Source organism: Candidatus Neptunochlamydia vexilliferae (assembly GCF_015356785.1).
Classification (GTDB): Bacteria; Chlamydiota; Chlamydiia; order Chlamydiales; family Simkaniaceae; genus Neptunichlamydia; species Neptunichlamydia vexilliferae.
Genome location: NZ_JAAEJV010000011.1, coordinates 1 through 47,638 on the forward strand (window position 1 = coordinate 1; position 47,638 = coordinate 47,638).

Below are 47,638 nucleotides of genomic sequence, written 5' to 3' on the forward strand. Positions count from 1 at the left end.
GGAGCTGGGCAAAAATAACTTATACATTTCTGCAACCATAACATCTTCATCTGCTTTGTTGCAACTCCTTGAAAGCTAATAAGCTTCCTGCGGATTTGCGCCGCGCAGCTAAAGCGCTATGGCACCAGAAATGCATGAGTTATTTTCGCCCAGCTCCTTAGCCCTAAATTTCTCAACAGAACCTAATACTAAACAATTTTGTCAACCCAGGGATTAAATCTGCAGGCTTCCTATGGGATGCGTCATTCAAGAAAATCTGATTTTGCTTCGCTTGTCCCTCGTACTCCAAAAAATACTCTGTACTGAGGCCTTTAGGGTTGAACACTTTGGAAATATGTCATAAAATGGAAGCAACCAAAATCAAAAGTTAACAGATGAAAAAGCTTCCCATCGGCATCCAAAACATTCGTGAAATTCTTGAGGAAGATCAGGTTTATATAGATAAAACCCTCTTTGCACAAGAGCTGATAAAAGCGGGTAAATACTATTTTATATCTCGCCCTAGAAGGTTTGGTAAATCTTTATTTTTAAACACATTGCAAGAAATTCTTAGTGGGAATAAGAAGTTGTTCAAAAGGTGTAAAATCTATGACAGTGATTATGATTGGCAGAAATATCCGGTTCTATATTTAGACTTCTCAAAAATAGCGAATAAAACCCCCGATCAGCTTGAAACCGCTTTGCGGGTGAGGCTCGAACTTATTGCTAAGAAGCATGATATTTCCATTGTCACAGCCGACATTCAAGTCGCCTTAGATACATTGATTGTTGGCCTATCGAGCAAGTATAAAAGCAAAGTAGCCGTCTTAATCGATGAGTATGACAAACCTATTATCGATCGTTTGGAAGATCTTAGCACCGCTAGAGAAAATCGGGACCTCCTAAAAGGTTTTTTTGGAACTTTAAAAGGTTTGGATTCTGAGCTTCGATTTATGTTGATCACCGGCATCAGCAAATTTTCTCGGGTGTCCCTGTTCTCTTCTCTTAACAATCTAAAAGACATTACAATGGATCCCAGATATGCAGCAATGATGGGATACACAGAAGAAGAGTTGAAAAACGCTTTTTCCGACCACGTTCAATCGATCGTATCCGAGCGTCAAGATACATCGAGTGAGAAGGTTTTAGAAGAAGTCCGAGAGTGGTACAATGGATACAGGTTTTCGAAAAGTGAGACTTGTGTCTATAATCCCTTCTCTACGCTCAACTTTATGGACGAAAAAGAGCCCGCTACCTATTGGTATACCACAGGAACCCCCTCATTTTTGGTAAACCAACTCAAGAAACATCCCCAATCAATGGTTTCAATCGACGGAACAACAGCAAGGGGAGATGAGCTGATGGATATCAGCTCGTTAGAACACATCGATTTAAAAGCGTTGATGTACCAATCTGGATATTTTACCATCAAAGGCTACAACCCTACCTCAAAGCGGTATCGGTTGGGTCTTCCCAATGAAGAGGTCAGAACGGCCTTTATGTACTCTTTGACCAAGCACTTTACAGATAATATCGACGTCAGGTCTTCAGAAAAGTTTGTAAAAGCACTAGAAAAGCATCAAGTTGACATTCTCTTTGAGCATATAAAGGTTGGGTTTTCAAGCTTTGCCTATCAAGTCTTTGCAGGAGCCAAAGAGCGCACCTACCAAGCAATGCTTTTATCGATGCTTCATGGTATGGGGTTTGATCCGCTCTCAGAAAGGGCGACAAATACCGGACGCATCGATGTGATGCTGGAGATGCCGAAAACAACCTACATCCTCGAACTCAAACTTGACGGCTGCGCCGATGCAGCCCTAGATCAGATTCGTCAAAAGGAGTACTTTAAACCCTATACCCATAAAGGGAAAGAAATCGCGATCATAGGGGCCAACTTTTCCTCAGAAGCGCGCAATATTTCCGAATGGAAGGGAGAACTCCTGACTGAGTCTGGCGAGAAGCTTCGCGACCTCCTTCTAGAAAAAGAGGGATAAAAAACCTTTGTAGAAGAGGCTAAAAAAAACTAAATAATTTTTTATATTCTTTGGCATTGATTTCTCCATCTTTACACCTTATGCAAAAATCAACGACAGGATGTTTGGTTTCTAAGTTAGCATTTTTGAAAATTTCTAGAGCTTCTTCGAAGCAAATTTTAGCCTGGTCTTTTTCCTTTAAAGCATAGTGGGTGAGTCCCTTGTTAAGTAAAGTTTCTCCTATAGCGGGGTGTGAAGGCTTTAAAATTGTTTTTCGCAGCTGTAGGGCTTTCTCTAATGTGCTTAATGAGGTTTGATAATCCTTTAGGTCTCTTTGGACTTCCCCAATATTGTTTAAGCAAAAACCAATGTGGCGGTGGTTTTTTCCAAGTGTTTTCTCCCAAATTGCTAATGCTTTTTGGTGGAATTTTAGTCCTGATGGATAGTTTTCTTGGGCAACTAAAGCCGATCCTAAACCGCTATAAGCAGTTGCAATAAAAGGGTGATCTTCTACTAGGCTAGTTTGCCATATGCCTAATGCCTTATTATAACTATCTTTTGCTCGGACAAACTCTCCCTGAGTGATTTGGTTAGTTCCCATATTATAGTGCCCTCTTGCAATAGCTGTACTTGCATTAAGTTTTATCCATAGGTCTAAGGCTTCTTGGTGTTTGGATTTAGCCTCATGATATTTTCCTAAAAATTCTAAGGTTGAACCAATATTACTGTAGCTCCTCGCTATGGCTAGCCCATTGTTTTTCTGGTTTTGTTTAAGTATTAACGCTTTTTTATGGTACTCTAACCCCTGCTGATAATTCCCTAGTTCTCTTAAAGTGAATCCAATGGAATCATAACAGCTTGCAATTTCAGTTTGTTTATCCTTTGGTTCTAAAGTTGAGAGGTGTCTTTTATAGTACTTTAAGGCCTCTTGGTGTTGATCCGCAATCCCATATCCCCTAGCTACATTATAAAGCATGTTCTCTGGACCACTTTTGACAGAAAAATCTGTTCCAATTTCCCCCAAAATCAAATTGATAGTGGGAAGTAGCTGACGAACATTTCTAGTACTTAAGTAGGACAAAAGCAAGTGATTTAAAAGCAAGACAAACCTTTTTTTTGGAAAAGGGGAGCTACTTTTAAAGAGCTCTTTATATCGCCTAATAGTTTTTTTCATATGTGCTAAGAAGTAATCTTCATTAATGATTTCTTTATTTGATTTCTTAGAGACGATCAGGTAAAACGTTTCCAGTGCTTGGAGGATGAGTTTTTGGGAAATCTGTTTTGCAAGATTGAAATAAATAGATTCCTGTACCAGCATGTGCATTTTGCATTCACCTTCTGTTGTATCAATGAGGGAGTAATCTTCAAGATAGCCAATCCCGCGCTGAAATGCCAAGCCGCTATTGCTGACATGAGATTGAAACCATTTTTCAAGAAATAATAGTGGGATGGGAACGTGTTCAAGACAGGATAAGAAGTCAGCAACCTGGACCGACTCTTTAGACTGTTTAGAAACAGCCTTTAGGCTAATGCTCCAGGTTGTTAAAACTGTTTTTGTGTTAGCAGGAAGTCGTAGATTCTTTGGTGTATAAAGATTTAGCCCTTCTTTATTGAAGAGCTCTATGTAAGCCTTAGAGTTCGAGACCCACCTCTTGTTTTTAATGATATAAGTTGCTGCGTGATTTAAAGCTAACGGAAGGTGTCCTAACTTTTCGGCTAAAAGGGTAGCTTGTGCTTCATCTTTTTCACCGATTTTTAATTTGAGATATTGAATAGCTTCACTTTGTAGAAAGGGGGCAAGAGGAATAGACTCAAATCCATATTCAGCATCGAGGTTTGAAAGGCGAGAGGTGACTAAGATACACTGCTTTCGAACAGGGAGAAGAGAGTTAATAAGATCTATGCGCTTCATAGAATCGGTGCCATCAAAAATCAGAAGAAAGGGCTTTTCAGACTCTCTTAATCGAGATTCTAATAAGCGAATTCGAGAGTCAGGAGCGCCATGCTTTAGTCCGAAGTATTCAGCAAGATGAAGAAGGCCCTTCATAATCAAGTCAGGATCTGCTCCATCTATAAAATGAATGAATTGATAGGTGCCTTGATACAGATGTGCATATTTTAAGGCGATTGCGGTTTTTCCCAATCCACCAAGTCCCGAAAGCATAACTTTTGAATGAGATTGGCAAGTGAGATGGAGCTGCTTTAAAATGGCTTCCCTTCCTGTGAAATTTTTTAAAGGGCCTGGAAGGTGAACAACTTTAGATTTTGGAAAACTATATGCAGAACTATACTTTCCTTGCGGAAATTGGTTAATTGATAGTGGTCCGATATTTTGAAAAACAATCTGGGCACCATCTAGGTTGATAGGACCAAGTTTAGTGGTATTTCCTGGCAATACAAAGTCTCTAAATGTTGCAGTTCCTATGGATATATCGGTTGGGTTCAACAAAATCTTGTTTTCTTTAATGAACTCACCGATTTTTTTTTGCGTAGAGCTAGGAAGAGCGTTGTAGGCCCACCTTTTATTAGAGGATCCTTCTAAGGGTAGGCTATTAGAGGTTAAATTTTGGTGACGAAGTCCGGCAACAATTTTCCCGCCTTGGTTACGAAATTCAAGGGTATATCCATTGGGAAGGGGATTGCTGGCTAGTTGAGAGATACTAGAAGAGCTGCTAGAGGCTGTTGGTTGCATTATGTTATTCCTATGCGACTTATTTAAAGCCCCCCTGCTAAAAGATGCGGGGAGCTCAGAAATGCTGGCTAGCTAACCAATTTCAACAGGTCCTGTTGACCTTATTTCATCAATGTCTATGTTGGTTTTTTCTCCAACAATAACAACTTGTGATCTGTCCTCTTGATCCATCTTATCCAATAAATAACCAGCCGCCTTTGAATAGTTTTCAATTTCATCTTTTGTGAATGATTTCCGATCTTTAAACTTAATATTTGAGCCGGTTACTAATTTATGTCTTATATTTTTAATGTGACCAACAGTAAGCTCTAGAGTAAGAGTCTCATTATTCACAGCAGCTTCTTTTAGCTTATTTAAGGCTGCAGAAAGTAGCAATGGATTCCCCTGAAGCAATGGGAGACAGGGGTACTTAGATGTTCTTAAGAGGGTGGCATCTTTGAGGTTAGCTTTTCTTTCGTAAAGCTGCTTGATGAGGTCTTTTGCAGCGGGAATACATTCTTTACTAGAACTTTTAGTGTCAATGATGTTTTGCAGGGTTGTTAAAATAAATATCCGAACATCCTTTGCCTGTTTCTTTTGATTAAAGATTGCACCCAAGATTTTAATTGCTTTAAGGCGAACATCAAGGCTATGGTGATCCATCGCAACATCTGATAATTGACCGGCAAACCCAAAAGCAAACTCTTTACCCTCTTCTAGGTTGACGGTTTCTTGACCTACAATTTTTTGTGAGCTTTTGGTAATCCATTCATTAAAATGATTACGGATCTTTTTGTAGTCCTCTTTTACTAAATTATATACAATATCTAGTGTGTCTGCAGAGACTTTAGGATCAATGAGTTTTTCTTCGGTAACCTCTAACATATCAGCCCAAGGCCTAGGGATATCTTTGATCCCAAATGCTTTCTTCCCATGTTTATAGGCTGCTTTAAGATCATCAATCATCGCATCATCTGGAAGCTCTCCTTGCTGGTATAGCTTAACTCCCGCTTTTACTGGCCCACCTAAAAATTTTCTAATCGCATAAAGCCCGTGACCGACCTTTCTTGCAGTCGTCACTGCTTTATGCTCGCTGGAATCGATTCGAACGAGGTTTTGTAGGGGCCAAAGTGCTTCAAACTGCAATAAATAGTTACGATCCTTTGACAAAGAAGTGATTCTTTTATCGTACTCCTCTTTGTTATAGAACGTTTTAAGCCTTTTATAAAAGTCATCTTTTGTATCCTTACTAATGACTTTAAGGTCTGACCTTAACATTGCGCGAGATACAGAGACTAATGCAGATAGGATTGGTTCAAGAGCCGAGTTTACGTGCTTTCCTGTATCTAGAAATGTACCGAGTTGAAGGCTGAGTTTATCGAAGATTTTAAGTAAGCGGTAGGGGTTTTTAGCTAAGAATTCTTTGGGTAAGTGATCTAGATAGTATTTAAGCCCGTAGCCATAATGCTCGTTAATGAAATTGCTCGACTCAAACTGCGACATCATGACATCTAATCCTGCCTTTCTTATACGATCGTCTTTGCAAGTCGCAAATAGTGTGACTGTTTTGATCTCTTCAACCCTTGGAGCAGGCCTTTCTGTTAAAAACGTTGTAAGCATTAGATTAAACAGGGGAAACAAGAGCTCTTTGTCTTTATCGCTAGCTTTATTGTATAACTCGATAAATTCTTGATCTGTATTAAATTGGTGGTTTTTTAATAGCTTTAAAACATTGTTATCGACCTTGATCCCATAATTCTCGCGTGCTTTATCTGCATCGGTTTTGGATAAAAGCTTAAGGTTGTTACCTTCTCTTAAAAGGTATGGCATCTTTTTGATATCTTTTCCAAAAGTCTCCAAATTTCCATCATAAATCCGCTTCTTAGTTTCCACAGTTTTTTTTATAGCAGTTTTGGCAGCCTGAGTTGTTTTTTCATCTACCTTGGTTAGCTCATAGAGTCTAATTTTTCTACCCTGGCTATCTTTAGTTTGAATTTCGAGATGTTTGGAAAATCCTCCAGTGGTTAGGATCGAAGGGCGTGGGCTTGTTAAGTCACTTGTTGCAGACATTTATCTTCTCCTTTTCAAGGTTTTAAAGTAAATTAAGCCTATTCTTTATGAGAGAAAATTTATTGTAAAGAATTATTTAAGCGCATGATTTTCGGTAGTAAATTTTGCACAGGCCTAAAATTTCCTATCCCTGTGGCAAGCCACAGAGTATTTCGGAAATTTTCCCTTCGGGACGGCTGTGCCTTTGATACACCTTGTGCAAAGCACCCTCTCTTGGCAAGCTACGGGGAAAAGTGCAAGTTTTTTTTGACTTTGAAAGAAAAAACTTCTATCGTTGGAGGCGGTAACCCGAGAAACACCCTTTAATTTAGGAGAAAGAAGATGGCTTCTAGCAGCTCTTTAATAGGAAAAAAAACCTTTTCCAATGACTATGTCCTTGAGTTTCATAAGAAGGATGGGAACGTTTTTGCTCGAATCTGCCAAGGGAGCTTAACCTCTGAAAACCTCCTCCTAAAAGGGCTTCCCCATCAAAGGTGGTCTTATGAGACCCTAACAGGCCCGAATAAAGAAAAAGTTAACGATTTTCTTAAAAAGCACTCCGTATTTTCCAAGCAAACAGCCACACAAAAGACCATCATCAATCCAACCAAATTCACTATCGGAACTGCAAGCGTAGGGGGAGATATGAAGTTTGCAGGTCAGGCTAACCATGTGTATTCTTCAATAGAAAAGGTTGAAAAATCGACCATCGACCTAAGGGGAGCGCATGTTAGCATTCTTGGATCACCCTCAATTAAGTCCAATCAAAAAGGAGCTCCCAAAACACTTCACGGTCTTTCTAAACACCTCAAAACCTTTTATACAGACCAAATGACTGAAGTTTACAAGGTCCGGGCCAAAGGGGCTTGGCAAATCTCTCTGCCCATTGAGGATGTATACACAAATCTTGCGATTATCGGAGAAGAAGAGAAAAAAGAAAAAGAGGATCCCCAAAAGACCTTTCAGGATAGGAGAATCCCTACTCATGAAAGTCTCTTTAAGCCAAAAAAGCCCATTGCTGCTGAAGAGATTTTTAACCACGAAAAGCTTAAAAATGCCTTTCAAAAAAGGGTGGTTGTGTTTGGAGCAGCAGGTGTAGGAAAAACGACCTTTTGCCAAAGGGTTGCAACAAAAGGGGCTGACTTCTGGCCTGAGTTCGATGTGGTTTTCCTCGTGAAGCTTCGGAACCTGGATACCACAAATTATATGCCCAGAGGATACACTTCCTATGATATCCTGGCCAAGGAGTGTGACATAACCCTAAAAGACTACAAACACCTCTTAGAGGACCCAAACTTTAGAGATAAGGCCCTTTTGATTCTCGATGGATATGATGAACTTACCAAGGAAGTACAAAATGGACACCTTAAAGAGGCCTTTGAAGGACTTCATCAAAAACCATGGAAACAAGACCCTCTTTTTCCCCATATCATGGTCACCTCTCGGCCAGGACCAGTACATATCGATTACACAAATGAACTGGAGATCGTTGGCTTTGACGAAAAAAATGTTCAAACCTACATCGAAAAATTTTATGGACTTTTAGCTGAAAATAAAGAGATTAGCAATGCTGAAGCTAAGAAGAAAATGAAAGGACTTAAGCAAGAGCTTCAAAAACGCCCCTTAATCTACAGCATTTCCCAAATTCCCATTAACCTTGCATTGATGTGCTCCCTATTCAAAGAAGATGAGTCCATCTTCAAGTCAGATAAAACCCTTTCTGTCACCACCTTCTATAACGAAGCCATTAAATGGTTTTATAAGCGTTATCAGCTCCGCTCTGGAGGTTCAGCTTCAAATATTCAGCAGCAAGAGAGCCCTCGACTCACAAATAAAAAAGTCAATGCGATTGCAAAAGCTCTTGAAGAGATTGCCTGGCAAGCAATGGAAAAAAACACACTCTACCCCTCTAAAAGGGTGATCGAAAAAGTTCTAAAATCTTTCAAGCTCAACCACAATGATTTAACAAGTTTAGGCTTGTTTGCTGTTGAAGGAGGGAAAGGGCAGTTTATCCACCTTACCTTTCAAGAGTTTTTTGCAGCCACTTACCTAGCTAACCTTTATATAAATAACCCATCACAAGCAACCAATTATTTCAAAGCAATCAAGTTTGACCCCCGGTACACCCTCACCCTATGGATGGCTGCAGGATATCTCTCCCGACAGGAAGAAGAAAAAGCTCTGAGAGCTTTTTTCAATGACCTATTCGGGGCCCCCGAAGATCTAGCAAGAGGATACGGGCTGATCCTTAAAGCGCGCTGCTTTGAGGAATGCAAGTGTCCCAAAGAAATCCCTCAGCACAAAGCATTTATCGATGAAGCTGTTGAATCTATCAAAGCAGCTCCTATTCAAGAAATGAACTTTCAGCTTTTAAACCGAAATGTGCGGCTTTTGCGCCATCCCTCTATTATAAAAGCACTTCTGGAAAACATGACAAAAAAAGAAACACAACTAGAAGCTATATCTTTAATAGGCCGTCTTGGACAAGAGAGATTGCTCCTCCCAAATGAGGTGCTGCTGACATTAAGTGAACTTGTTCTTAGTAGTGATGTTCGAAGTCATGCTATTGGATCTCTTTCACAGATAGTAAAAGGGGGAGGAGCCCTTCCAAAAAAGGGGATAAAGGGACTCCTTAAAGTTCTTAAAGACTCTCCAGTAGATGGGTCCGTTCAAAGAGGTGTTGCTGAAGTGCTTGTAGAGTATCTAAAGTTAGGAGGAGATGGGGTAAAAGAGGTTGTGGAAGGGCTCCTTAAAGTTCTTAAAGACCCTTCGGTAGATAGGTTCGTTCGAAGCACTGTTGCTTACGTTATTGCACAGTATCTAAAAGGTGGAGGAGAAAAAGTAAAAGAGGTTGTGGAAGAGCTTCTTAAAATTCTTAAAGAATCTTCAGTAGATAGGTACGCTCAAAGTTATGCTGTTTCCGTGCTTGGATGGTATCTAAAGGTAGGAGGAGAAAAAGTAAAAGAGATTGTGGATGCACTCCTTAAATTTCTTAAAGACTCTTCAGTAGATAGGTACGCTCGAGATTATGCTGTTGAAGCGCTTGTAGAGTATCTAAAAGGAGGAGGAGAAAAATTAAAAGAGATTGCGGATGCATTCCTTAAAGTTTTTAAAGACTCTTCAGTAGATGGGCATATTCGAGGCCTTGCTGCTAAAGCTCTTGTAGAGTATCTAAAGGTAGGAGGAGAAAAAGTAAAAGAGGTTGTGGATGCGCTTCTTAAATTTCTTAAAGACTCTTCAGTAGATGGGCATGTTCGAGTCGCTGCTGCTTATGATCTTGGAGAGTATCTAAAAGGAGGAGGAGAAAAAGTAAAAGAGGTTGTGGAAGAGCTCCTTAAAGTTCTTAAAGACTCTTCAGTAGATAGGCATGTTCGAGGCGCTGCTGCTTATGATCTTGGAGAGTATCTAAAAGGAGGAGAAAAATTAAAAGAGATTGTGGAAGAGCTCCTTAAAGTTTTTAAAGACTCTTCAGTAGATGAGTTCGTTCGAAGCCGTGCTGCTGAAGCTCTTGGAGAGTATCTAAAGTTAGGAGGAGAAAAAGTAAAAGAGATTGTGGAAGAGCTCCTTAAAGTTCTTAAAGACTCTTCAGTAGAGGGGGACGTTCGAGGTTATGCTGCTGAAGCTCTTGGAGAGTATCTAAAGTTAGGAGGAGATGGGGTAAAAGAGGTTGTGGAAGGGCTCTTTAAGTTTCTTAAAGACTCTTCAGTAGATGGGTACGTTCGAAGAGATGCTGCTGAAGCGCTTGTAGAGTATCTAAAGTTAGGAGGAGATGGGGTAAAAGAGGTTGTGGAAGGGCTCCTTAAAGTTGTTAAAGACTCTTCAGTAGATGTGCTCTTTCGAGGCGGTGCTGCTAGAGCTCTTGGAGAGTACCTAAAGTTAGGAGGAGATGGGGTAAAAGAGGTTGTGGAAGAGCTCCTTAAAGTTTTTAAAGGGAGTGTAAAAATAACTGTGTAAATGGAATGTTGAATGAGAGATAATAGCCTTTCACTCAATAGAAAAAAGGCCGGAACGTAGAATACGTGGAGGCCAAAAATGAAACAAAAGTTTACACAGGAGTATAAAAATGAACTTTGATAAAGAATTAGGCAAGTGCAATACCATGGATGACCTCATAGGGAAAAATGGATTGCTTCAGAGGCTTGTAGGGGGAATGGTCGAGAAGATCCTAGAAAAAGAAATGGATGAGCACTTAGGATATGAAAAGAATTCTGTTAAAGGGAACAACACTGGAAACAGTCGAAACGGGGTGAACAAAAAGACAGTCCAGAGCTCTTATGGCCCTGTAGATATAGAGGTTCCTCGAGATAGAGAAGGATCGTTTGAGCCAAGGCTAATAAAAAAGAGGCAGCGGCAGATAGGGTCTTTTGATGAAAAGATTATTTCGATGTATGGCAAAGGGATGACCACCCGAGATATTCAAGACCATATTAAAGACTTGTACGGTGCAGATATTTCTCCCACAATGATTTCTACAATTACTGATCAGGTAGTTGAAGTAGCTGAAGAATGGAGATCGAGACCCTTATCAAAGGTCTATCCGGTCATTTTTTTCGATGCGATTCACTACAAGGTAAAAGACGGGAATAAGGTGGTTACCAAGGCTGCCTACACCTGTCTAGGGATCAATTTAGAGGGAAAAAAAGAGATCCTAGGTGCCTGGATTGGTGAAAGCGAAGGGGCTAAAGTATGGCTCCAAGTTTTTACAGAGTTAAAAAATCGAGGAGTAGAAGATATTTTTATAGCCTGCATGGATGGGCTTAAAGGTTTACCAGAGGCATTAAAATCGGTTTTTCCATTGACAGAAGTGCAGCTATGCATCATTCATATGATCCGTAATTCCCTGAAGTTTGTACCCCATAAATACTCCAAGGAATTTGTAAAAGACCTTAAGGACATTTATCAAGCCTCAACGGAATCGAAAGCAGAGAGCGCAGTGTGCACCTTAGATGAGAAGTGGAATAAGAGGTACCCTCTAGCTGTAAAGCCTTGGATGAACCACTGGGAGAACTTAAAAACATTTTTTAAATTTCCAGAAGAAATAAAAAGATTGATTTATACAACAAATGCTGTAGAATCATTACATAGACAGTTTAGGAAGGTAACGAAGACCCGAGCAGTCTTCCCATCGGACAAGGCTCTCCTAAAGATGTTGTATCTAGCCTCTAGGGACGTGTCAAAAAAATGGACGCTTCCAGTTAGGGGTTGGAAAGAAGCACTCTCATATTTTGGGGTAGCCTATGAAGAAAGGCTCCCAACTTTGGGAGGCATCTAAATGGCGTTTACACAGTTTAATTTACAGTCTCAAAAATGGGCTTATCGAGTTCTCAGGGCTTTCTAATTTTACTCTTCCTAGTAACTTTGGCGGGGCATTTTCACCTGGAATTGCTATCTCAGGCAGCTCTTCAATTAGCTCTGAAGGAGGGGTAAGTTTAACGGGTTCTGGGGCCAGGGTAAGTGGCACATTTTTAACACCGATTAATAACCATGGGGTTTTCTTATCTGACACAAGCTTTATCAGTACCATTGCAGCTCCCATTACCATTCATGGAGCAGCAGGGACCGCTCAGAGTGACTGTTCTGGAGTCTTTATTGAAGGAAATGCCACCGTTACTTCTAGTTCTGGAGCAATTGCGATTACGGGAATTCCAAATACCACAGTCACAGCAGGAGATCGTAACCAAGGCATTACCATGACAGGAGGAACCCTCTATTCAACAGGCAGTGGGACGATTACCTTAAACGGAACAGGGGCCGCTAATAATGGAACGCTCAACCATGGAGTTTCCCTTTCAGGCTCCTCCGCTCTGATCACTTCTTCAGAAGGACAGGTTTCAGTAACAGGAGCAGGGGGAGGAGATGCCACACCAAACTGTGATGGGATTGTTCTCGAGTCAGGCGCTAAGATTACAGGAACAGGTCAAGCTCCCCTCACCCTTGTAGGAAATGGAGGGACCAACGGGAACACCTTTAATAACGATGGAATTGCCATCAGTGGGGCAAGTAGTGAGGTATCCGTAGAAAGTGGAGCTCTTTCCTTAACAGGAACGGGAGGAGGAACAACGACAGGGAATAAAGGGATCCGTATTGATAGCAATGGGAGCCTCACTTCAATAAGTGGCGCTGTCACTGCCGTTGGAATCGGAGGATCGGGAACCAGCGAAAACGATGGGGTTTTCGTGACCAATGCGACCAGCTCCATTACCGCAGTCAACCCCGCCTCGTTCACTGTCACAGGAACCGGAACAGGGTCGGCAAACCCGAGCCGCGGAATTTTTATTGGAGATCAAGGGCTCATAGAAACAACCGGCTCAGGAGCGCTCACTCTCGATGGAACAGGAAATGGGATTGGAACAGACAGCTATGGAATTGATATTGTAGGGGCAGGAACCCAAATCGAAAACTCAGGAACAGGAACCCTCACCCTCATCGGTCGAGAAAATGGAGCCACTACCACGGGACTCCACCTAGGAGACTCTGCCAATATCAATACTACTTCGACCGGAAGCGTGACCCTTCAAGCTTTAAGCGATCTTGTGGTCGACTCGAGTGGGTCAACAACGGCTACCGGCGCTGGAACCATCACCTTCGATGCCGCAGACAACCTCTTTATTTTAGGAGGGGCTTCTTTCGGCGTTGATGCGGGGCTCGGTCGCTTTATTGCAGGCGTTGACATCGACATCTCTGGAGGAGCAACCTTTACCGCCACCAGCGGAAACTTTACCTTCGTTGTTGATAATGACTTTCCGGCTGCCCCCCTCTTTGGCCCAGGAGCCTTTAATTTTACCAGCAGTACCATTACCACTCCCGGAGAAGTGAGGATTTATACCTCTGAACAGTCCCTTAATTTAGCCGCAGGAGGAACCATTAATGGGGAGGTCTTCACCCCAGGCCCTCTTGCTGTTAATACTGCCACCGAACGGTTTGGGTTTTACTTTGGCGGAGGAACTTATGGGGGTGGAGCCTTCACCTTTTATTACAAAGTACCGACCCCAGAAGACATTATTGCAGGGATAATCGCTATTGAGCGAGAGGTCATTGTCAACCTTGATCAACTCCCCGACCTTCTCCCTGTCTTGAAAGCTTCTCGGCTCCCCTACCAGTTCCCCAACTTTCACTTCTCCACCTGCACTGAAGGTGGAGAGTGTCGCCCTGGTTTTTCCCCTTACGGCTCCTTTATTTTTGAAGATGACCTCTACTGGATTCCAAAAAAACCCTAACTATTGATCAAAAAAACGTGCTATGATAGGATTATGAGCCTTCGGGGTATAGCGCAGTTTGGCTAGCGCATCTGCTTTGGGAGCAGAGGGTCGGGGGTTCGAATCCCTCTACCCCGATCATCTTTTTTACCCTTCCTCCCGCTGCCTCAAACCCTTTTACCATCCGCATTCCCCACGAAGAAATCAGGTGGGGAAAAATAATCAGTTCATCTAAATCGTCCCACTCTTCAGTAATATAAGGTTCCGCAATGAGGCGATAAGAACCGTCTAAATAAGGCTTAAGCTCATCAAACACAAGTCCCTTTTCCCTTAATGGGAGGACAACCCCCACCTTTCCATCGTAACGGAGAGGTTCGAGCGTTTCCCCCCATCGAACAACGCCCATCGGTCCTGAACGGAATCCCAAGTGGACATAGGGAAAAATCTCCTTTGAAAAAACCATCGGATCCCCCTCACAATCAAACAGGGCAAAGGGAGCCACCTCATCGGGAAGAGCCGCCGCTAAATAGTGGACATAGTCGGCAAGCTCCTCGATCGGAAAAGGAGGAACCTTTCCTTGATATAAAATAGCACCTACCGTTTGCGCTTGGTGTGTTTCCCACACCTTTTCCGCAAAGGTGCGGACCGCCAGCTGGTAGGAAGCAAGAGGGGCAGGAGCTAAACTCTCGATCCCAAAATCAAGCTCCCACAAAATGTCAGGAGCCGCCACCTCCACCTCCCACTCAAGAGAGGAGGAAAGGGAGGCGTCGAGCCGGTAACTTGTTAAAGAAGGAGGCTGTGGGGAAAAGCCCCGGTGATCAATGATTCGCATAACTCATGTGGTAAATATCGCGCCCTTTCGAGAGCCAGAGACGCTCAAAAAAGGAGCTTCCATAGTTTTCATTTAGAGGAGCGATCTTAGGCCACTCCTGCATCTCATATTCCATCTGTCCCTTATAGGTCGGATCGTCGGTCACAAGGGTCACCGTTCCCCCCGTTTTCACCGTCCGCTTCAGCTCGTCCACAAAGGGGCGCTGAATAATCCGGTGCTTCGCATGGCGATCCTTGGGCCACGGATCGGGAAAGTTCACATAAACCGCATCCAAACAGCTTTCAGGAAGGTACTCCCTTGCAAAAGTGAGTCCTTCACCCGAAATGATCATCAAATTGTCGATCCCATAATTAACCGTCTTCGAGTAGATTTTGCGGACCCGCTCAAACCAGATCTCAACCGCTATCCAATTGACCTCGGGATTTTCCTGCGCCCGGTTGATGATCCACTCTCCATTGCCACTGCAATATTCGAGGTGGACCGGGTTCTCATTTCCAAAAAACTCTTGAAAAGGAGGAAAAAGAGCTTTTTTGTGCTCATCGTAGTACTCAGGCACATAAAAAACCTGATCTTTAAGAAGGGGGTGCCGCTCCTCCCAAGAATAGGGACGCTTTAAATCTTTTGGTTTCATAGAGAACGATCTTACCAAAATTCTAAATAAAAACCAACTCTTGACGAAAACCCCCAAACCAAGTAAATTTACTAAATTATCATCTGTGCCCAGGTGGTGGAATTGGTAGACACGCCAGATTTAGGTTCTGGTGCCGCAAGGTGTGGAGGTTCGAGTCCTCTCCTGGGCAAACCCACTTTCCACGTGCATTTTTTTTACCGATCGTTTAATCGTTAGAAAAAAGGTGCGTTTATGATGCCTCCCCACCCCGATTCTTCCTCAGAGCTCTCCCCTTTCTCCCCCTCTATCGAGGTCCTTGGCAATGTGCTGACCAGCGTCCCCTTTTCCTACCAGCTAGAGAGCTGTCTCTCCCTCCTCTCGGAGATCGAGGGAGCCGCTGCTACCCAGATCCGCCAAATGCTCCAGACCTCTGGGGATTTCTCCCTAGAAGAGGTCCAGAAAGCCTTAAAGTCTTTTTAAATTAATTTTTGAGCAAGAGAAACTCTCCAATGAAGAGATGGCAGCTTTGTAATTTTGGCTTGCATATTAGGCTCGCTTGTTAATAAAGATGGACGAATCTCCCCGTTTTTCATAAGGCTTTCTAAAAATGAGTTTTCTTGGCTTGTAAAGGGAAATAACCGCGCAAGAGCTTGCTTACACTCCTGGAGTTTAGTGGTTTTCCAAGAATAGTGGTCTTGTGGAGCTCTTTGATCGCCTCGGGATATTCGTAGACGACAAGGGGATATTCTTTATGGTCGGGGATGAACTGCAGACTTTCCCTCCCAGTCTGCAATCCTCCCACAATAGGGAGTCAGGCACCTGATATTTCTTTTGGTGGACCACTTTGCAGTCCCCAAAAAGGGGAAAAATCGCTAACAGGAAGAGTCTAAATATCCATATAACTCACTTATTTAACAAAGAATTGTGTTTTGTAAAGGGAAAATTTACTCTTGAAAATTCGCTTTCTATCTATTAAAATAGAGGAAATCAACCTTGGAAATATGATGAAAAAGCTACCCATCGGCATCCAAAACATTCGCGAAATTCTTGAAGAGAATCAGGTCTATATTGATAAGACACTATTTGCAAAAGAGCTTATAGAGACAGGCAAGTACTATTTTATATCTCGTCCTCGTCGATTTGGTAAATCTCTATTTTTAAATACATTAAAAGAGATTCTAGCTGGCAACAGAGAACTTTTCAAAAGGTGTAAAATTTATAAAAGTGATTACAACTGGCAAACATACCCTGTTGTCTACTTAGATTTCTCAAAAATTGCAAACAGTACTCCCGATGAGCTTAAAACTGCCTTAAAAATAAGATTAGAAATTATTGCTAAAGAACATGAGATCTCTATTATTACAACGGACCTTCAAGTTGCTTTAGATACCTTGATTGTTGGACTATCAAATAAGTATAACAGTAAGATAGCAGTACTCATTGATGAGTATGACAAGCCTATTATCGATCATCTCAAAAACCTGGATACTGCTAAGCAAAATAGAGACACCTTGAAGGGGTTTTTCGGAACCCTAAAAGGGTTGGATGCCCAGCTCCGTTTTATATTTGTTACTGGTATTAGCAAGTTTTCTCAGGTTTCCCTTTTCTCATCACTTAACAACTTGAATGACATCACAATGGACCCTAAATATGCGGAGTTGATGGGCTATACAGAAGGAGAAATTAAAAGCTCCTTTGCTGAACATATTGAACCAATCATAGCTGAGCGTCCCGAAACATCAAAAGAAGAGATCTTAAAAGAGATTCAAGTTTGGTACAATGGCTATCGATTTTCTGAGAAAGAGCTTTTTGTTTACAACCCTTTTTCAACTCTTAAATATATGCAAGGTAAGCAACCTAAAGCCTATTGGTACAGTACAGGAACCCCCTCATTTCTGGTTCACCAACTCAAAACCTATCCTAAATCGATACTCTCGCTAGATGGTACAACAGCAAGAGAAGATGAGCTCATGGATATCAGCTCTTTAGAACATATCGACCTAAAAGCTCTCATGTACCAAGCAGGATACTTTACGATTCAAGACTATAACACCGTTTCCAAGCGCTACTACTTAGGTCTCCCTAACGAGGAAGTTAGAACTGCTTTTATGAACTCTCTTGTAAGACATTTTACAGATAACATTGACGTAAGATCTTCTGAAAAGTTTGTAAAAGCATTAGAAAAGTACGAAGTGGACATCCTTTTTGAACATATAAAGGTGGGACTTGCTAGCTTTGCCTACCAAGTATTTGCAGGGGCTAAAGAGCGAACCTATCAGGCAATGCTTCTATCAATGCTCTACGGCATGGGGTTTGACCCCTTATCGGAACGGTCCATAAATACAGGACGTATCGATGTTGTCTTAGAAATGGCAAAAGCCTCTTATATATTAGAGCTTAAGCTAGATAATACGGCCGATGCTGCCCTTAAACAGATTCACCAAAAAGAGTATTTTAAGCCCTATCTTCATAAAGGAAAGGAAGTCGTCATCGTAGGGGCAAACTTCTCCTCTGAGGAGCGAAATGTCTCCGAATGGAAAGGAGAGCTCCTTTCTGAGTCTGGAGAAGTTATCCGTAGACTTTCTTCAGAAGAGGTTATAGCCCTTTCTTGATGTAGTCGATGTCACGCAACACCCGCTCCACTTCAACTTCAGCCCGCATCGGTTGGGTCATATAATCCCATAGCTTCTTAAAGTTGTGGGCGATCTCTTTCCCGATCTGCTGGGAGAGATCATGTCCTTTGATGAGGGTTTCGTTGAGCTCTTCCATAAGAAGATCACTCTTTTCCACATACTCGCGGTTAAGAGCCGCGATCACCTTTTCGAGTCCCGCATAATCTTCTGGGTTGGCAAGCCCCTGCCGCTTTTTCTCGATCTCTTTCTCCAGCGATCCATAGTAGTCATGGCACTGGGAGACCTCTTTTTGCTTTTGGGCTAGTTTGTCGAGGAGCTTTTCAAGCTTTTCCTTCTCGGTCATTGTGCACCCTTGTAACACTGCTCGGCAAAATCCCAATGGATCACATCGCGGAACTGCTCGATGAAGCGGGGACGCTCGTTCCGGTAATCGATATAGTAAGCGTGCTCCCACACATCGAGGGTAAGGACTGGAGTTTTTCCATGTTTCAGGGGGGTGTCGGCATTACTGAGGGGCATGATTTCAAGGTTTCCCCCTCCATCACTGGCAAGCCACGCCCATCCTGAGCCAAAAAGGGTCGCCGCCGCATCGGAAAATTTCTTCATAAAGTCGTCTAAGCTTCCAAAGTCTCTTTCAATAGCGTTTAAAAGATCACCCGAAGGCTTTCCTCCTCCATCGGGAGACATGCAGCTCCAGAAAAAGGTGTGGTTCCAAGCTTGGGCCGCATTGTTAAAAACCCCTCCACTCGAGTTTTTGACAACGGTTTCAAGGTCTTGCTCACTTTCCGGTTTTCCCTCTACAAGGGTATTGAGCTTTTTAAAGTAAGCAGCGTGGTGCTTATTGTAGTGATAGTGCATCTGCTCCTCAGAAACAAAGGGAGCAAGTGCTTTTAGATCATAGGGAAGTTCTTCTTGATTAAATGGCATGATGGTTACCTCACGTTAAAAGGACCATCTTATAAAAGCTCTTTATTTATATGAAGTCAAAAAAATGAAACACGAAGCCGCAAAGGCACCGATGGTTTTCATCCGGCAACCAAAAGAAGGAGGCTTGATCTTGAACCGTTCAGACTTGAGGCAAAGAGCCGCTTCAAAAACAATAAGCATCAAAGAAACAAACGCCGTCACAGCAGATGCAACCGCAAAAAACTTATTGATGGTTTGGTTGGGTTTTACAGGCTTTATAGTCTCTGACGCAGGATTTTCAATCACCTTTATCCGTCGCCCTTCTTTCAGAATCTTCATAAAAAGAAGCTCTTTGCAGTCAGCTTTTTTTGGAAGCCATCCTCTTATTATATCGTTGTCTTTAACCGTAGAACTCACAATAAAGTAAAAATGACTTCCTTTTTTATGACTTCGCATAGTCCAATATTGGCTTCTGCTTACAACCTGAACAAAAAGCTTGCTATTTTCTTCAGTTGCCCGGATTTTCCAGTCCTCTCCATTATAGGAATAGATTGGGTTAGATAAAGCTTTGGAAACAGCCTCTGCAGCCACAGTTGGCAAGTAGTTTCTAAAATCAATGCTCATGACACATCATATCCTTTAAGTGCAAAACCTAAAATGGCTTGGGCAATCCGTCCAATTCTGGTAGGAGCCCAAGGATCTACAAAGGCATAGTTTATAGTTTTTTCTATACTGGGAAATCCACTAATACTCATAAAACCCTCTTTTTTTTCACTCGCAATAATATTAATTAAGGGAAATTAAGTAAAATATTAAAATAATATTTATTTAATTATTTTTAAAAGCGGGTTTCCTTCGAGCTCATCATCGCTCTCAGCTGGATAGGGAGGATTCGAGCGGTAGCCACACCCCTTGAGGATATGGGGGTAGCCAAAGTGCTCAATGACGGGCCACTGGCGGCAAACGAGGGGGCGGAAGCGGTACTGGCCACAGCTCCCATCTTTTTGGAGGTAGCGGCACCCCATGACATACATTTTTTTACCAAGGTAGATTTGAGGCTTTTTCATCCGGGGGTAAAAGCCATGAAATTGGGTGTACCAGAGGAAGAAAAGGCGTCCAATTAAATTTTTAGAATAACGGATCATCACATAATGGCAGCAATTTCCCCGCCTCTTGCAGGCCCCTTCTTGCTTAAAAGGGGGGCGGACCAGTTTTCGAGCCATTTTTTGCATAAAAAGGTCTATGAGGACGAAAGGGAGGGCAATCCACTTCGTCGACCACCGGATCCAACCAGGAAGCCACTGTTTGGGGATCCCTCCAGGTGGGGGTGGGGGCGGCTCGGTTGCCTCCCCTGCCCCCTCTAAAAGGTCTTCAAGTTCCATTAAAAATCCGAAACTGAGGTTAAAAATTACTTTTTTCTTGCATTTTCTTGCATACTTGGTACAATATACCGCTAAAACCGGAAAGTATGCAAGTAGCCTCAGAAGATTCTTGGATTAAAAAACTCTGGCCTGTTCAACGCTTTGAACATAAGAAGGTCGTTCCCCTCCTTTTTCTCAAATTTCTCGCTTCCCTCGTTTATGCGACCCTGACCTGCATGAAGGATAGCCTCATCGTCACCGCCAACCATTCGGGTGCCGAAGTGATCCCCGTTTTAAAGGGATGGATCGTCTTTCCCCTTTCCTTGCTTTGCGCCATTGCCTACTCGAAGCTGAGCAACCATTATAAGCGCTCTACCCTTTTCTATGGGATCATCACCTTCTTCCTCGTTATTGTCGCTGTCTATGGCTTCTTCCTCTACCCCAATGCCGATCTTTTAAGCCCGCACGCCTCTGCCGACCGACTCACCTCGATCATCGGAGCCAAATATACCCACTGGGTCTCGGTCTACCGCAACTGGATCCATGCCCTCTTCTTTGTCACGGCAGAGCTCTGGGCACAGGTGGTTATCTTTATCCTCTACTGGGGATTTGCAAACCACATTTGCCAGGTCAAAGAGGCCAAGCGGACCTACACCCTCTTCATCGCGGCTGGCGACCTGGCAACGATCATTGCTGGCCCCCTCGTCCTCTATTATGTAGGACGCTTCACAGGGGGAGACTTTGCAAGAACCCTGCAGACCCTGATCTCCTACATCCTAGCAGCGGGAGGATTGATCCTCGTTACCTACTGGTGGATGAACAAGTATGTCTTAAGCGATAAACGGTACTACGACCCTGCTGTGACCAAGCAAAGCCTCAATGCCAAGACCAAACTCACCCTCCGCAAGAGTATCAAACATATCTTCTCATCAAAGTATCTTTTGTGCATTGCAGTGCTCGTGATTGGGTGTGCGCTCACCATTAATATGGTCGAAGTGACCTGGAAAGCCCACCTTAAAGCGCTCTATCCCACCACAGCTGACTACCTCGCCTTCACCTCAAAGGCCACCACAATTGTCGGCGTAGCAGCCCTCTTAACCGTCCTTTTACTCGGAGGAAGCTTCCTCCGACGCTTTGGATGGCATTTTAGCGCTCAGATTGCTCCCATTACCATTGGCGCCACCGGTGCCGTTTTCTTTGTCCTCTCCTACTTCAGAGACTCATTAGGCCCTCTTGCCTCCTTCTTTGGAACCACCCCACTCATGATCCTTGTCCTCGTGGGCGCTTTCCAAAGTATTACCAGCAAAGTGGTCAAATACTCCTTCTTTGACTCTACCAAAGAGATGGCCTACATCCCCCTAGATCCAGAATCCAAGGTGAAGGGAAAAGCGGCGATCGACATGGTGGGATCCCGCCTCGGTAAATCGAGCTCCTCATGGCTCCAGGTCGGGCTGATGAGTGTCATGGGAACGGGATCGGTCCTTTTAATTACCCCCTACCTCATCCCCATTGTTCTCGGAATGTCCCTCTATTGGAGCTATTCGGCTCGCTACCTCAGCAAAGAGCTCTCCGCCAAGGAAGAGGCCCTCGCAGACACCCCCTCCTCCCAAGAAGAGGAAACCCCCGCTCCCGCCTAAGAGAGGGTGTCATCAAACTATTCCTGTTGCTTAGGTTCTTCCTATGGGAAGTTTCTGCGTTGCCCTGCTTCGACAACCCGCTGCAGGGTTGCCTCCATCGGGCGCCTTGAACTTTCCTCCTATTAAGCCCCTCCTCAACCGGAATAGTGTGACGACACCCTCTCTATTGTATTTTTAAACCACAGAGAACACAGAGAGGACAAAACATAAAAATAATTTGAGTTGAGCTTTAATTATATTTTCCGTATTATACTTGTAAAAATTAAATAGGAAGGGTCATGAAAAAGATTATTATTTTTTTAATCGGGGTTTTCGTCGGTTTCGGAGGCTACCACTTTTATAATCAACCAACTACAAAACCTCACAAGCTCAATTTTCACCAGAGCGCTCACCATGCTGAGCTTTTCAAAAAATGGGTTTCTTTTGAACCTAATGGGGAGAATTTCATCGCTGCCTTCCCGAAAAAGCCTAAAATGACCACTCGCGATCTTCCTGTCCCTGGTGGGGCAGATCCCCTTCCCTACAAAGAATTCAAGTGTACCCTGGACGAGGTGAAGCATTTTTCTGTGAGCTATACCACCCTTCCAGAGAGCTGGCTAAAGTATGGGGATAACCTCGTTCTCGGGGGAGCTCTTAAGGTGATCATGCAAGAAATGGGAAATCCTGAGCTTGTTGGAAAAGAATCGACAAAACTGAAGTCTTTTTCTGCTCTTGATTACGAGCATTACACCGAGGAGATGGTCTCTGGAGGAACGCTTGTTTTAGTGGGAAATACTCTCTACAAGGTGGAGATCACCCATCCTCGTGGAGAGGATCCCCATGTTCATGATGAGCTCTGCCACTTTCTAGAGAACTTCGCACCGGCTCTAGAAAAAAAAGTGCAGAATTAGCGCAAAGATTTTCAAACCTCGATATTGTTACTACCTTTTTTAAAATTGGTGACCCTAGATGGTGTCTTTATAAGGTTTCACTTGAAAGAAATTTTCCATAGGAAAAACTAAGGCAAGGGAAATATTATGACGACACCATCTCTAGTCCTGTGGCTCCCGCTTCGTCTCAGAGCGAGCACTCAGAAGCTGATACACCCCAATCCCCATAATAAAAAATGTGGCGGTCAGCAAGACAGAAACGGGATAGTGGATCTTTGAGATGTCCTGCTTTGCCACTTCAATGGTGAGGACCAGCCCCTCAAGGGAAAGGGCTGAGACAATGATGATCCCAAACTTTCCAATGGTTTTTCGGGTGTCTGATTGAGGCCTTGACTTGGGACCTTTTCGAATCACCTCTTCGAGCATCAGATATTTTCCCACATCGATCACCGCCATCGCGAAAACGATCAACCCGACCTCGTCGAGAATATTATAGACGGTGTAGGTCCCTGAAAGCATATCAGAAACAATGCTCCACACAGCAGAGCCCAAAATGCAAAGGGCGATCAGATAAAGAACGATGCAAGCGGCAACGTAGCCAAAGTTGGAAAGTTTGACAATTGCCCGTGTGGTCTGCTGTTTCATCGGTAACTCCTCGTTTTTTACCGTCATAAAAAAGACAGTTTAAAAACACAAGATTAATCCTCAGGGAGGCGGTGTTGCTCGATGATGAGTTCAAGCTGACGGAGATCTTTTTGCTGATGGGGATCGAGAGCGTAAGCCTCAATACTCTCCCGCCGCCCCGAAATCTCAATTTCTTTGAGAGGCTCAAAGACAAAGTGCTTTTCGACCTTATCGTAAACGCTTTTCGAGACAATGATCGATTTATCGGCCTTTTTGGTGTACCGCTCAAGACGGGAAGCAACGTTCACGGCATCCCCAATAGCGGTATACTCCATCCGCTTTTCGGAGCCAATATTTCCCAAGACAGCCAGGCCGGTATGGATCCCAATTCCCATTTCAAGGGAGCGCCGCCCCTCTTTTTCCCAATTGGCACTGAGCTCTTCAAGACGCAGCTGCATCTGAATCGCGGCAAGGACAGCATGGAGCTCTTGGAGTTTATCATCCATCGGCGCTCCAAACTCGACCATCATCCCATCACCGATAAACTTGTCGAGGGTTCCCCCATAGCTAAAGACCACCTCGATCATCTCTTCAAAGTACTCGTTGAGCATCTTCAAGACCTCTTCGGGAGGGAGCTCCTCAGCCATGCTGGTAAAGTGGCGGATGTCAGAGAAGAGAAGGGTCACTTTCCTCCGCTCTCCTTTAAGGGTAATCGGCTGATCAAGCTTAAGAAGCTCATCAAGGGCATATTGGGAAACGTAGCGGGCAAATCCCGACTTTAGCCTCTCTCTTTCTTCCAGCCCTTTTGCCATCGTATTGATCGCCATCGACAGTTCGTTAAACTCATCTTGGGTGTGGAGGTGGGAGCGGCATGAAAAGTCCCCATTTCCAATCGCCTGAACGGTGTCGCAAAGGGTCCCAAGGGAGGAGGAGACAAGCTTCGATAAAAAGTAGGCAAAAGCAGCTGCCACAAGGATCGAAATGGCAAAGGCAATGAGCCCATAGAAGAAAAGACGCTCGAGCTCCACATAGATCTCTTTGGTCCGGACATCGAGTCCTAAAAGGGCCATCACCTTTCCATCTTCTCCCCGAATGGGAGCATAACCAGAAAGCCAGCTTCCCCACTCGTTAGAGTGGATATGGGAGGTGACAAAGGGGACAGTGATCTCTGCAGGAATGACCTCCCCTGAAGAGTAGGGAGTCCCCAAAGAGTAGCGATCTCCAAAAAGGTAATAATAGGCCCCTGAAGCGTCTTTTTTAATCAGGTAGACATGCTCGGCATAGATGTCAGAGCGATGGCTATCACTTTGAATGCGGAGAAGCTCTTGTTTAAGTGCCTCTCGCTCAGAATCTCCTTGACTTTTGATATAATCTTCAACCGCTTGGGGATGAATCAGCTCTTCAGAAATGGTCGTGAGGGAAAGAACAGTGCTCCGAATCTCTTGAAAAATAAGGCGGGAGGCCTCTCCATAGATAATGAAGAGGGCGAGCAAAGTGCTCATAAACCCCAAAGCAATAAACGAATAGAATAACTTTGTCCGAAATTTCATCAAAATATCGACGCGGATACCCATTCCTTTAGATGGGGGAGGAAGCGTCGCTCCTCTTTTTGTTTAATGTTTTTCTTGTATTGTGTTACATTAAGGCTTGCTCTACGAAAGTCTGCTATATTCCAGTAATGGAATAGTTGTGTAATAGGAGATGCAATTCTGTCTCTCGTATCGTCGTCCACTAAGCGTGGTAAGTGTGCTCCCACTGATGTCAACAGACGAAACAGCCTTAGGGAATAGAGCAAAAACCCTAATTTAAGGCTAAGGTAGCAGCAATGATTGAATCTCGGTTCGTCCATATGGTTCTCTCGCTAGTTACAAGCTTCTTTGTTTAGAAAGGGGTAGTTGATTCCCCACTCCTAATCTCTATATAGAGGGAAGGGCTATTGAAATAAAGCCCTTCCCAAGATATATCAATAATAAACGAAGGACATCTCTTTGAGCCGAGCAAAAAAAGTCATCCTTTTTTCCTTGGCGACTCCTGCTGTTGCATTTGCAGTGTGTTTCGCCTTTTTGCCCACAATCCTTTCCTCAAATTTTGGGAAAAACCTCATCACCAGCAGAAATCTTTCGATCGGAGAGCTTTCCCTAAGCTGGGCAGAAGGGCAAAGTCTGAAAAACCTCCGCTACAAAGAGACAGGGCTTAAAGTGTCGATTCCTTCGATAGAAAGCGAGTGCTCTTTTTGGAATCTTCTCTTCCGCAGTGGCTCTATCGGAAAAACAACTATTACAAACCCCGTTATTCAGGTCGATCCTGAAAAAACCTACGCTGAAAAAAAAGGAGCTGGCTGGTCCAATTTTAGCGGAGAGCTCATCGTTAAAAATGGGCGGGCCATTGCTAGAAATGTAATGATCGAGGGGATCAAAATCGACTTTAAAAAAGGGGAAACCTTCTCCTTTTTTGCAGAGGGGCAAACAGCAGATGGGAGCTTTTCTCTTCGGGGAAACGAAGCGTTTGAGGGGCAAGGGACGATTAACCGCCTTCCTCTAAAAGGGGTCGATGAGCTTGTTGCTGCTTTTTATCCCGAAGGGCGCGGCCTTTTGCTGAAAGTTTTTGGAAATACCCTCGATGCCAACTTTACATCGAAGAAGCAGGGAGCGGGTTTGGACCTAACCCTCGCGCTCAACTCCCCTCTTTTGCAAACACGTTTAGAGGCCAATTACACCGAGGATATGTTAAAATTAATAAAACCGATGAGCTTGACCTGGACCCCTGGTCTCCAGCTCTACCTTGCCTCAGCCTCTTTAAATCCAGAAGAGTTCCAGATGCTGACGAGCAGAGGAAACTTTTCCTTCCAGCAGGTCAAGGGAGACTTTTCAATCGGCGACAGGATGGGAAACCTCCTTCTAAAGTTCCCCAACCAAAAGCCCATTACCTTTCAAGATATTGCCTTTGACCTTAACTTGAAAAAAGGACACCTTTCCCTTGAAGGGGAAACAACCCCTTCTGGAAAAGTGGCGCTTGAGGTCGGAAAAGAAACGGTTAAAGTCACCTTGAAAGACTTTTCATCCCAAGTGGCCGATCCCTTTTTGAAAACGCGTGGGCAACTCCCCAATATGATTGGACCGACTTTGGACTTAGCCTATGCAAAAAAAGGGAAAAACATCGACCTAAAGGTAGATAGTGATGGCCTCTTTTTCACGGGAGCTTTTGTCCAAAACAAGGCCCTCCGCCTCAGACGCCCTTTAAAAGGAAGTTGGAAGGTGAGTGAAACCTCCTACGATGCCCTCCGCCGCTGGAGAGACCCTAACGTTACCCCATCTCCTTTTAAAATTATTGGGACAGGAGAGCTAAAAATTGAGCTCACCTCTCTCCTTCTTCCTCCCGACCGTTCCAAAGCTACCTTTGATGCCCAACTGCAGCTGAATAAGCTCAAGCTCAATCACGCAGAGCTCAGAAGATTCGACTTTAAAGTGACAAAGGAAGAGGAAATAGAGTTCCAGTTCGATGGGAATGTCGCTATTGATGGGGCTCGAAAAAATGGAGAAGTCTCAGGGAAGGGGCAGTTTAGCGGAGAGCTAGGCAACGGCAACGTGACCACCTCGATCGAAGCAGAGATCTCCCATCTTCCTTCAATCTTCATCGATATTCTCCAACCCTCTGAATATCCCCCTTCTGCTTTCCTCGGTGACCTTATCGATGCCACCTTTAATGCCGAGATCGCGCAAGGGCGGGGAACGGTCAACATGGAGCTCAACGCTTCTGCTTGCCGCGCCTCTTTTGCCGGAAGGGTCTCGAATGGAGTCCTCACCCTTGCAAAGCCCCTCCAAGCCTTGTTTACGATTACCCCTCAGCTCAATGCTGTCTTGGACAAAAGTGCCAAGCTCGTTGTGGTCGCGATGGAAAAGCCGATCTCCCTCTACATCGATCCGAAGGGGTTTAGTGTTCCCCTAAAAGATCTCCATATTCGTAGCATGAGCTTACAATATGGGCAGCTCGACATGGGACAAATCATCTGCCAAAATAGTGGGAGCGCCTCCGAGATCAGCGGGATCTTTAAGATGGCTGACTCTTCGACTGTTTCGATCTGGTTTGCCCCTGCAGAGTTTAATATGAGCCGGGGAAATGTCACTATCGACCGGACAGAGATTCTCTATGACCGCCGCTATGAAGTGTGTCTCTGGGGCCACGTCTTCTTCCCCCGCCGCTATGTTGATATGACCTTGGGGATCACCGCCCCCGCCCTACGCTCCTTTGGCATTTCAGGAATCAACAACTCTTATGTTCTTAAGGTGCCTGTAAACGGCCCCTTTGGGAATGTGGAGGTCGATACCGGCGCTGCAACCGCTAAGATCGCCTTTCTCGTTGCCCGGAAGCACATCGCCCCAAGGGCAGGCGTCTTTGGTCAGGTTCTTGGGACTATCGGCGACCTCGCCGATAATCAGTCAGACGTTCCCCCTCCTAAGCCTCCCTTCCCTTGGCAAAAATAGTCTGTCATTTTGCCATTGATATTGGCATTTTTCACTGAAATTTGGGCATGGTTCAAAATACAGCATGCTGAGGTAACACTTCACGACGTAGCTTTTCTTCGCCTTCGGCTCCGAAGCTGTGTCGGTTCAGTGGATTTTTTTTGTTAAGCTGAAAGTCGAGCAAAGCGAATATGGTAAGTGGCTAAAAACCTGGAAAAAAAGAGGCTTGTTCCTTGGTGAAAGATGTGCAAGGTTTTCTAGGAAAGAACCTTTCCAGCGAACTGACATGGCTTCGGAGCCGAAGGCGAAGAAAAGCCATGCGGTGAGCTGTCCGCGGCTTCAAAATGGCTCTGCAAAATCGCCCCGCACGAGGGGTGGAACAGTGCTTTGCACGGCCCCCCGAGGAGGGTCGATTTGGCTTGCCAGATTGAAGCTCAAGGGGGCAGCAGGGGGCTTGCCCCCGACGCAGCTTTCATGAGACCAAAGATTGTTACCCTATTTTGAACCATGCCGAAATTTGCCAAAACCGTTGGCAAATTTCATCTACTTGAGTCACGTATAAGATCCCTTAGGCAACAGTCACGTCTTTGCAGAGGTAGACGTCTTGGATGGCATGGAGGAGCTCGATCCCTTCGCGCATGGGACGCTGGAAGGCTTTACGGCCTGAGATAAGTCCCATTCCTCCTGCTCGCTTGTTAACGACCGCGGTTTCGACAGCAGCAGCTAGGTCATTTTCTCCAGAGGCGCCCCCAGAGTTAATCAGCCCCATCCGCCCCATGTAGTTGTTGATCACCTGGTAACGGGTCAGCGCTATGGGGTGATCTTCAGAGAGCTCGGTGTACATCTTCTCCGTCTGCTTGCCAAACTTGATCGCTTTAAACCCTCCGTTGCAGGTGGGCGCTTTTTGTTTGATGATATCGGCTTGAATGGTCACACCCAGATGGTTCGCCTGACCGGTCAGGTCGGCTGCGGTGTGGTAGTCCTCTTTATCGGTCTTAAAGGCAGAGTTACGGAGATAACACCAAAGAATCGTCACCATCCCGAGCTCATGGGCCTGCTCGAAAGCCTGCGCCACCTCGACGATCTGCCGGTCACTTTCAGGCGAACCAAAGTAGATGGTCGCTCCAACGGCGCGGCATCCCATTTCATAGGCCTGGTGGATCGAGGCAAAGGGAATCTGATCATAGGTATTGGGGTAGGAAAGGAGCTCGTTATGGTTAAATTTCAGGACAAAGGGAATTTTGTGGGCATATTTGCGCGCCACAGAACCAAGGACTCCCAGGGTCGTTGCCACAGCGTTACACCCCCCTTCGATCGCCAGCTTGACGATGTTTTCGGGATCAAAATAGTCGGGGTTTGGGGTAAAAGAAGCTCCAGCAGTATGCTCAATCCCCTGGTCAACAGGGAGAATTGAGAGATAGCCGGTATTTGCTAAGCGGCCATGCCCTAAGATTGCCTCCAGATTCTGAAGAACTCGGATAGAACGGTCGGTAGGGGCAAAGATCCGGTCGACCCAGTCGGGTCCTGGAAGGTGGAGCCTCCCCTTATCAACGGTCTGACACTTATAACCAAGAAGGGATCTTGCTTTATCTCCAAGTAGTTTTTCAATCTTCGAAATCGACATAGGGCTCTCCAAAATTTGCTTGTTTCTATTATGAAATACTAGAGGAAATTTTGCAACTTTTGACAAAATTTCTAAGGAGGTTTAAATTATAGGCGAAATGAATTATCAATACCTTGTTAGAAAACTGTTGCTACTCGTTGTCTCTTTATTTCTTGTGGCAACGATTACCTTTTTCCTGATGCAAGCCGCTCCAGGCGACCCTTTCATGCAGGAGCAGGCGGTCCCCGAGGAGATCATGAAAAGCATGTATGCTCACTATGGCCTGGATCAACCTTGGTATGTTCAATATTTGAAGTATCTAAAGGGACTGATAACATGGGATTTAGGCCCCTCCTTTAAGTATGAAGGGCGGACGGTCAACGATATTATCCGTGAAGGATTCCCCGTCTCTTTAATACTTGGCATTCAAGCGATTGCCATCTCTTTGTTTTCGGGAGTTATTTTAGGGACGATCGCTGCTGTCAAACGGTCTCGCTGGCAAGATTTTATGGCGATGGTCATTGCCGTCATCGGCATTTCGGTTCCCAACTTCATCATGGCAACCTTCCTCCAATACATTTTTGCGATGAAATTCGACCTGTTCCCCGTCGCCAGATGGGGCAGCCTCGCCCACTCGATCCTCCCCGCTTTTTCTCTAGCGGCTCTCCCCACCGCTTTTATTGCAAGGCTGACCCGGACCAACGTGGTGGAGGTCTTGGAGCAAGACTATATCCAAACGGCCCGCTCTAAAGGGCTCTGCACACGAAAAGTGGTCACCAAACATGTCCTGAAAAATAGCCTCCTCCCTGTCATCACCTACCTGGCTCCCTTGTGTAGCACCATCTTAACGGGAAGCTTTATCGTTGAAAAGATTTTTGGCATTCCGGGGCTCGGAGGCTGGTTTGTGACCAGCATTACCAACAGAGACTACACCGTCATCATGGGGGTAACCGTCTTTTATAGCGCCCTTTTGATGCTCTGCATTTTAGTTGTCGATATCCTCTACACCTTCCTCGATCCTCGCATTAAATTTACAAAACCTAAACTGGCGGCCGAATGAAAGAAAGTGACACATTGATCTCCCCTTCTCTTCCTATGGCAGATGCGATTCCTGAAAAGGGTATCTCTTACTGGAAAGATGCTTGGATCCGCCTCCGCGCTAACCGGGCGGCTATTTTTGGTTTGGTCGTCTTAACCACCCTCCTTTTGGCAGCCATTATTGTCCCTTTCTTCACCAGCCATACCTATTATGAAACCCACCTTCAGCTAAAAAATAAGGCCCCTTGCTCCAAGTTTTGGTTTGGAACCGATGAGCTCGGCCGGGACCTTTTCACCCGGATTTGGTGGGGAGCTCGCATCTCCCTCTTCATGGGAATTTCAGCTGCGGTGATCGACATGGCAATCGGTGTTTTCTATGGCGCTTTTGCAGGAATGGCAGGGGGAAAGACCGAAGAATTTATGATGCGGGTGACCGATATCCTCTACTCCCTTCCCCACCTTTTGATCGTCATCCTTCTCATGGTAATCATGAAACCGGGGGTTCTCACCATTATTATTGCCTTAACGATTACAGGATGGATCAATATGGCCCGGATCGTCCGCGCCCAAATTTTGCAGATTAAGCAAAATGATTTTGTGATCGCCGCTCACATGTTAGGAGCGGGGCGTTGGCGGGTCCTCTTCCGCCACCTTATCCCCAACGCCCTTGGATCGATCATCACCACGATGACCCTCACCATTCCTGCCGCTATTTTTATGGAGGCTTTTTTAAGCTTTTTGGGGCTTGGCGTTCAGGCCCCCATTGCGAGCTGGGGAACGATGGCAAGCGATGGCCTCTCAGCCCTTCGCTACTACCCCTGGCGCCTCTTTTTTCCCGCTGGCTTTATTAGCATCACGATGCTTTCTCTCAACCTTTTGGGAGATGGGGTGCGTGACGCGTTTGACCCGAGGCTCCGCAGATGAAAGAGCTATTAGAAGTGGAGAATCTCCACACCTCCTTTTCTTCCCTTTCTAAGAAAATCGCTGCCGTTCGAGGGGTGAGCTTTAAGCTCAAAGAGGGAGAAACGGTGGGCATTGTGGGAGAGTCGGGATGTGGAAAGTCGGTCATGGCAAGGAGTCTGACCCGCCTCCTCCCTTCGGTTTCTGCCAAGGTTGAGAAAGGGTCTGTCTTCTATCATGGGGAAAATCTCCTCTTAAAAAGTGAAAGGGAGCTCCGGAAAGTCCGAGGGAAAGAGATCGGAATGATTTTCCAAGACCCCATGACCTCTTTAAACCCCACGATGCGGATCATTGACCAGATCACCGAGGGATATGCCCTCCACCACCCTGAAAAGAGCAAAGAAGAGGTGGCAGCGCGCGCCCTGGCCCTCCTTGAAAAGGTGGGGATCTCCGATGCCCGCACCCGACTCCGCCAATACCCCCATGAGCTGAGCGGCGGTATGCGGCAACGGGTGATGATCGCCATTGCGATGATCTCCTCCCCTAATATCCTTATTGCCGATGAACCCACAACCGCCCTTGATGTCACCATCCAAGCACAAATTCTCGATCTTTTAAAAGAGATCCAACAAAAAGAGAAGATGAGCATCCTCCTCATCACCCACGACTTTAGCATCATCGCCGGCTTTTGCGACCGAGTGGTGGTGATGTATGCCGGAGAAGTGGTTGAAAGTGCCCCTGTTGATGAGCTTTTTAGCGCTCCCAAACACCCCTACACCCGCCGCCTCCTCAACTCAATTCCCCGCCTCGACCTCCCTTCAAAAAAGCAGCTCTATTCGATCCATGGATCCCCTCCCGACCTCTCCCATAAAATTAAAGGGTGCTCCTTTGCCAAAAGGTGTCCCCATGCGATGCACATTTGCAATGATGGAAAACCCAAAGCGGTTCAGGTGGGGGAGGAACATACGACCTCTTGCTGGCTTTTTGACCCCCGCATCGAAAGAAAAAGGAGACTCACATGACCCTCCTTGAAGTGAAAAACCTGAAAAAACATTTCCCCTACAAGGGGAAAGTCCTCCGCGCCGTTGATGGGGTCTCTTTCGCCATCGAAGAGAGGGAAACCCTCGGCCTTGTCGGAGAAAGTGGCTGCGGCAAAACCGCCCTTGCCCGGGCTCTGATGCGCCTTTACGAACCGACCAGTGGAGATATCCTTTTCCAAGGAGAGAGCATCCTAAACTATAGGGGAAAAGCGATCAAAACGCTCCGTCACAATATGCAATACATCTTCCAGGACCCCTTTGCATCTCTCAACCCCCGGATGACAGCTGGGGAGATCATCGCCGAGCCCCTGAATATCCACAACGTTCTCAACCCCCGCGATCGAGAACAAAGGGTTCAAGAGCTCCTTCGAATCGTCGGGCTTCGTCCCGAATATATCAGCCGCTTTCCCCATGAGTTTAGTGGAGGGCAGCGGCAACGGATTGGGATTGCCCGCTCCCTTGCTCTAAACCCCCGCCTCATCGTCTGCGACGAGCCGATTGCCGCCCTCGACGTTTCCATCCAAGCCCAAATCGTCAACCTCTTAAAACATCTCCAAGAAGAGATGGGGCTCACCTACCTCTTTATCTCTCACGACCTCGCGATGGTCAAATACCTTTCAACACGCGTGGCGGTGATGTATCTCGGCCACCTCATGGAGCTGGCCCCGAGCATTGAGCTCTATGAACGACCTCTCCACCCCTATACGCAAGGGCTCCTTTCTGCCATCCCGATCCCCGACCCGATCATCGAAAAAAAGCGGAGCCGGATCCTCCTCACCGGCGATGTCCCCAGCCCTGTCAACCCTCCCAAGGGGTGCGTTTTCTGCACCCGCTGCCCCCTTGCTAAAAAGGAGTGCCATGAAAAGCGCCCCCCGCTGCGGGAGGTTGCCCCGGGCCACAAAGTCGCTTGCCACCTTGTCTAAAACATTTGCTTTTTATCTGAAAAAACCTTAGAATACCTCCTTTAACCAAGGAATTTTAAAATGGGTGCTATTTTACAGTTTGGGTGTCAGGTAGGTATGCTTTGTCTTCCCTACCTGTCTAATCGAAGAGCTCGCACCGGCATTTATTTAACAGCAGCAACTGGAACTGCAGCAATTGTAATCCCCCAACTATCTGAAGGTGAGAGCAAAGAAATATATCGTATCCGGTTAGTGGCCACCTCCATTTTAGCTATAGCCATCCCGATCCTGTTTATCTCTTATTATAAGGGAAAATGCTTAGGGGAGTCGAAGAGGATCGTCAAGGAGGTGTTTGGAAGGCAGGTGGCTGGAGCCATTGCCCTTTGTATCCTTTCTGAAGCTCTTCCTTATGATTATCGTTTTAGGTATTTTCACCTTTTCAGCCAATCAGAAACCCCAAATCAAAACCAAATCGACATGGCCTGGCTATATAGAACAGCGGATTCTGCAATGACTTCGCGTCATCCAACAATTATTTCCTCATGCCTTGATACTCTGAGAAAAAGCTACCATCCCCCTAAGGAATTTACCCAAAAAGAGAAAAATTCGCTCAACACCTTTATCAGTAAGCTACGCACTGAAGTTGTAGGAGGAATAACTAAGCAAAAACTCGCCCAGCTTTTTATTTCTTACATCGAGCGTGCAAAAATAGATGAAGACTTTAGAGGATTTTTCTTTACTTGCTTAAGCGGTGCTACAGGAAACTGCAACGACCGTAGAGCCCTTACAATTGCTAGAATAAATCCACTTTATGAACTTTCTAAAATTCCTGTAACAAAGCCTCGAGAAATTTTAAGTTTTCTAAAAAAATGCTGGACCCTCGAGTTGGTTGAAAGCCAAATCCGTGGTTTGAAAGTAGGCTCCGATGAAAATACTCAGTTTAAGGATAATGCAGAAAACCTTGAAGTCATGCTTGCCCACCTACTTGCCGTTAAAGAAAAATTTAACCTCCCTCTTGGAATCGAAGGCATGTATAACACTAATATAGGAGGTGCTAACGATGCAACAAAAATTCAGATCATTCAGCAATTTTAAATTTGAACAAATACAGCTGGCCTCTAAAACTTCCTAAAAGCTATTGAGATGGAAAATCTATTCTTTCCTGCTCCCGCCCTCAGCAAGCGGCTAATCGCCGATCACTTCAGTTGGGGAGTGATAGTAATGTTTTTTTAGAGCCCTTTAGAACCGTCCACCAGCTATTTTAGCTTGCTATGATTTTTCTAGGGCTTTCATTGCTGAGGCATACAGCTCTTCCCATGTTGTAACTCTCAAAAACTCAGTCATGTTTCTTAAGAGCTCTATGCATTTTCTTCTTGCATGATAGTTTTGAAATACCAGTACAATGCCATCTTGACCTACGAGACGTAGAATCACATGGACTAGGAATGAAAATAAAATGAGCATCGCAATAATGGCGGACAAATTTTGTTTGCCATGGTCGGATAAGCGATAGTTGTTACCAACTATCGCTCTCCTAAGAACTGTGCGTGCGAGTTTCCCCGCACACAGCTCAAGCCTTTATTAAGACCAAGTTTTAACTTAGTCCAGCTGCTATATAACAGCGATGGTTTAACAGTTAAACGGTTTTATGCCCTTACCATTTTAATCCCTTTCTTAGAGCGATTCTCTAAGTATGGGATATATTCAGGGTCATATGGATTCGCATTCGCCTTGATTTTGACATATCTTTTAATAGGAAGATATGCTGCTTCAAAGAGTTTGAACTCTTTCCACCGTCCGTTTGGTCGTTTAAACTTTGTAACCATAACCCAGTTTCGACCATTTTGGCAGCTGAAATATTTTTGTTTAATCCAGCTGTGGTTTTTATTGGGGTGTTTACGTTTACACCATCGCCATATTGCTTTAAAAATATGACTATCTACATACCTAAATGTTTGTTTTGCAATTACATGTCGGTAGTACTGTGCCCATCCTCGAATAACTGGGTTTAATTTTTGCAGCAATTCGTGGACCGACAATCCTCTGCTGGATTTGATGATGTTACGAACCTTTTTTAAGAATATTTTAACATTCTTCTTACTTGGTTTAATTAACAGCTTTTCCTTGTATTTCCGTATGGTAAATCCAAGAAAGTCAAATCCATTTTGGACTTTTGTGATATGCGTCTTCTCAGCGGAAAGGGTGAGACCCCTTTCCTGGAGAAATGACTCGATGGCTGGTTTGATTTTGTTTTCCAAGACCTCTTTTGAACTACCCGTGACAACAAAGTCGTCAGCGTAGCGGATAAGGTGAGCTTTGTCAGTCTGTTTTGTGATTGACTTGATCAGCTTCTCCATTCCATCTAAAGTCAGATTTGCTAATGTTGGAGATATCACCCCGCCTTGGGGAGTTCCTGCATTAGTCGCATACCATTTGGTTTTGTGTAAAAAGCCAGCTTTTAACCATTGCTCTAGAATTTTCCTATCCAGTAGGATATTCCGTTTGAGCCATTCATGGTTTATTAGGTCAAAGCACGATTTTATATCTCCTTCTAAGATCCATTGAGCAGAACGCTTCTTTGCTAATGCTTTGAAGCATTGCTCAATTGCATCGGCGCAGCATCGATGGGGTCGAAACCCATACGAGTTTATGTCTGCTATTGTTTCCGCAACAGGCTCCAGAGCAAGTAGGTACAGAGCTTGTTGTGCTCTATCTTGCATGGTTGGTATACCTAGCGGACGTTTTTTTCCGTTCTTTTTGGGGATATAAACCCGACGCAGGGGTTTTGTTCGATAACCTCTGCGGTTCATAGCTTTGACTTATTACTTTGCCATATTTCTCGATCAACGCCTGGTGTTTTGGCACCTTTACTACTAGTTACTCGCTTTACAGCTAGTAACTTTGCGTAGTGCGAATGGGTTAGTATCCATTGCAATGCTTTGGCTTTGCCATAGCGTTTTTCTTTAACAGCCTTGGCAATACGCATTTGTAATCGTTTGACTTTTGTGTTAATGAGTTCCCAATCAATGATTACCCAGTCTTCAAAAGTTGATGGTGCACCAGCTATTTCTTTTGCCTTCATTTGCTTTCCTTCATTTCAACGATTTTACAAAGTCTCTTACCATAAAAGACCCACTAGACGTCAGCTCATTTTCATGCCGCATAATATTTCAATGCGTATCCATGCTATTACAGCTTGGCATTCGCTTTTTCTAGTATCCTCTGCCTCCTATTCCATTGGTTAGTTTCGCAACTATCCTACCTGATTTCAGGAGAATAAGAGGATTTTCACGTTCCACATAATAAGTAATGTTGGGTTAGGTGCTCGCTCTCGACCGGGAAGTTTAGACCAACGGGAAGTATACGGTACCTTTCCACCACCTTCCGTACCTTTTGGTTCCAGTGTCTCATTCACTTTCACTGGTTACACATAACGATCTTTATCACGAATTCACTTTTGTTCACCTTACCAACTTGCTAGCACTTCCTGGTTGTGACTACCAGAAGGGACCCTTTCTCACGATTGTTTCCCCGGATAATTATCCTTCGTTACATTGTCAGGCTAGCTCTTTATTCATAGCCCTAGCATCATTTAGTGGTATAAATGGTCTCCTCCTTTGTTGTGGAGACAACTTTACTTATGCAGCCTCGTGTCGCACCCCGTAGTTATGGTCAAAATAATAGCCTTGGTTCTTCAGGGTATTGTGTCCTTCATTTTCTACTTTCCATCTCTTTCTCCCCGCTGCTATCAGCGTTTTAACGTTTTTATCTTTGACTGGAAGGTCTGTGACATACTCAAACTTCCGAATTGGCTTTCTTGTTTTTGGGTCTATTTCGCTTAGGCTGATAAAGTTCACTCTGAGGCTATCTTCGGTATCTCGAATAGGTACATTGCTTAAGTATTCGTAACGAAATAATTTTGTTTTCCCTTTTACAATCGCTTTTTCCTCAATTACATGGGTATCTTTCCCGTTTCGAGCTGTTTCGATCCATTCGTACATGGTTTTACTATTGCCAGGTTTACATGTAGCGATAAAGTGAAAGCGATGATCTAGAACTATGTTTAAAAACTCATGGTTGCAATGAAGAGCATCGACTTGAAGGGTGGCTCGAACCGTTTTATGTCTTGCCCTAAAACTTGTAAGCCAACGCTTTGCTGCATTTTGTTCACAGTCTTGCTTTTTATTTCCATCTTGAGGAGTAATGAACTCTGGACTTAAGGGAAGAAACATATTTTCAGTGGGGTGAATAATCCCAACATTAAACATTTTGTGTGTATACAAAGTGCGCTTGGTTCCATTTTCTTGGGAGTGCTTAGCATAGCTACAATTATTGCAGGAGATTTCTTCTGAGGAAAAATAATCCACACCGTCTCCAGAGAGAAGAAGGCCTACTTGTGGGGTAAAGGTAAGGGCCTGAAACATACCGCTCCGATCGAGTTTTCTAAAAACCTCATCAAATACGGAAACAAAAGACTGTTGATCTACAGGGTCAAGAATATTGCGAACAGTCTGAGAGCAGCTCACGGGTTCTCTATGGAAAAGCTTTTTAAAATTCTCTAGATATACCCCTTGCTCCAAAGTGCTTTCGTGGGAGCGCAATGAAGGGTGTTGAAAGTAAAAAGCAGCAAAAGCTGTCATCGCCGCAGAAGTGATGGGGTACTTGTAATTCGGAGCTCCGATGGATCGGTGCTCTGGAATTGTATTACATACCAGCAATTCCCGGGTAAATTTTAAGTAATACTTGCTTAATAATTTAGGGTTCTGCAAAAATTTTCTTTTCGTAAACTTTCATTGAGGTTACCAGATATGGCCATTCAAAACGAAGAGAAAAAGCATCTTTCTGCTAAAGGAATGCTAAGTAAAGCGCGGCTGTTTTTTGAAGGGATTAAGACCCCTTCGAAAAAGGGAGCAGGAAATAAGCCTACAATATCTCTAGCAGATTGCCTGATGTCAGGGTTAGCTATTTTTAGTCTTAAATTTCCATCGTTACTACAGTTTGACAAAGCAGTAGGGGAAGGGACTATTAAGCATAACCTGGAGTCTCTTTACGGGGTTGAAAAAGCACCTTGCGACACGCAATTACGAGAAAGGCTAGATGTCGTTAATCCAAACAAAATTCGAGGCGTTTTTAAAAAGATTTTCTCCACGTTGCAAAGAGGAAAAGTACTTGAGAAATATAAGTTTATAAATGGCTGTTACATGCTTGTATCAGATGGAACCGGATTCTTTTCTTCAAGTACAGTCCACTGTAAAAATTGTTGTGTCAAACAACACAGAAATGGCTCGATAACTTACTACCACCAGATGCTTGCAGCTGCTATTGTTCACCCAGACCATAAAGAGGTGATCCCTCTTTGCCCAGAACCTATAGCTCAATCAGATGGAAGCAAAAAAAATGACTGTGAAAGAAATGCCAGCAAGCGTCTCTTAGCAGATGTCCGTCGAGAATACCCACACTTACCACTTATTCTTGCAGAAGATGGCCTTGCGTCAAATGCACCACACCTACGGCTGTGTAATGAGCTAAATATTCGCTTTATTACTGTTGTTAAACCAGATGGAAACAAAACGCTTTTTGAGTGGCTTAAGGGAATAGGGATGCAAACAAAAGAGTTCACAGACGAAAAAGGGCACAGACACCGAATGGAATTTTATAATGATATTCCTTTAAACGACGCTGATCCCACTTTAAAGGTGAACTTTGTAGAGTACTGGGAATTTTTAGAAAATGGAGAAAAGAAATATCATTCTACCTGGATAACAGATATAGAAATAACCCAAGAAAATGTTTTTTCAATCGTTCAAGGAGGAAGAGCTCGGTGGAAAATAGAGAATGAAACGTTTAATACACTCAAAAATCAAGGCTATAAATTCGAGCACAATTATGGGCACGGCAATAATTATTTAAGCACAGTTTTTGCAATGTTAATGATGCTGGCCTTTTTAATAGACCAAGTGCAGCAAATATGCTGTGGTTTATTTAACTCAGCCAGAAAAAGATACCACGCGAAAATAGTGTTATGGGAAAAGCTAAGGAATACTTTTGCAATATTTAAGCTAGACTCGTGGGAAACCCTCTACAAAGCACTTGCGCAAGGCGTTGAAGGTAAACTTGTTTTAAACACATCATAAGCTTTGTGCTTGAGTGAGTAGCCTTGGTTTTTTTGAGTGACAGATCTAAAAAAGTCGTTTACCTCACGCTCCCCCCTGCCCTCAAAAATCATTTATCAAAGCCATACCCTGTTTTGGCTTCTGTCAACCAATTCCCGGGAATTGCTGATTACATACTTTTTCTAGTGAACGAAAAAGTGATGACCTGGTAAGCTTACGTTTCATTGACACTCCCTTATTTTTGCAAAGATCTGCAAGAAATAACTGAGTGTAAACAAACTCTTCCCTAAGGGGAAAGTTATTTTTTACCTAAATTTAAAATTGCTGCAGATCATTACAGGAGTCGAGAAACAACTCAAAAACAGAGAAGCTTTTTTCGAATACTTAGCGGTACACTCTAAGTGGGAAAAGGTCCTCCAAACAAGCTACAAAGATAAGTGGGAGCAGGCGCAAGAAAATGCTATTAATGCTTGCGAAAAGTTTTTTGAACTTCTGGAAGAAACACAAAACCCTAACCAAAAAGATATTGCCAACTACCCCCTTCTAGAGAAACTTCTTACTGGCTATAATAAGGCTTTCAAAACCAAGCGTCTTGAAATACTCCCTTTTTACTCAGGAAAAGAGTTTTTACCACTTGCTCGAGCACGGATCACTGAAGACTTTATTAAAGAGCAGAATTTAGAATCACTACTACCATGAGCTGCAGCAGATCCAGGCAGGACACTGTGAGTTTTTCAGGACCCGCTCGACAATGGTCCCATAGCCGCGGCTTGCGCCGCTAGGACTGAGGACCGTCCCAATGACAAGAAGATCAAACGACTCCTTCTCGATCAGATCCAAAATGGCCGCGTCAACGGTCCGCGCTTGAATGGTCCGGAGATTCATCCCAATGCGGAACTCAAGCCCAATCGCCTCCGCCCTTTTTAGAATCGACTCGGCAACCACTGTCCGGTGGTAAAGAGGTGTTTCCAGTGGAAGCGAAAAGGGCACTTCAACAACATGGACCGCGGTCACATCGGCTCCATGCACCTTTGCAATTTCACACGCCATCTGGACCGTTTGGGTCTCTTTTCCCCCTCGCGTTGGAACGAGGATATGTTTATACTTCTTCGCCTTAAACTCAGGGATTTTCACCTTCTCAACCTCGAGCTTTCCAGCGGGGGCGATCGCCTGCTTTTTCCGGTAGTAGAAGTACATCCCAAGGCCGAGGAGGATCCAGACCGTTCCCAGGTTTCTTCCATCGGGTTTGGTAAAGACAACAAGCACCCACGTTGCAGCCGTTGCCAGTCCCCCTAAAAGAGCGGTCAAAGGGAGAGAATACTTCCCAAAGCGGATGTTGAAAGGAGCTTTAAAAGGGCGCTTCATATTGGGGCGCTTGATCCGGAGATAGATGAGGGAGAGGTGGGTCATGCAAAAGGCGAGCATCGCCCCGAAGTTATAGAGATCGGCTAAAAAGGTGAGGCGCCCGCGCGATGCAATCACAATCAGCGCCGCCAAGATCGCAAAAACCGCGAGGGAGACGACGGGGGTTTTATACTTTTTGTGGACACTTCACGATGCAGCTTTTCTTCGCCTTCGGCTCCGAAGCTGTGTTGGTTCAGTGAATTTTTTTGTTATACCCAAACAAGCTCAAGAATTGGTTTTAGGCAACGCGAAAGCTGTCGAAATTCGTCGATCCTAAGTGGCTAAAAACCTGGAAAAAAAACTTGGTCCTTCGTGAAAGATGTGCAAGGTTTTCTAGGAAAAAACCTTTCCAGCGAACTGACATGGCTTCGGAGCCAAAGGCGAAGAAAAGCCATGCGGTGAGCTGTCCGCGGCTTCAAGATGGCTCTGCAAAATCGCCCCGCACAAGGGGTGGACAGTGCTTTGCACGGCCCCCCGAGGAGGGTCGATTTGGCTTGCCAGATTGAAGCTCAAGGGGGCAGCAGGGGGCTTGCCCCCGACGCATCTTTACATAAGACCAAAAATTATTACCCTATTTTGAACCATGCCGAATTTTCAAACATTTTTGACACCCCACACTCACGCTCAACAACTTATTCAAAGCTTTCAAGGAGTTGCAACAAAGCAGATGAAGATGTTATGGTTGCAGAAATGCATGAGTTATTCTTGCCCAGCTCCTAAGTCTACGTCAAAACCTCTTTAGGTAATTCAAAGAAGACATTTTCTTCGGTGTATTCCACCTCTTCGGTCTCGGTAACACCGAGAGTATAGAGATGCTCGATACACTTTTGGACGACCGACTCGGGAGTTGAGGCGCCGGCGGTTAGCCCAATCGCCTGCACCCCTTCGAGCCATGCGGGATCGATCTCTTGAGGATCATTGATCAGGTGCCCGGGGATTCTCCGTGTGCGGGCTACCTCGCAAAGACGGTTCGAATTGGAGCTTGTCGGATCCCCCACGACAAGGACAAGATCGACCGAATGGGTAATTTCTCGGAGCGCTAGCTGCCGGTTTGTCGTGGCATAGCAGATCGAGGAACTCGGCAAGGTTTCGATCAAAGGATATTTCTTTTTGAGCGCATCGGTAATGTCTTTCACATCGTCAAGACTTAAGGTGGTCTGTGTGGTGTAGAAAAGGCGTTGCTCTTGGGGAAAGGTGAGCTTTTCGACATCTTCGACTGACTCGATGATGGTGGTCACCTCGGGAGCTTCCCCTGCCGTTCCAATCACCTCGACATGATTTTTGTGGCCGATAAGGAGGATGTGGTACCCTTTTTTAGCATACCGCTTCGCTGCTGAGTGGACCCGGATCACAAGACCACATGAGGCATCGATTTCGATGAGGTTACGCCGTTTGGCATGGTCGCGCACCGAAGGGGGAATGCCGTGGGCCGAGTAGATGATCCGAGAGCCTTCTGGGACCTCATCAAGATCTTCGATAAAGATGGCCCCTTTTTGCTCGAGATCTTCAACCACGTGGCGGTTGTGGACAATCTCATGCTTCACATAGATCGGAGGCCCCCACGCTTCTAGAGCCCGCTCGACCGTTTCAATGGCCCGGACAACGCCTGCGCAAAAACCTCTCGGCTTGGAAAGTAAAAGTTTCATATGAATAGGGTATCAGATGACCCATTATTCATCAACGTCGGCAGCACACCGGAACCCATAGGTTCGGTTGACAATTCCCGGGTTGTTTCGGTGACGGTGAGAGCAGCGGAGGTCATCTTTAAGGCTCTTCCAGCAACCACCACGGAGGACCCGGTAGACCCCTTGGAGGGGCCCCTTCGGATTATCTGGACGCTGCATCGCCACTTCATAGTAGTTGTAGTCATACCAATCTTGGCACCACTCGTAGACATTCCCCACAAGGTCATAAAGACCATTTTTGTTGGGGGGATAGCTTTTCACAGGGGTAGTGTCGGCGCTAAAGAAGTTTCCTTGAGTCCGCTCTAGGCTCTCTCCTGTTGGATAGGTGAGCTCTTCACCGCAAGAAGCCGCGATCTCCCACTCCGCTTCTGTGGGGAGGCGCTTCCCCACCCACTTCGCATAGGCAATCGCCCCATACCAGGTCACTCCGATGACGGGGTGTTTTGCATAGCCCGACTCGATCGAAAGTTTTCCTCCATGGCGGCGGATCCGCGACTCGCGGAGCTGGATAATGTCGTTATTGTTGGCATCTTTTTCCCCTCCCATCACCTCTAGGAAACGGACAAATTGCTCGTTGGTGACCGGGTGAACATCGAGAGCAAAACTCGATAGCTTCACCTGGTGGCGAGGACGCTCGTCCCTCCCCCCTTCATCACTCCCTCGGTAATATTCTCCCCCATCGATTACCGTCATTTCCGTTTGGATCGGCTCCACATTTTTCACCTCTTCTTCTTGAGGGATGTAGCGGGCAACGGTGCTATCGACATGGAAGGCTGCGCTCGGATCGGGGTCATACTCGGGACGCTTGATCTCTTGAGGATTGAGAACTGGTTTTACCCCGCCACGGACCATCTCAGAAACTTTCTTAAGCATCTCGGGCTTTTCTTCTTTTTCGGTAAGCGTGGCAACGCCCCCTTCCTCCATCTCTTCTTGGAGGGGAGCCTCAACAGCCCCTTCATTCCAATCTAAGATCTCTTCCTGAGGCTTTGGAGCTTCCATCTTTTGAGGCTTTTGGAGCTCATCGAGGATCCGAAGGAGAGACTCAGGACGGCGGTTCGGATCCGGGCGGAGACACTCTTTAATCAGATGATCCCAGTTAAGGCGAAAGTCGGGATAGACCTCGCAAGGAAGATTAAAATACCCTTCGGGGAAGGAGTGCATCAAAAGGAAGTAGGTCAAAACACCAAAAGCATACATATCGGCCTTGGGGCCGACCGGTTTTTCTCGATAGATCCGCTGCTCCGGGGCTAAGAAGTGGTAGGTTTGCAAGAAGGAAGCATGGAGTTTTGATAACTTGCTCGACTCAAAGGTACCTGTGAGGTATTTTTCTTCTCCCGGCTTGGTAAAAGTTGACTGGGCAAGATCCAAAGAAAGGACGTTCGCAAGGGTCTTATACATACGGGTCAAGATAGCCCCTTCGCCAACGATGTGGGCCAGCCCAAAGTCAGACAAAGAGACGTGGAGTCCCCGCTCCCCTTTTCCCACCAAGATGTTGTTGAGCTTGAGGCCACGGTGAGCGAGTGGCTCTCCTCCCAAATGGGCCTGATGGGCATAACAAAGAGCCGATGCTACCTGTGTTAAAAGCTCTAAGATCTCATTTTCATTGAGGTTCTGCTTATTCACTCCAAGGTACTGCGTGAGCGTTGTCGTCTCTCCAAAGCAGTCAACCACACAGTCGGTCACGAGAAAGTAATACCCTTCCGCAAAGGAGACGTTATGAACTTTTACGATATGGGGATGGTCGAGTTTTGCAAGAGTCGCCACCTCTTTTTCAAACCGCTGAATAAAATTCCGATCGGTCGAAAGCTCTTCGGGAAGCACTTTTAAAACATACTGCTCTTTAACAAAACGGTGTTCGGCAAGATAGACCGACCCAAGGGTTCCCTGACCGATTTGTTTGATGATTGCATAGTCTCCAAGTGTGCTTTTATCCATGAGAAGTTTCCTTAAGGTTCGAATTTACCTAGTTTTACCACTAATAGTCATATGAGATCAAGGGGTTGCTTTAAATTCTTCGATTGAGTACAATTACACCCACTTTGAAATCTAAAAGGAAAAAAAATCATGAATATTTCTGCTATTTATCAAAAATGTCCTGACTGGAAAACGGTGGGCGCAATTTCTGGAGGCCTTGCAGTACCAATTGCACTCTCAGCAGCTGCTCTGGAAAAAGCGTCTAACGATGACGGTATTGTGTTTTATATTGCAGTTATTTCTTCAATTATTTCTGCAGTTGCATTAGGTTATGGCACCATAAAAAATACCTACACTTGGTTAAATTCTCCTAAGTAACGATTCAACCTCCTTCCACTTTGTGATAGAAGGTTGACACTTCCCCTGCTTCCACAGGTAAAATGTGGTCTTCCCCTCTTTGCAGGGATACTCTTTAGAGTCCCAGCTGAGTGCTAAGTGGGGAAGAAGCCTTCCAAAGACCTCTTGAAGTACCTCTTTTTGGCCACTTTTCTTTTCATCAAGGGCTATGACAAGGGTAGGAAGCTCCCCATCTAAATAGCGAAGAAGAGAAAGTAAGTGATAAGAAGCCCCTTGGGGATAGGCCTCGATAAAGTTTTTTGCCACCTTGAGAATATCTTCGGCTTGGATCCAATACTCTCGGTTGTGGGTGATCTGGTAGAGGCGAATGAGGTTCTCGGCGTGGAGGGCATTTCCTGAGGGCTCGGCGCTATCATACAGCTCACACCGCCGCATCAGAATCGAGTGGTCAGGCCCCGTTAAATAAAAAGCCCCTTCGTCCGCCTTATAGCCCTGCTCCAAATGGGCGGTCATTTCTAGCGCCCACTCTAAATAGCTCTCTCCCTGCCCCGCTTCATACAAGGTGATCAGAGCGCGGATGAGAGCTGCATAATCGTTTAAAGAGCCTTCATAACCAGCTTCTCCTTCGCGGAAGCGGCGGAGGAGTTTTCCCTCTTTCCAAAGGTGCTGCCGAATAAAGGTGGCCCCTTTCACTCCCGCTTCTAAGTAGCTCTTGTTTTCAAGGGCAACTCCCGCCTTCACAAGGGTATCGATCATAAGCGCATTCCACGAAACGAGAACCTTATCATCTTTAAAGGGGCGGGTCCGCTTTTCTCGCGCTTCGTAAAGGGTTTTTAATGAGTGTTCAAGAGAGGCGTTTACCTGCGCTTCGTCAAGCCCCCGGTAGTCGGCAAATTCTGCAAGGGGAAGGGTCCGGTGTAAGATGTTTTTCCCATGGAAATTCCCCACATCGGTCACATCAAAATATTCGCAAAAAAGGGCTCCATCATCTGGGGGAAGAGCCTCCATCACCTCTTCTTTGGTCCACACATAAAAGGCCCCTTCAACCCCTTCGGTCTCTGCATCTTCAGCGGAGAAAAAGCCTCCATCGGGGTGTCTCATATCGCGGAGGATATAGTCTAAAATCTCTTCGGTCACCTTCCGGTATTTTTCTTTTTGGGTATAGCGCCAGGCGTCGAGGTAAGCTCCGGCTAAGATGGCATTGTCGTAGAGCATCTTTTCAAAGTGGGGAACCACCCACTTTTCATCGACGCTGTAGCGGGAAAACCCTCCCCCGACATGGTCATAAATCCCTCCGAGATGCATCCTCTCGAGGGTTTTTTCGGCAAAAAAGAGGGGGCGGGGGTCGTTATAGGTTTTGGCATAGTTTAAGAAGAATTGGCACTGGTAGCCAACGGGAAATTTGGGCGCTCCTTGCATCCCTCCATAAATGGGGTCAGCTGTTTCAAAAAGACTTTCCAACGCCTCATCCAAAGTCCCCTCTGTTGGCACTTCTTCTCCCCGGGTCATCACCGATTTTTCGAAAAGATCAACGAGCTTATTGGCCTGGTCAAAAAGGAGCTCTTTTTCTTCACTCGCCCACAGCTCCCGGATGTGGCGGACAAGCTGTTTCATCCCCATCATCCCCTGCCGCTCTTCTGGAGGAAGGTAGGCTGCCGCATAAAAGGGCTTTAGCTCGGGAGTAAGGATCAAGTTGAGGGGCCACCCCGTTCCTGAAGCCATCAGAGCCTGGGCAAATTCCATGTAGAGGCTATCGATTTCTGGGAGCTCTTCACGATCGACCTTAATGTTCGCAAAAAGGGCGTTCATCTCCGCTGCAATCTCAGGATCATCGAACGATTCGCGGCTCATCACATGGCACCAGTGGCAGGTGGCATACCCGATCGAAAGGAAGATCGGTCGCCCTTCTGCGCGGGCCTTTTCAAAAGCCTCTTCTCCCCAGGGATACCAGTCAACCGGGTTGTGGGCATGTTGGAGGAGATAGGGAGACTTTTCCTTGATGAGGCGATTTGTCATAGGCTAAAAAAGACCGAGGTATTTTGCAAAATAGTAAGCGATAACGAGGACGCCAACACCAACCGCTCCCCAAAGGAGGTTGGGAAGCCATTTGACACCCCCTCCCATGCTGTTTCTCCTCTCCAACGTTCCAATTCCATAAGAAAACTCTTGTTTTTCCTGCTCAAGCTTCACCGCTCCGGGGTGCTCCTCTATGAGTTTTTCCCCATCGAGCTCTAAAAACTTCGCGTATTGCCGCATAAAACCGAGCATATAAACAGGAGAGAGGAACCGGTCCTTTTTCCCCTCCTCGATCGCCTCTAAGTGGGAGGTTCGGATCGAGGTGGCATTTTCCACCTCTTTGAGTGAGAGATTGAGCTCTTTTCGCTTCGACTTAAAAAGCTCACCGAGTTTCTTCACATCTTCATTCATAAAAGTCCTTAGATGTTTTTCTCCCACACTAACCGATGGATGATTTTAATTAAACCCCGGAGTGGTACTACTGTCAATTGATAGTACCCAGGGGTTAAACCTCTGACTGAATCGTTTTTACTTTTTCCCCTGACGAGGAAAAAACATCCCCTTTCCAATCTGAAATATTACGGGAGTCTGAACTAAAGTTTACCCCCAGAACAACTAGATCTTGCTTTCCTTGGGAATACTTTTCCTTATATTTGCCAAAGTCTGCTTGCTCTAAAGCAGCATCGGCACTTTTATCGAGCTTAAACTCGACGATTTGACATCCTCCTCTCCCTAAAGGAAGAGGATTCCCAGGTTGTCTAAATACGCCCTAGGAGCAGGCTCTTATCGCTAATCCCTGCTGGTTCCTGCTTCAATGTGAGATCTATAGACTCACTCCACAGGCTAAGACCCGATAGTCCTCGGGC

General features: G+C 45.2%; 35 protein-coding genes, 2 tRNA genes and 2 pseudogenes. 19 read left to right on the forward strand and 20 right to left on the reverse strand.

The window, feature by feature from the left end; translation table 11 throughout:
* The first annotated feature begins 374 nt into the window (after positions 1 to 374).
* Positions 375 to 1,973, forward strand: a complete 1,599-nt coding sequence (locus NEPTK9_RS03190; protein WP_194847387.1) for an ATP-binding protein — start codon at positions 375 to 377, stop codon at positions 1,971 to 1,973.
* A gap of 19 nt (positions 1,974 to 1,992) precedes the next feature.
* Here the strand turns inward: NEPTK9_RS03190 and NEPTK9_RS03195 are convergent, their stop codons facing one another.
* Together NEPTK9_RS03195 and NEPTK9_RS03200 are read right to left on the reverse strand one after the other, a co-directional pair.
* A complete protein-coding gene (locus tag NEPTK9_RS03195; RefSeq protein ID WP_194847388.1) occupies positions 1,993 to 4,644 on the reverse strand; it encodes a tetratricopeptide repeat protein in 2,652 nt (883 codons plus the stop codon).
* 72 nt (positions 4,645 to 4,716) lie between these two features.
* Complete coding sequence (locus tag NEPTK9_RS03200; RefSeq protein ID WP_194847389.1) at positions 4,717 to 6,693, reverse strand: hypothetical protein; 1,977 nt, start codon at positions 6,691 to 6,693, stop codon at positions 4,717 to 4,719.
* A 321-nt stretch (positions 6,694 to 7,014) separates the two neighbouring features.
* Between NEPTK9_RS03200 and NEPTK9_RS03205 the strand changes: the two genes are divergently transcribed.
* From NEPTK9_RS03205 to NEPTK9_RS03220, 4 genes are all read left to right on the forward strand, one after another.
* Positions 7,015 to 10,626 carry a HEAT repeat domain-containing protein gene (locus tag NEPTK9_RS03205; RefSeq protein ID WP_194847390.1) on the forward strand — a complete coding sequence of 1,204 codons (3,612 nt, stop codon included), beginning with the start codon at positions 7,015 to 7,017 and terminating at the stop codon, positions 10,624 to 10,626.
* Positions 10,627 to 10,735: 109 nt separating this feature from the next.
* Entirely contained in the window at positions 10,736 to 11,944 is a 1,209-nt protein-coding gene (locus NEPTK9_RS03210; RefSeq protein ID WP_194847391.1) for an IS256 family transposase, read from the forward strand.
* A complete protein-coding gene (locus NEPTK9_RS03215; protein ID WP_194847392.1) occupies positions 11,910 to 13,889 on the forward strand; it encodes a beta strand repeat-containing protein in 1,980 nt (659 codons plus the stop codon). The genes NEPTK9_RS03210 and NEPTK9_RS03215 overlap by 35 nt, the downstream gene beginning before the upstream one ends.
* 42 nt (positions 13,890 to 13,931) lie before the next feature.
* A tRNA-Pro gene (locus tag NEPTK9_RS03220) sits at positions 13,932 to 14,006 on the forward strand.
* 680 nt (positions 14,007 to 14,686) lie between these two features.
* On the opposite strand, the gene trmB is transcribed toward NEPTK9_RS03220, so the two are convergent.
* The gene (gene trmB / locus NEPTK9_RS03225; RefSeq protein ID WP_194847393.1) at positions 14,687 to 15,331 is read right to left on the reverse strand and encodes a tRNA (guanosine(46)-N7)-methyltransferase TrmB; all 645 of its coding nucleotides are present in this window, start codon (positions 15,329 to 15,331) and stop codon (positions 14,687 to 14,689) included.
* Between the two features lie 87 nt (positions 15,332 to 15,418).
* Here trmB and NEPTK9_RS03230 point away from each other — a divergent pair.
* Positions 15,419 to 15,500, forward strand: a tRNA-Leu gene (locus NEPTK9_RS03230).
* Positions 15,501 to 15,562: 62 nt separating this feature from the next.
* Complete coding sequence (locus tag NEPTK9_RS03235; protein WP_194847394.1) at positions 15,563 to 15,790, forward strand: hypothetical protein; 228 nt, start codon at positions 15,563 to 15,565, stop codon at positions 15,788 to 15,790.
* A 121-nt stretch (positions 15,791 to 15,911) separates the two neighbouring features.
* Here the strand turns inward: NEPTK9_RS03235 and NEPTK9_RS03240 are convergent, their stop codons facing one another.
* Complete coding sequence (locus NEPTK9_RS03240; protein ID WP_194847395.1) at positions 15,912 to 16,112, reverse strand: hypothetical protein; 201 nt, start codon at positions 16,110 to 16,112, stop codon at positions 15,912 to 15,914.
* 202 nt (positions 16,113 to 16,314) lie between these two features.
* On the opposite strand from NEPTK9_RS03240, the gene NEPTK9_RS03245 reads away from it, so the two are divergent.
* Positions 16,315 to 17,922 (forward strand): ATP-binding protein, encoded by a 1,608-nt coding sequence (locus tag NEPTK9_RS03245; protein WP_194847396.1) that lies wholly within the window; start codon positions 16,315 to 16,317, stop codon positions 17,920 to 17,922.
* Here the strand turns inward: NEPTK9_RS03245 and NEPTK9_RS03250 are convergent.
* From NEPTK9_RS03250 to NEPTK9_RS03265, 5 genes are all read right to left on the reverse strand, one after another.
* A complete protein-coding gene (locus NEPTK9_RS03250) occupies positions 17,906 to 18,286 on the reverse strand; it encodes a hypothetical protein (RefSeq protein WP_194847397.1) in 381 nt (126 codons plus the stop codon). The two genes, NEPTK9_RS03245 and NEPTK9_RS03250, sit on opposite strands and share 17 nt — an antisense overlap.
* A complete protein-coding gene (locus NEPTK9_RS03255) occupies positions 18,283 to 18,870 on the reverse strand; it encodes a superoxide dismutase (protein ID WP_194847398.1) in 588 nt (195 codons plus the stop codon). The genes NEPTK9_RS03250 and NEPTK9_RS03255 overlap by 4 nt, the downstream gene beginning before the upstream one ends.
* Before the next feature lie 42 nt (positions 18,871 to 18,912).
* The gene (locus NEPTK9_RS03260) at positions 18,913 to 19,473 is read right to left on the reverse strand and encodes a hypothetical protein (RefSeq protein ID WP_194847399.1); all 561 of its coding nucleotides are present in this window, start codon (positions 19,471 to 19,473) and stop codon (positions 18,913 to 18,915) included.
* The gene (locus NEPTK9_RS09825; RefSeq protein ID WP_267239222.1) at positions 19,470 to 19,604 is read right to left on the reverse strand and encodes a hypothetical protein; all 135 of its coding nucleotides are present in this window, start codon (positions 19,602 to 19,604) and stop codon (positions 19,470 to 19,472) included. Before NEPTK9_RS09825 ends, NEPTK9_RS03260 begins: the two co-directional genes overlap by 4 nt.
* A 69-nt stretch (positions 19,605 to 19,673) precedes the next feature.
* Complete coding sequence (locus NEPTK9_RS03265) at positions 19,674 to 20,231, reverse strand: YkgJ family cysteine cluster protein (protein WP_194847400.1); 558 nt, start codon at positions 20,229 to 20,231, stop codon at positions 19,674 to 19,676.
* Between the two features lie 86 nt (positions 20,232 to 20,317).
* Between NEPTK9_RS03265 and NEPTK9_RS03270 the strand changes: the two genes are divergently transcribed.
* Positions 20,318 to 21,847: an Npt1/Npt2 family nucleotide transporter gene (locus tag NEPTK9_RS03270; protein ID WP_194847401.1), complete on the forward strand. Its 1,530-nt coding sequence runs from the start codon at positions 20,318 to 20,320 to the stop codon at positions 21,845 to 21,847.
* A 278-nt stretch (positions 21,848 to 22,125) separates the two neighbouring features.
* Entirely contained in the window at positions 22,126 to 22,737 is a 612-nt protein-coding gene (locus tag NEPTK9_RS03275) for a hypothetical protein (protein WP_194847402.1), read from the forward strand.
* Positions 22,738 to 22,878: 141 nt separating this feature from the next.
* On the opposite strand, the gene NEPTK9_RS03280 is transcribed toward NEPTK9_RS03275, so the two are convergent.
* Both NEPTK9_RS03280 and NEPTK9_RS03285 read right to left on the reverse strand, forming a co-directional pair.
* Entirely contained in the window at positions 22,879 to 23,361 is a 483-nt protein-coding gene (locus tag NEPTK9_RS03280) for a hypothetical protein (RefSeq protein WP_194847403.1), read from the reverse strand.
* Between the two features lie 53 nt (positions 23,362 to 23,414).
* Positions 23,415 to 24,842 (reverse strand): adenylate/guanylate cyclase domain-containing protein, encoded by a 1,428-nt coding sequence (locus NEPTK9_RS03285; protein WP_194847404.1) that lies wholly within the window; start codon positions 24,840 to 24,842, stop codon positions 23,415 to 23,417.
* 486 nt (positions 24,843 to 25,328) lie between these two features.
* Here NEPTK9_RS03285 and NEPTK9_RS03290 point away from each other — a divergent pair, with 486 nt between their 5' ends.
* Entirely contained in the window at positions 25,329 to 27,821 is a 2,493-nt protein-coding gene (locus NEPTK9_RS03290; RefSeq protein WP_194847405.1) for an AsmA family protein, read from the forward strand.
* Between the two features lie 547 nt (positions 27,822 to 28,368).
* Here NEPTK9_RS03290 and NEPTK9_RS03295 read toward each other — a convergent pair.
* Positions 28,369 to 29,424, reverse strand: coding sequence for a class I fructose-bisphosphate aldolase (locus NEPTK9_RS03295; protein WP_194847406.1), 1,056 nt, complete (start codon positions 29,422 to 29,424; stop codon positions 28,369 to 28,371).
* A gap of 97 nt (positions 29,425 to 29,521) precedes the next feature.
* Between NEPTK9_RS03295 and NEPTK9_RS03300 the strand changes: the two genes are divergently transcribed.
* From NEPTK9_RS03300 to NEPTK9_RS03320, 5 genes are read left to right on the forward strand one after another with little or no spacing between them, the layout of a single operon-like run.
* Complete coding sequence (locus tag NEPTK9_RS03300) at positions 29,522 to 30,463, forward strand: ABC transporter permease (protein ID WP_194847407.1); 942 nt, start codon at positions 29,522 to 29,524, stop codon at positions 30,461 to 30,463.
* A complete protein-coding gene (locus tag NEPTK9_RS03305) occupies positions 30,460 to 31,365 on the forward strand; it encodes an ABC transporter permease (protein WP_194847408.1) in 906 nt (301 codons plus the stop codon). The genes NEPTK9_RS03300 and NEPTK9_RS03305 overlap by 4 nt, the downstream gene beginning before the upstream one ends.
* Complete coding sequence (locus tag NEPTK9_RS03310; RefSeq protein ID WP_194847409.1) at positions 31,362 to 32,363, forward strand: ABC transporter ATP-binding protein; 1,002 nt, start codon at positions 31,362 to 31,364, stop codon at positions 32,361 to 32,363. The genes NEPTK9_RS03305 and NEPTK9_RS03310 overlap by 4 nt, the downstream gene beginning before the upstream one ends.
* Positions 32,360 to 33,304 (forward strand): ABC transporter ATP-binding protein, encoded by a 945-nt coding sequence (locus NEPTK9_RS03315; RefSeq protein WP_194847410.1) that lies wholly within the window; start codon positions 32,360 to 32,362, stop codon positions 33,302 to 33,304. Before NEPTK9_RS03310 ends, NEPTK9_RS03315 begins: the two co-directional genes overlap by 4 nt.
* A gap of 60 nt (positions 33,305 to 33,364) precedes the next feature.
* Entirely contained in the window at positions 33,365 to 34,378 is a 1,014-nt protein-coding gene (locus NEPTK9_RS03320; protein WP_194847411.1) for an NEL-type E3 ubiquitin ligase domain-containing protein, read from the forward strand.
* A gap of 551 nt (positions 34,379 to 34,929) precedes the next feature.
* On the opposite strand, the pseudogene ltrA reads toward NEPTK9_RS03320, so the two are convergent.
* Both ltrA and NEPTK9_RS03330 read right to left on the reverse strand, forming a co-directional pair.
* Positions 34,930 to 36,365, reverse strand: a pseudogene (gene ltrA / locus NEPTK9_RS03325) (group II intron reverse transcriptase/maturase).
* Positions 36,366 to 36,921: 556 nt separating this feature from the next.
* On the reverse strand, positions 36,922 to 37,809 hold the full coding sequence (locus NEPTK9_RS03330; RefSeq protein ID WP_194847412.1) for a hypothetical protein: 888 nt from the start codon (positions 37,807 to 37,809) through the stop codon (positions 36,922 to 36,924).
* Positions 37,810 to 38,091: 282 nt separating this feature from the next.
* Here NEPTK9_RS03330 and NEPTK9_RS03335 point away from each other — a divergent pair, with 282 nt between their 5' ends.
* Positions 38,092 to 39,417: a transposase gene (locus NEPTK9_RS03335; RefSeq protein ID WP_194847413.1), complete on the forward strand. Its 1,326-nt coding sequence runs from the start codon at positions 38,092 to 38,094 to the stop codon at positions 39,415 to 39,417.
* Between the two features lie 300 nt (positions 39,418 to 39,717).
* Positions 39,718 to 40,095, forward strand: coding sequence for a hypothetical protein (locus NEPTK9_RS03340; protein WP_194847414.1), 378 nt, complete (start codon positions 39,718 to 39,720; stop codon positions 40,093 to 40,095).
* Here the strand turns inward: NEPTK9_RS03340 and NEPTK9_RS09830 are convergent.
* The 4 genes and pseudogenes from NEPTK9_RS09830 to NEPTK9_RS03355 all read right to left on the reverse strand — a co-directional run bounded on the left by NEPTK9_RS09830 (position 40,087) and on the right by NEPTK9_RS03355 (position 44,420).
* A complete protein-coding gene (locus tag NEPTK9_RS09830; protein ID WP_267239223.1) occupies positions 40,087 to 40,593 on the reverse strand; it encodes a universal stress protein in 507 nt (168 codons plus the stop codon). The genes NEPTK9_RS03340 and NEPTK9_RS09830 overlap by 9 nt on opposite strands.
* 9 nt (positions 40,594 to 40,602) lie before the next feature.
* A pseudogene (locus NEPTK9_RS09835) lies at positions 40,603 to 40,932 on the reverse strand (amino acid permease); the annotation flags it as partial.
* Positions 40,933 to 41,522: 590 nt separating this feature from the next.
* On the reverse strand, positions 41,523 to 42,446 hold the full coding sequence (ispH, locus tag NEPTK9_RS03350) for a 4-hydroxy-3-methylbut-2-enyl diphosphate reductase (RefSeq protein WP_194847416.1): 924 nt from the start codon (positions 42,444 to 42,446) through the stop codon (positions 41,523 to 41,525).
* Between the two features lie 24 nt (positions 42,447 to 42,470).
* A complete protein-coding gene (locus NEPTK9_RS03355; protein ID WP_194847417.1) occupies positions 42,471 to 44,420 on the reverse strand; it encodes a bifunctional serine/threonine-protein kinase/formylglycine-generating enzyme family protein in 1,950 nt (649 codons plus the stop codon).
* 129 nt (positions 44,421 to 44,549) lie between these two features.
* Between NEPTK9_RS03355 and NEPTK9_RS03360 the strand changes: the two genes are divergently transcribed.
* On the forward strand, positions 44,550 to 44,777 hold the full coding sequence (locus NEPTK9_RS03360; protein WP_194847418.1) for a hypothetical protein: 228 nt from the start codon (positions 44,550 to 44,552) through the stop codon (positions 44,775 to 44,777).
* Here the strand turns inward: NEPTK9_RS03360 and NEPTK9_RS03365 are convergent.
* Both NEPTK9_RS03365 and NEPTK9_RS03370 read right to left on the reverse strand, forming a co-directional pair.
* Positions 44,760 to 46,772 (reverse strand): thioredoxin domain-containing protein, encoded by a 2,013-nt coding sequence (locus tag NEPTK9_RS03365; protein WP_194847419.1) that lies wholly within the window; start codon positions 46,770 to 46,772, stop codon positions 44,760 to 44,762. The two genes, NEPTK9_RS03360 and NEPTK9_RS03365, sit on opposite strands and share 18 nt — an antisense overlap.
* A 3-nt stretch (positions 46,773 to 46,775) precedes the next feature.
* Positions 46,776 to 47,183 carry a helix-turn-helix domain-containing protein gene (locus NEPTK9_RS03370; protein ID WP_194847420.1) on the reverse strand — a complete coding sequence of 136 codons (408 nt, stop codon included), beginning with the start codon at positions 47,181 to 47,183 and terminating at the stop codon, positions 46,776 to 46,778.
* Positions 47,184 to 47,638: the final 455 nt, after the last annotated feature.

Bases quoted from the DNA above. Each gene is read 5' to 3' on its own strand.
- NEPTK9_RS03210 (WP_194847391.1), top strand. From the start codon at position 10,736: ATGAACTTTGATAAAGAATTAGGCAAGTGCAATACCATGGATGACCTC.
- NEPTK9_RS09830 (WP_267239223.1), bottom strand. From the start codon at position 40,593: ATGTACTTCTACTACCGGAAAAAGCAGGCGATCGCCCCCGCTGGAAAG.
- NEPTK9_RS03320 (WP_194847411.1), top strand. From the start codon at position 33,365: ATGGGTGCTATTTTACAGTTTGGGTGTCAGGTAGGTATGCTTTGTCTT.
- NEPTK9_RS03300 (WP_194847407.1), top strand. From the start codon at position 29,522: ATGAATTATCAATACCTTGTTAGAAAACTGTTGCTACTCGTTGTCTCT.
- NEPTK9_RS03335 (WP_194847413.1), top strand. From the start codon at position 38,092: ATGGCCATTCAAAACGAAGAGAAAAAGCATCTTTCTGCTAAAGGAATG.
- NEPTK9_RS03245 (WP_194847396.1), top strand. From the start codon at position 16,315: ATGAAAAAGCTACCCATCGGCATCCAAAACATTCGCGAAATTCTTGAA.
- NEPTK9_RS03295 (WP_194847406.1), bottom strand. From the start codon at position 29,424: ATGTCGATTTCGAAGATTGAAAAACTACTTGGAGATAAAGCAAGATCC.
- NEPTK9_RS03270 (WP_194847401.1), top strand. From the start codon at position 20,318: ATGCAAGTAGCCTCAGAAGATTCTTGGATTAAAAAACTCTGGCCTGTT.
- NEPTK9_RS03310 (WP_194847409.1), top strand. From the start codon at position 31,362: ATGAAAGAGCTATTAGAAGTGGAGAATCTCCACACCTCCTTTTCTTCC.
- NEPTK9_RS03370 (WP_194847420.1), bottom strand. From the start codon at position 47,183: ATGAATGAAGATGTGAAGAAACTCGGTGAGCTTTTTAAGTCGAAGCGA.
- NEPTK9_RS03195 (WP_194847388.1), bottom strand. From the start codon at position 4,644: ATGCAACCAACAGCCTCTAGCAGCTCTTCTAGTATCTCTCAACTAGCC.
- NEPTK9_RS03260 (WP_194847399.1), bottom strand. From the start codon at position 19,473: ATGAGCATTGATTTTAGAAACTACTTGCCAACTGTGGCTGCAGAGGCT.
- NEPTK9_RS03305 (WP_194847408.1), top strand. From the start codon at position 30,460: ATGAAAGAAAGTGACACATTGATCTCCCCTTCTCTTCCTATGGCAGAT.
- ispH (WP_194847416.1), bottom strand. From the start codon at position 42,446: ATGAAACTTTTACTTTCCAAGCCGAGAGGTTTTTGCGCAGGCGTTGTC.
- NEPTK9_RS09825 (WP_267239222.1), bottom strand. From the start codon at position 19,604: ATGAGTATTAGTGGATTTCCCAGTATAGAAAAAACTATAAACTATGCC.
- NEPTK9_RS03355 (WP_194847417.1), bottom strand. From the start codon at position 44,420: ATGGATAAAAGCACACTTGGAGACTATGCAATCATCAAACAAATCGGT.
- NEPTK9_RS03280 (WP_194847403.1), bottom strand. From the start codon at position 23,361: ATGAAACAGCAGACCACACGGGCAATTGTCAAACTTTCCAACTTTGGC.
- NEPTK9_RS03215 (WP_194847392.1), top strand. From the start codon at position 11,910: ATGAAGAAAGGCTCCCAACTTTGGGAGGCATCTAAATGGCGTTTACAC.
- NEPTK9_RS03365 (WP_194847419.1), bottom strand. From the start codon at position 46,772: ATGACAAATCGCCTCATCAAGGAAAAGTCTCCCTATCTCCTCCAACAT.
- NEPTK9_RS03315 (WP_194847410.1), top strand. From the start codon at position 32,360: ATGACCCTCCTTGAAGTGAAAAACCTGAAAAAACATTTCCCCTACAAG.
- NEPTK9_RS03360 (WP_194847418.1), top strand. From the start codon at position 44,550: ATGAATATTTCTGCTATTTATCAAAAATGTCCTGACTGGAAAACGGTG.
- NEPTK9_RS03250 (WP_194847397.1), bottom strand. From the start codon at position 18,286: ATGACCGAGAAGGAAAAGCTTGAAAAGCTCCTCGACAAACTAGCCCAA.
- NEPTK9_RS03205 (WP_194847390.1), top strand. From the start codon at position 7,015: ATGGCTTCTAGCAGCTCTTTAATAGGAAAAAAAACCTTTTCCAATGAC.
- NEPTK9_RS03200 (WP_194847389.1), bottom strand. From the start codon at position 6,693: ATGTCTGCAACAAGTGACTTAACAAGCCCACGCCCTTCGATCCTAACC.
- NEPTK9_RS03265 (WP_194847400.1), bottom strand. From the start codon at position 20,231: ATGGAACTTGAAGACCTTTTAGAGGGGGCAGGGGAGGCAACCGAGCCG.
- NEPTK9_RS03190 (WP_194847387.1), top strand. From the start codon at position 375: ATGAAAAAGCTTCCCATCGGCATCCAAAACATTCGTGAAATTCTTGAG.
- NEPTK9_RS03235 (WP_194847394.1), top strand. From the start codon at position 15,563: ATGATGCCTCCCCACCCCGATTCTTCCTCAGAGCTCTCCCCTTTCTCC.
- NEPTK9_RS03255 (WP_194847398.1), bottom strand. From the start codon at position 18,870: ATGCCATTTAATCAAGAAGAACTTCCCTATGATCTAAAAGCACTTGCT.
- NEPTK9_RS03285 (WP_194847404.1), bottom strand. From the start codon at position 24,842: ATGAGCACTTTGCTCGCCCTCTTCATTATCTATGGAGAGGCCTCCCGC.
- NEPTK9_RS03275 (WP_194847402.1), top strand. From the start codon at position 22,126: ATGAAAAAGATTATTATTTTTTTAATCGGGGTTTTCGTCGGTTTCGGA.
- trmB (WP_194847393.1), bottom strand. From the start codon at position 15,331: ATGAAACCAAAAGATTTAAAGCGTCCCTATTCTTGGGAGGAGCGGCAC.